This is a genomic window from Mesorhizobium sp. P2_E6, from assembly GCF_056403835.1.
Window position 1 is genome coordinate 283,911 of record NZ_JBFUEQ010000002.1, and the last position, 56,687, is coordinate 340,597.

At 63.6% G+C, this 56,687-nt stretch carries 55 protein-coding genes (2 of these 55 cut by a window edge); 32 read left to right on the plus strand and 23 right to left on the minus strand.

Annotation, left to right across the window (positions count from 1 at the left end):
- Nucleotides 1-14 carry the final stretch of a PA0069 family radical SAM protein gene (locus tag AC1D08_RS06050; protein ID WP_457154158.1) on the plus strand. It extends 1,141 nt beyond the left edge of the window, so 14 of the gene's 1,155 nt are visible here — the last part of the coding sequence; its start codon lies beyond the left edge, outside the window; it ends in the stop codon at nt 12-14.
- Nucleotides 15-164: 150 nt separating this feature from the next.
- Complete coding sequence (locus AC1D08_RS06055) at nt 165-860, plus strand: ribonuclease HII (RefSeq protein ID WP_457154155.1); 696 nt, start codon at nt 165-167, stop codon at nt 858-860.
- A gap of 72 nt (nt 861-932) precedes the next feature.
- Here the strand turns inward: AC1D08_RS06055 and AC1D08_RS06060 are convergent, their stop codons facing one another.
- The 7 genes from AC1D08_RS06060 to AC1D08_RS06090 form a co-directional block, all read right to left on the minus strand.
- Entirely contained in the window at nt 933-1,424 is a 492-nt protein-coding gene (locus tag AC1D08_RS06060; protein WP_095091887.1) for a F0F1 ATP synthase subunit B, read from the minus strand.
- Between the two features lie 10 nt (nt 1,425-1,434).
- A complete protein-coding gene (locus AC1D08_RS06065; RefSeq protein WP_477225994.1) occupies nt 1,435-2,034 on the minus strand; it encodes a F0F1 ATP synthase subunit B in 600 nt (199 codons plus the stop codon).
- 67 nt (nt 2,035-2,101) lie between these two features.
- Nucleotides 2,102-2,326 (minus strand): F0F1 ATP synthase subunit C, encoded by a 225-nt coding sequence (locus AC1D08_RS06070; RefSeq protein ID WP_006206606.1) that lies wholly within the window; start codon nt 2,324-2,326, stop codon nt 2,102-2,104.
- An 83-nt stretch (nt 2,327-2,409) separates the two neighbouring features.
- Nucleotides 2,410-3,168, minus strand: a complete 759-nt coding sequence (locus AC1D08_RS06075) for a F0F1 ATP synthase subunit A (protein ID WP_095091979.1) — start codon at nt 3,166-3,168, stop codon at nt 2,410-2,412.
- Between the two features lie 59 nt (nt 3,169-3,227).
- Nucleotides 3,228-3,635 (minus strand): AtpZ/AtpI family protein, encoded by a 408-nt coding sequence (locus tag AC1D08_RS06080; RefSeq protein ID WP_457154877.1) that lies wholly within the window; start codon nt 3,633-3,635, stop codon nt 3,228-3,230.
- A gap of 255 nt (nt 3,636-3,890) precedes the next feature.
- Complete coding sequence (locus AC1D08_RS06085; RefSeq protein ID WP_477225993.1) at nt 3,891-5,075, minus strand: cell wall hydrolase; 1,185 nt, start codon at nt 5,073-5,075, stop codon at nt 3,891-3,893.
- Nucleotides 5,076-5,224: 149 nt separating this feature from the next.
- A complete protein-coding gene (locus tag AC1D08_RS06090) occupies nt 5,225-6,532 on the minus strand; it encodes an MFS transporter (RefSeq protein WP_457153553.1) in 1,308 nt (435 codons plus the stop codon).
- Between the two features lie 122 nt (nt 6,533-6,654).
- Here AC1D08_RS06090 and AC1D08_RS06095 point away from each other — a divergent pair, with 122 nt between their 5' ends.
- Nucleotides 6,655-7,578, plus strand: coding sequence for a LysR substrate-binding domain-containing protein (locus AC1D08_RS06095; protein ID WP_477422748.1), 924 nt, complete (start codon nt 6,655-6,657; stop codon nt 7,576-7,578).
- 27 nt (nt 7,579-7,605) lie between these two features.
- Here the strand turns inward: AC1D08_RS06095 and der are convergent, their stop codons facing one another.
- Nucleotides 7,606-9,048 carry a ribosome biogenesis GTPase Der gene (gene der / locus AC1D08_RS06100; RefSeq protein WP_457153551.1) on the minus strand — a complete coding sequence of 481 codons (1,443 nt, stop codon included), beginning with the start codon at nt 9,046-9,048 and terminating at the stop codon, nt 7,606-7,608.
- Entirely contained in the window at nt 9,045-9,710 is a 666-nt protein-coding gene (locus AC1D08_RS06105) for a tetratricopeptide repeat protein (protein WP_457153550.1), read from the minus strand. The genes der and AC1D08_RS06105 overlap by 4 nt, the downstream gene beginning before the upstream one ends.
- Nucleotides 9,711-9,901: 191 nt before the next feature.
- Here AC1D08_RS06105 and AC1D08_RS06110 point away from each other — a divergent pair, with 191 nt between their 5' ends.
- Nucleotides 9,902-10,909 (plus strand): polysaccharide deacetylase family protein, encoded by a 1,008-nt coding sequence (locus AC1D08_RS06110; protein ID WP_457153549.1) that lies wholly within the window; start codon nt 9,902-9,904, stop codon nt 10,907-10,909.
- 30 nt (nt 10,910-10,939) lie between these two features.
- On the opposite strand, the gene sbmA is transcribed toward AC1D08_RS06110, so the two are convergent.
- From sbmA to AC1D08_RS06125, 3 genes are all read right to left on the minus strand, one after another.
- Nucleotides 10,940-12,199 (minus strand): peptide antibiotic transporter SbmA, encoded by a 1,260-nt coding sequence (sbmA, locus tag AC1D08_RS06115; RefSeq protein ID WP_477225988.1) that lies wholly within the window; start codon nt 12,197-12,199, stop codon nt 10,940-10,942.
- Between the two features lie 113 nt (nt 12,200-12,312).
- On the minus strand, nt 12,313-13,470 hold the full coding sequence (locus AC1D08_RS06120; RefSeq protein WP_477422750.1) for a YbfB/YjiJ family MFS transporter: 1,158 nt from the start codon (nt 13,468-13,470) through the stop codon (nt 12,313-12,315).
- A gap of 118 nt (nt 13,471-13,588) precedes the next feature.
- Nucleotides 13,589-13,813, minus strand: a complete 225-nt coding sequence (locus tag AC1D08_RS06125; RefSeq protein WP_095091877.1) for a hypothetical protein — start codon at nt 13,811-13,813, stop codon at nt 13,589-13,591.
- 95 nt (nt 13,814-13,908) lie between these two features.
- On the opposite strand from AC1D08_RS06125, the gene AC1D08_RS06130 reads away from it, so the two are divergent.
- Genes AC1D08_RS06130 through AC1D08_RS06140 form a run of 3 tightly spaced genes read left to right on the plus strand, consistent with a single transcriptional unit; the run spans nt 13,909 to nt 16,538 of the window.
- Nucleotides 13,909-14,877: a LysR substrate-binding domain-containing protein gene (locus AC1D08_RS06130; protein WP_457153904.1), complete on the plus strand. Its 969-nt coding sequence runs from the start codon at nt 13,909-13,911 to the stop codon at nt 14,875-14,877.
- A 26-nt stretch (nt 14,878-14,903) separates the two neighbouring features.
- On the plus strand, nt 14,904-16,160 hold the full coding sequence (locus tag AC1D08_RS06135; RefSeq protein ID WP_457153905.1) for an aminopeptidase: 1,257 nt from the start codon (nt 14,904-14,906) through the stop codon (nt 16,158-16,160).
- A 21-nt stretch (nt 16,161-16,181) separates the two neighbouring features.
- Nucleotides 16,182-16,538 carry a DUF488 domain-containing protein gene (locus AC1D08_RS06140; RefSeq protein ID WP_457153906.1) on the plus strand — a complete coding sequence of 119 codons (357 nt, stop codon included), beginning with the start codon at nt 16,182-16,184 and terminating at the stop codon, nt 16,536-16,538.
- Nucleotides 16,539-16,717: 179 nt separating this feature from the next.
- Here the strand turns inward: AC1D08_RS06140 and AC1D08_RS06145 are convergent, their stop codons facing one another.
- On the minus strand, nt 16,718-17,074 hold the full coding sequence (locus AC1D08_RS06145) for an ArsC family reductase (RefSeq protein ID WP_477422752.1): 357 nt from the start codon (nt 17,072-17,074) through the stop codon (nt 16,718-16,720).
- Nucleotides 17,075-17,228: 154 nt separating this feature from the next.
- On the opposite strand from AC1D08_RS06145, the gene AC1D08_RS06150 reads away from it, so the two are divergent.
- From AC1D08_RS06150 to AC1D08_RS06160, 3 genes are read left to right on the plus strand one after another with little or no spacing between them, the layout of a single operon-like run.
- A complete protein-coding gene (locus tag AC1D08_RS06150; RefSeq protein WP_457155164.1) occupies nt 17,229-17,792 on the plus strand; it encodes a dihydrofolate reductase family protein in 564 nt (187 codons plus the stop codon).
- A gap of 5 nt (nt 17,793-17,797) precedes the next feature.
- The gene (locus AC1D08_RS06155; protein ID WP_457155163.1) at nt 17,798-18,154 is read left to right on the plus strand and encodes an ArsR/SmtB family transcription factor; all 357 of its coding nucleotides are present in this window, start codon (nt 17,798-17,800) and stop codon (nt 18,152-18,154) included.
- Nucleotides 18,151-18,630, plus strand: coding sequence for an SRPBCC family protein (locus AC1D08_RS06160; protein WP_457155162.1), 480 nt, complete (start codon nt 18,151-18,153; stop codon nt 18,628-18,630). Before AC1D08_RS06155 ends, AC1D08_RS06160 begins: the two co-directional genes overlap by 4 nt.
- Before the next feature lie 99 nt (nt 18,631-18,729).
- On the opposite strand, the gene AC1D08_RS06165 is transcribed toward AC1D08_RS06160, so the two are convergent.
- From AC1D08_RS06165 to AC1D08_RS06195, 7 genes are all read right to left on the minus strand, one after another.
- Nucleotides 18,730-19,083 (minus strand): SnoaL-like domain-containing protein, encoded by a 354-nt coding sequence (locus AC1D08_RS06165; protein WP_477413668.1) that lies wholly within the window; start codon nt 19,081-19,083, stop codon nt 18,730-18,732.
- Between the two features lie 377 nt (nt 19,084-19,460).
- Nucleotides 19,461-20,546 carry an ABC transporter ATP-binding protein gene (locus tag AC1D08_RS06170; RefSeq protein WP_457153035.1) on the minus strand — a complete coding sequence of 362 codons (1,086 nt, stop codon included), beginning with the start codon at nt 20,544-20,546 and terminating at the stop codon, nt 19,461-19,463.
- Complete coding sequence (locus AC1D08_RS06175) at nt 20,536-21,144, minus strand: cupin domain-containing protein (protein WP_457153034.1); 609 nt, start codon at nt 21,142-21,144, stop codon at nt 20,536-20,538. The genes AC1D08_RS06170 and AC1D08_RS06175 overlap by 11 nt, the downstream gene beginning before the upstream one ends.
- 204 nt (nt 21,145-21,348) lie before the next feature.
- Nucleotides 21,349-22,413: an ABC transporter substrate-binding protein gene (locus tag AC1D08_RS06180; protein ID WP_457153033.1), complete on the minus strand. Its 1,065-nt coding sequence runs from the start codon at nt 22,411-22,413 to the stop codon at nt 21,349-21,351.
- A complete protein-coding gene (locus AC1D08_RS06185) occupies nt 22,398-23,267 on the minus strand; it encodes an ABC transporter permease (RefSeq protein WP_457153032.1) in 870 nt (289 codons plus the stop codon). Before AC1D08_RS06185 ends, AC1D08_RS06180 begins: the two co-directional genes overlap by 16 nt.
- Entirely contained in the window at nt 23,264-24,148 is an 885-nt protein-coding gene (locus AC1D08_RS06190; RefSeq protein ID WP_457153031.1) for an ABC transporter permease, read from the minus strand. The genes AC1D08_RS06185 and AC1D08_RS06190 overlap by 4 nt, the downstream gene beginning before the upstream one ends.
- A gap of 85 nt (nt 24,149-24,233) precedes the next feature.
- Nucleotides 24,234-25,517: an NAD(P)/FAD-dependent oxidoreductase gene (locus tag AC1D08_RS06195; RefSeq protein ID WP_457153030.1), complete on the minus strand. Its 1,284-nt coding sequence runs from the start codon at nt 25,515-25,517 to the stop codon at nt 24,234-24,236.
- 244 nt (nt 25,518-25,761) lie between these two features.
- Here AC1D08_RS06195 and AC1D08_RS06200 point away from each other — a divergent pair, with 244 nt between their 5' ends.
- The 5 genes from AC1D08_RS06200 (at nt 25,762) to AC1D08_RS06220 (ending at nt 31,258) form a co-directional block, all read left to right on the plus strand.
- Entirely contained in the window at nt 25,762-26,919 is a 1,158-nt protein-coding gene (locus tag AC1D08_RS06200; protein ID WP_457153029.1) for a fumarylacetoacetate hydrolase family protein, read from the plus strand.
- A 361-nt stretch (nt 26,920-27,280) separates the two neighbouring features.
- Entirely contained in the window at nt 27,281-28,216 is a 936-nt protein-coding gene (locus tag AC1D08_RS06205; protein ID WP_095091864.1) for a substrate-binding domain-containing protein, read from the plus strand.
- Between the two features lie 114 nt (nt 28,217-28,330).
- Nucleotides 28,331-29,317 carry an ABC transporter permease gene (locus AC1D08_RS06210; protein WP_095091975.1) on the plus strand — a complete coding sequence of 329 codons (987 nt, stop codon included), beginning with the start codon at nt 28,331-28,333 and terminating at the stop codon, nt 29,315-29,317.
- 3 nt (nt 29,318-29,320) lie between these two features.
- Nucleotides 29,321-30,112 carry an ATP-binding cassette domain-containing protein gene (locus tag AC1D08_RS06215; RefSeq protein WP_457154340.1) on the plus strand — a complete coding sequence of 264 codons (792 nt, stop codon included), beginning with the start codon at nt 29,321-29,323 and terminating at the stop codon, nt 30,110-30,112.
- Between the two features lie 123 nt (nt 30,113-30,235).
- Nucleotides 30,236-31,258 (plus strand): LacI family DNA-binding transcriptional regulator, encoded by a 1,023-nt coding sequence (locus tag AC1D08_RS06220; protein WP_457154341.1) that lies wholly within the window; start codon nt 30,236-30,238, stop codon nt 31,256-31,258.
- 330 nt (nt 31,259-31,588) lie between these two features.
- Here AC1D08_RS06220 and AC1D08_RS06225 read toward each other — a convergent pair whose 3' ends face one another.
- Complete coding sequence (locus AC1D08_RS06225) at nt 31,589-32,179, minus strand: TetR/AcrR family transcriptional regulator (RefSeq protein WP_477300672.1); 591 nt, start codon at nt 32,177-32,179, stop codon at nt 31,589-31,591.
- A 260-nt stretch (nt 32,180-32,439) separates the two neighbouring features.
- Here AC1D08_RS06225 and AC1D08_RS06230 point away from each other — a divergent pair, with 260 nt between their 5' ends.
- From AC1D08_RS06230 to AC1D08_RS06240, 3 genes are read left to right on the plus strand one after another with little or no spacing between them, the layout of a single operon-like run.
- Entirely contained in the window at nt 32,440-32,694 is a 255-nt protein-coding gene (locus tag AC1D08_RS06230; protein ID WP_477300674.1) for a hypothetical protein, read from the plus strand.
- Complete coding sequence (locus AC1D08_RS06235; RefSeq protein ID WP_184871481.1) at nt 32,688-35,867, plus strand: multidrug efflux RND transporter permease subunit; 3,180 nt, start codon at nt 32,688-32,690, stop codon at nt 35,865-35,867. Before AC1D08_RS06230 ends, AC1D08_RS06235 begins: the two co-directional genes overlap by 7 nt.
- Nucleotides 35,868-35,882: 15 nt before the next feature.
- On the plus strand, nt 35,883-37,034 hold the full coding sequence (locus AC1D08_RS06240; RefSeq protein ID WP_457153848.1) for an efflux RND transporter periplasmic adaptor subunit: 1,152 nt from the start codon (nt 35,883-35,885) through the stop codon (nt 37,032-37,034).
- A gap of 21 nt (nt 37,035-37,055) precedes the next feature.
- On the opposite strand, the gene AC1D08_RS06245 is transcribed toward AC1D08_RS06240, so the two are convergent.
- Nucleotides 37,056-37,988: a LysR substrate-binding domain-containing protein gene (locus AC1D08_RS06245; protein WP_457153849.1), complete on the minus strand. Its 933-nt coding sequence runs from the start codon at nt 37,986-37,988 to the stop codon at nt 37,056-37,058.
- Nucleotides 37,989-38,092: 104 nt separating this feature from the next.
- Here AC1D08_RS06245 and AC1D08_RS06250 point away from each other — a divergent pair, with 104 nt between their 5' ends.
- The 9 genes from AC1D08_RS06250 to AC1D08_RS06290 all read left to right on the plus strand — a co-directional run bounded on the left by AC1D08_RS06250 (nt 38,093) and on the right by AC1D08_RS06290 (nt 50,275).
- Nucleotides 38,093-38,881 carry a HalD/BesD family halogenase gene (locus tag AC1D08_RS06250; RefSeq protein WP_477422756.1) on the plus strand — a complete coding sequence of 263 codons (789 nt, stop codon included), beginning with the start codon at nt 38,093-38,095 and terminating at the stop codon, nt 38,879-38,881.
- A gap of 120 nt (nt 38,882-39,001) precedes the next feature.
- A complete protein-coding gene (locus AC1D08_RS06255) occupies nt 39,002-39,694 on the plus strand; it encodes a GntR family transcriptional regulator (RefSeq protein ID WP_457153799.1) in 693 nt (230 codons plus the stop codon).
- A gap of 35 nt (nt 39,695-39,729) precedes the next feature.
- Nucleotides 39,730-40,836 carry a mandelate racemase/muconate lactonizing enzyme family protein gene (locus AC1D08_RS06260; protein WP_477422757.1) on the plus strand — a complete coding sequence of 369 codons (1,107 nt, stop codon included), beginning with the start codon at nt 39,730-39,732 and terminating at the stop codon, nt 40,834-40,836.
- 1 nt (nt 40,837) lies between these two features.
- Complete coding sequence (locus tag AC1D08_RS06265; protein WP_477422759.1) at nt 40,838-42,022, plus strand: mandelate racemase/muconate lactonizing enzyme family protein; 1,185 nt, start codon at nt 40,838-40,840, stop codon at nt 42,020-42,022.
- Nucleotides 42,023-42,261: 239 nt separating this feature from the next.
- A complete protein-coding gene (locus tag AC1D08_RS06270) occupies nt 42,262-43,926 on the plus strand; it encodes an ABC transporter substrate-binding protein (RefSeq protein ID WP_457153802.1) in 1,665 nt (554 codons plus the stop codon).
- Between the two features lie 127 nt (nt 43,927-44,053).
- Complete coding sequence (locus tag AC1D08_RS06275) at nt 44,054-46,411, plus strand: molybdopterin guanine dinucleotide-containing S/N-oxide reductase (RefSeq protein ID WP_477422761.1); 2,358 nt, start codon at nt 44,054-44,056, stop codon at nt 46,409-46,411.
- Nucleotides 46,412-46,423: 12 nt separating this feature from the next.
- Complete coding sequence (locus tag AC1D08_RS06280) at nt 46,424-47,377, plus strand: ABC transporter permease (protein WP_457152682.1); 954 nt, start codon at nt 46,424-46,426, stop codon at nt 47,375-47,377.
- Complete coding sequence (locus tag AC1D08_RS06285) at nt 47,374-48,252, plus strand: ABC transporter permease (RefSeq protein ID WP_477422763.1); 879 nt, start codon at nt 47,374-47,376, stop codon at nt 48,250-48,252. Before AC1D08_RS06280 ends, AC1D08_RS06285 begins: the two co-directional genes overlap by 4 nt.
- On the plus strand, nt 48,245-50,275 hold the full coding sequence (locus AC1D08_RS06290; protein ID WP_457152678.1) for a dipeptide ABC transporter ATP-binding protein: 2,031 nt from the start codon (nt 48,245-48,247) through the stop codon (nt 50,273-50,275). Before AC1D08_RS06285 ends, AC1D08_RS06290 begins: the two co-directional genes overlap by 8 nt.
- 30 nt (nt 50,276-50,305) lie before the next feature.
- Here AC1D08_RS06290 and AC1D08_RS06295 read toward each other — a convergent pair whose 3' ends face one another.
- Entirely contained in the window at nt 50,306-51,208 is a 903-nt protein-coding gene (locus AC1D08_RS06295; protein ID WP_457152679.1) for a LysR family transcriptional regulator, read from the minus strand.
- Between the two features lie 113 nt (nt 51,209-51,321).
- On the opposite strand from AC1D08_RS06295, the gene AC1D08_RS06300 reads away from it, so the two are divergent.
- The 5 genes from AC1D08_RS06300 to AC1D08_RS06320 all read left to right on the plus strand — a co-directional run.
- Nucleotides 51,322-52,977 (plus strand): ABC transporter substrate-binding protein, encoded by a 1,656-nt coding sequence (locus AC1D08_RS06300; RefSeq protein ID WP_457152680.1) that lies wholly within the window; start codon nt 51,322-51,324, stop codon nt 52,975-52,977.
- 2 nt (nt 52,978-52,979) lie between these two features.
- Nucleotides 52,980-53,858: a DUF427 domain-containing protein gene (locus AC1D08_RS06305; protein ID WP_095088254.1), complete on the plus strand. Its 879-nt coding sequence runs from the start codon at nt 52,980-52,982 to the stop codon at nt 53,856-53,858.
- A 67-nt stretch (nt 53,859-53,925) separates the two neighbouring features.
- Nucleotides 53,926-54,690, plus strand: a complete 765-nt coding sequence (locus AC1D08_RS06310) for an SDR family oxidoreductase (protein WP_457152681.1) — start codon at nt 53,926-53,928, stop codon at nt 54,688-54,690.
- A gap of 437 nt (nt 54,691-55,127) precedes the next feature.
- The gene (locus AC1D08_RS06315; RefSeq protein ID WP_457153778.1) at nt 55,128-56,102 is read left to right on the plus strand and encodes an ABC transporter substrate-binding protein; all 975 of its coding nucleotides are present in this window, start codon (nt 55,128-55,130) and stop codon (nt 56,100-56,102) included.
- Nucleotides 56,103-56,179: 77 nt separating this feature from the next.
- Nucleotides 56,180-56,687, plus strand: the 5' portion of a protein-coding gene (locus AC1D08_RS06320; RefSeq protein ID WP_457153779.1) for a quaternary amine ABC transporter ATP-binding protein. It continues 572 nt past the right edge of the window; only the first 508 of its 1,080 coding nucleotides appear in the window; it begins with the start codon at nt 56,180-56,182; its stop codon lies beyond the right edge, outside the window.

Genomic DNA, 56,687 nt, shown 5'->3' on the forward strand with positions numbered 1-56,687 from the left:
TGACCCTGCTTTGAAAACAATTCACCGCGGCGGTTTGACCTGTCGCGACACAAGAATCCCGTCCGGCCTGCCCCGGCCTGCAGACGGTGCCCTCCCGGTCCGGCGCCCCACCCGACCCGGAGGGACTTGCGGAGAATCGGAGCCGATGCGAACCTCGCCGCAACATGGCTCGCGCGCGTTCCGATTCTCCGCTTCTCTTTGAGATCATCGAGAAACCCGATTTCTCCTTCGAGACGAAGGCGATGGCCGATGGACTGTGGCCGGTGGCGGGCATGGACGAGGCCGGCCGCGGTCCGCTGGCCGGGCCGGTGGTCGCGGCGGCGGTGGTGCTCGACCCCGCCAACATTCCGGACGGGCTCGACGATTCCAAACGTCTCAGCCATCTGCAACGCGAAGCGCTGTTCGTACGAATTCTTGGCTCGGCGCTGGGCGTTTCGATGGCGTCCATCAGCGCCGAGGGCATCGACGGCAGCAACATCCTCAAGGCCAGCCTGGAAGCGATGCGTCGCGCCCTGGTCGGGCTGTCGGTCCAACCGAAGCTCGCGCTCGCCGACGGGCGCGACGTGCCGCCAGGGTTGCCCTGCGCGGGGCGCGCACTGATCAAGGGCGACCAGCGCTCGCAATCGATCGCCGCCGCCTCGATCGTCGCCAAGGTGATGCGCGACCGCATGATGTGCGGCTGCGGCAACCATCACGGTCGCTACGGGTTCGAGGTCCACATGGGCTACGCCACGGCCCGCCATCGCACGGCGATCGAAGCACATGGGCCGGTGGCGCGGCTGCACCGCGTTTCCTTCGCGCCGTTCAGGCTTGGCGGGACGGAAGTGGCGGAAGACGAGAGCCTCGCCGGCCTGGATTGAGCGGATAGTTTTCCACAACAAAAAAGCCGCCAGGTTTCCCGGCGGCTTTGATCTTTGCTCGATGCAACAAGCTCAGTTGAGCTTGGACTTCACATCCGCCAGCGATGCCTTGAAGAGGTCGGCGCCGGCCTTGGCGTCCATCTTGCCGGCGAGCAGCGCACGCGCAGCCTCGACGGCGATGTCGACGGCGCTGGCACGGACTTCGCTGATGGCGTCGCGCTCGGCCTGACCGATCTTCTGTTCGGCAAGTGCTGTGCGCCTGGCGACATAGTCCTCGGTCTTCTTGTGCGCTTCCGCAGCAAGCATGTCGGCTTCGCGCTTGGCGGCCGCAACGATGTCGGCGGCCTCCTGCTCGGCTTCCTTGCGCTTGCGCTGGTACTGGCCGAGCAACTGCTGGGCCTCCTCGCGCAGCCGGCGCGCTTCATCCAGCTCGTTGCTGATCCTGGCGGCGCGGGCGTCGAGCGCCTTGGCGATCATGCCAGGCACCTTGATGTAGACGGCAACGCCGAGGAAGATGATGAGGGCTATCGTTGCCCAGAGCGTCGCGAGAGATGTGTAATCCATGATGCGCTCCTCACCGGGCCACGGATTTGACCGCGGCCGCGATCTCGGCCTTGCTGGCCTTGCCGCCGACCAGTGCCTCGACGATCGCCGAAGCGGTGTCCTCGGCAATGCTGCCGACTTCCTTCATGGCATTGGCCTTGATGGAAGAAATGCGGGCTTCGGCCTCGCCAAGCTTCTCGTCGAGGGCCGCCTCGACCTTCTTGCGTGCGGTCTCGGCTTCGGCCTTGGCCGCATCGCCGGCCTGCTGGCCGATCGCGTTGGCCTTGGTCTTGGCTTCCGCCAGTTCCTGCTCGTAGGCAGCAACGGCAGCGTCGGCCTCGCCCTTCAACTTGCTAGCCTGGTCGAGGTCCTGCGTGATGCGGTCGTTGCGGACCTCGATGATGCCCGCGACGCGCGGCATCGCGACCCGCTTCAGGAAGAGGTAGAACAGCCCGAAAGTGATCGCCAGCCACAGAAGCTGCGACGGGAACGTCGCAGGATCGAATGGCGGAAAGGTGCCGTGCGCTTCGGCAGGCACGCTGGTGCCGGAATGCGTGTCGCCTTCCGTCGCAGCGTGGCTGGTGTCGGCTGCAGGTGCGGACTCTTGCGCGAAGGCAGATGTCACGAACATGGACTATCCCCGAAATTCAGGCCTGCCGCTTGCGCGGCCGGCCTGTCCAATCTTCCCAACGCTTAGCTCAGCCGAACAGGGCCAGAAGCGCGATGAGAAGCGAGAAAATGCCCAGAGCTTCGGTCACGGCGAAGCCGAAGATCAGACGGCCGAACTGGCCATCAGCAGCCGACGGGTTGCGCAGAGCGCCCGCCAGGTAGCTGCCGAAGATGTTGCCGAGGCCAATGCCCGCGCCACCCATGCCCAGGCAAGCGATGCCGGCGCCGATGTACTTTGCTGCTTCTGCGTCCATTTGTTCAACTCCTTTGGATCTAAAATTCCGTTGCGATTCAATCCGGCGCCAATGTTGGAAACTCTTGGGCCGGAAACTCTTGATCAGTGCCCGGGATGCAGGGCGTCGTTGAGGTACATGCAGGTCAACACCGCAAAGACGTAGGCCTGCAGGAAAGCGACCAGCAGTTCCAGTGCCGTCAGGGCCACCGCCATTGCCAGGGGCAGGACCGAGCCCGCCACGCCGACTGCGCCCAGCGCGCTCAGGCTGACGACAAATCCAGAAAACACCTTCAGGGTGATGTGGCCGGCGAGCATGTTGGCGAACAGACGAACCGAGAGGCTGACCGGGCGCGACACGAAGGAGATCACCTCGATCAGCACCACCAGTGGCAGCAGGAACACCGGCACGCCATGCGGCACGAACAGCTTCAGGAAGCCCAGACCATGCTTCATGAACCCGTAGACGACCACGGTTCCGATCACCAGGGCGGCGAGGCCGAAGGTGACGATGATATGGCTGGTGACGGTGAAGAAATACGGGAACAGGCCAAGCAGATTGGCGACCAGCACGAACATGAACAGCGAGAACACGAACGGGAAGAACTTCATGCCCTGCGTGCCGGCGGCATCGCGCAACATGTTGCCGACGAACTCATAGGCCATCTCGGAGACCGACTGAAGGCGGCCCGGAACCAGGCTGCGGCTCGAGGTGGTGAGAAACAGAAATGCCGCCGCAACGACCACTGTTGCGACCATGAACAGTGCGGAATTGGTGAAAGACAGGTCGTAGCCGCCGATCTCGATCGGTATCAGCTTGTTGATATGGAACTGGTGGATCGGATCGACCTTGTCAGCTGCCACGTTCAAACCCCGTCAATGCCGCGTACGGCTTCGTTACCATTACCACACATGAAGCGCGGTCATTTCCTGTCGTCCTGGTCACGGCGCGATTTATCGCCCTGTCCGAATTCTGCCACAACGCCCGCGGAACGCATCACATTGAGCACGCCGGCGCCAAAACCCAGCAGCAGAAACACGATCAGACCCCATGGCGATGTCCCCGCCAGACGGTCGATGATCCAGCCGATGCCGGCACCCACCACCACTCCGGCGATGAACTCGCTAGAGAGTTTGAGCGCCTGGCCATAACCGGCCACACTGCCCGCTTTCGCGTCGTCTTTCCCCTCGAGCCGGTCCGGCCGCCTTGTCGCAAGCGATGCTTCAAGTTCACGCCGGCGGCGCTCAAGATCGTCGTCGCGGATTTCGGCTTCATGCTGCTTGCCGCGGCCGGTTTCTCCGGTTCCGTCTGGCCTGTTTTTATCGGCCATCGCAACCCCCCTGCCCGGTCAGACCGTCACCGTCCGTCCGCTTCTAAAGTCGCCGGCAACATAGTTAGAGGGTTTGCGCCAGTCAAGCCACGGGCGGAAGTTCATTGTCATGTATTTTAGGCAACAAAATCAATTGGTTATAAAGGTGCGACATCGTGCCCGCCACGACGACGGGGATGCGCTGCACGAATCCCCCCGGCATTGGCTCTTCGATCGGCTGCACGCAGCGCGAAAAGATCGGTGACTGTGCGGTGCTCAGCTCCAGCCGCCGCCATAGGTGCGGTAGAAGATATGCAGGCCGATCTTGGTCATCTTCTGCATCGTGCGCGCCCAACCGGGATGGACATATTGGGCGTAGTAGTGGGTCGACGATCCGACCTCGGGGATGAAGATCTTGCCCGCGGTGACGGCCATGGCGATATCCTGCGCGGTCTTGTAGGCGGCGGGACTGTCGATGCGCTTCCTCCTGCCGTCGCAAGCGAAGGAGAACTGGCAGCGGTTGAACCAGCTGTCGTTCTGGTAGACGACGCCGCAGATCGAATTGGGATAGGCCGGGTTGCGGACGCGATTGAGGATGACCTGAGCGACGGCGGCCTGGCCGCGCACGGATTCGCTTCTCGCCTCGAAATAGATGCCGTTGGCAAGGCATGCCTGCTCCTTCTTGGAGAAGACACTCGCCGGCAGCGGGTTCTGGATCCAGGAATGGTCGCCCTTGGCCATCGGCGGGATGAAGCGACCGTCATTGGGCTGCTCGTCCTGAAGCAGGGCTTCGAAGGGCGATGCCTTGGCATAGTCGGGCTCGGCCTGCGCATAGGCGGTCGCCAGCACATCGGGATGGTCGTTGTTGACCAGCGCGGCAAGCATGGCCGGCACGCCGGGATCCGGCTTCTTGTCCTCACGCGCATGGAATGCCGCGGCGATCTGGATTTCCTTGCCCTTGATCTGCGGTTTGGCGAAAGCCATCTTCAAGCCGCTGTCCATGCTGGGCCGCAGCAAGGACGAGGTGCGCTCGAAGATCGAGCCGGCATTGAAATTCTTCGGCGGCGCGACGGGAGAAACCTGGACGATGCGGCCCTTCTTGTCGGCCCGCACGATGCGATCCTCGTCGGGCGTGCCGCTGACCTTGCCGCCCTTGCCACGAAACGACACGTTGCCGACGCCGGCCAGATGGACGCCCGATCCGGAGATGGAACCGGTGACGTCGGAATCGACAAAGGGCATCTCGGCCGCATGGGTCGAGCCGGCGACGGATTTCTCGACATAGGAATTCCAGCGGGTGTTCGACGCTTCGAGGCCGGAGACAAAACTGGTCATGTCCTGGTAGGCGGCGACGGTCGGAAAGCCGATCCAGATGCCGAGACCGATGACGAACGGGGTCAGAAAGCCACGTTTTTTCTCACCGGCGGCGGCCGCAAGCCGCTTCAACACACGTCGATGCACGGAACTCTCTCCAGGAACGCGACTGACCCCACTGGAGAGCAAAATGATGCATTAACCTTGATGGGACGTTAACAGGTTCGATCGGGTTTTCTCAGTCGGCTCAAGGTCGTGGTTCCGAAGTCGGGCGATTTTGCGGTCAGCATGCGAAGTCAGGCCGGCCGCAGGAAGATCGGCCGGGCGATCAGCGCGCAGATGGCGGCCGACAGCCAGACGCACGCCCATGATCCGACGACCAGAAGCCCGGGGATGGCGATCGGCACCAGGAAGAAGGCGACGAAGACAAAGCTGTTGGCCAGACCGAGCGCCGTCCCGGCATTGCTGGCGCCGGCAAGCGTGGCAATCTCGGTATAGGCAACGCCGTGCCACGCTGAAACACAGATGCCGGCAAGGATCAGGACGGCAACGATCGTTGTCGCGAGCATAGGCTGCCAGCCGGGAATGGTGGCCGCGACAAACACAAGCAGCATGAGGGTGGCAAAGGCGGCTGCGCTCAGCATGCTGAAAAAGCGCAGGAACGAGCGGCGATTGCCGTGACGGTCGGTGAAACGGCCGCTCCAGACGCGCATGACCATGGCGCCGACCTGCACGGCTGCCAGGCTGGCGCTGATCACTGCCGTTCCCATGCCGCCGAAATCATGCAGGAAGACGGAGGCGAAGGTGAGCACCGCCACTTGCGGGACGCAGAGCAGGCCGATGGCCATTGCGATGCGCCAGACGTCCGGATTGCGCAGCGGTGTCGGGCCGGCCGACACCATGGCGTCGCTGGCGGACGTCGCGTCTTCGCCGATTGGTGGCTGGTGCAACCAGCGCCACGCGAAAAGCGCCGTGACGGCGGAGAATGCGGCCAGCAAGCCGTAGACCGCTGCAAAGCCATGCACCGAGGCAAGCGACGGCAGGACAAAGGCGCCGAGCCCGCCGCCGAGCGGCACCGCAGTCTGCCTGATGCTCATGGCGAAGCCGCGCTCGCCTTCACGGAACCAAGCCATGATGGCGCGGCCGCTTGAGCCGTTGACACTGCCGCCAAGCAGGCCAGTGACAAGCAACACGGCGGCCAGAACCGCGACCCCGGGAAGGTGTGCCGGTGACGGCACGACCAGCAATGCCATGAGAAGCAGCCATGCCGCGGTGGTGCCGAGGCCAGTGAGCAGCACGCGGCGATCGCCCCAGCGATCGGTGAGCAATCCCCATGGCAGTTCGCTCAGCGCCACACCCAGGCCAAGCAGACCGAGAACCAACCCGAGCTGGCCATTGCCGAGATGGTAGCCGGAGCGCAAGAAGACCGCCGTCGCCGGGATGCCGGAGAAGGTCGCGGAAAAACTGGCATTGGCGGCAACTCCGATGCCGAGCACCTTCCAGCGATGATTGGAGCGGACCGTCGTGGCACCAGCGGCGGCTGCGCCAGCTTGTTGCCGAGGCTTGGCCTGGCTGCATTGCAAATCCGTAGCGACGAGCGACATGGCAGAATTCCCTTGATGGTCCGATTGCATCCGGACCTTGACGCCTCGTCTTTACCGCCATAGTTTCATGCCGAATATCGGGAAGTTTTTGACTTACTATCCTGAAAATCAGGACTATCGCCATGCGACGCGTGACATTCGACCTCGACGTTCTCCGCAGTTTCGTCACCGGCATGGAACTGGGCAGCTTCGCCAAGGCTGCCGACCGGCTTGGCCGATCGACGTCGGCGGTCAGCGCGCAATTGAAGAAACTGGAGGAGCAGGCGGCGACGCCGATCTTCCGCAAGTCGGGACGTGGCCTCGCCTTGACCGAGGCCGGCGAAACCATGCTCGGCTATGCGCGCCGGCTGATCGAGCTCAACGATGAGGCGGCATCCGCCATCCATGACGTCGAGCTGGAAGGCTGGGTACGGCTTGGGCTGCAGGAGGATTTCGGCGAGGCGGTGCTGCCTGACGTGCTCGGGCGCTTCGCCCGCGCCCATCCCAAGGTCAAAATCGAAGCCAGGATCGCGCGCAGCTACGAACTTGCCGAGCGCGTCACTTCAGGCAATCTCGACATCGCGCTCGCCTGGCACAGCGGCGAGACCCTGCCCTACAGCGAGCACGTCGCCGACGTGCAGATGCGCTGGATTGGCCCGGCAAAGCGCATCGCGACCAGCCTGCGCAACGGCGAGCCGCTGCCGCTGGTGGCGCTTGAAGCACCCTGCCTTTTGCGCACGGTAGCGACCGAAACGCTCGACCGCGCCGGTCTGTCGTGGCGGATGGCCTTTGCCAGCCCAAGCCTTGGCGGCATCTGGGCAGCTGTCGCGGCGGGACTGGGGCTGACCATCCGCACCGACATCGGGCTGCCGGCCAGCGTCAGCGCGATGACACCGGAGATCGCCGGGCTGCCGGCACTGCCCAAAATGGCGTTGTTCCTGCACCGCAAGGATGCCGAGCCCGAGCCGGTGGTCGCGCGCCTCGCCGAGATATTGCTGCAGGCGGTGCGGCAACAGCTGCCCGATAATACGCGGACCAACGAAAACGGTTTGCGCGACGTGGCGTGATCATGGCGCCAGGACGGGCAGCGATGCTCAGCTGCGTTTCTTGGCCCTGCCGGCAAACGGGTTGTCCGACGTGCGCAGCGCAATGCGGATCGGCACGCCGGGCATGTCGAAGGCTTCACGCAAGCTGTTGGAGAGATAGCGGACATAGGATTGCGGCATCGCCTCCGGCCGGGAGCACTGGACGACGAAGCCCGGCGGCCGCGTCTTGGCCTGGGTGACGTATTTGACCTTCAGCCGACGACCGGCGACGGCAGGCGGCGGATGATGCGCCAGGATGCTTTCCAGCCAGCGGTTGAGCTTGCCTGTCGAGACGCGGCTGTTCCACACCTTGTGGGTCTTCAACACCGCATCCATAAGCTTGTCGAGGCCGCGCCCGGTTTCGGCCGAGACAGGCACCGCCTGGATGCCGCGCACCTGCGGCAGCAGCCGCTCGGTCTTCTCACGCAGTTCCGCCAGAAGCTCCTGGGGATGGTCGATCAGATCCCATTTGTTGAAGGCGATCACCGGTGCCCGCCCTTCGCGGATGATCAGGTCGGCGATCTGCAGATCCTGCTTCTCGAAAGGAATGGTGGCGTCGAGCACGATGATGACGATCTCGGCGAAGCGGATGGCGCGCAAGCCATCCTGCACCGACATCACTTCCAGCTTTTCGTGGATCCTCGCCTTGCGACGCATGCCGGCCGTGTCGAACAGTTTCAGGCGGCGGCCATGCCAGTCCCAGTCGACGGAGATGGAATCACGGGTGATGCCGGCTTCCGGCCCGGTCAACAGCCGCTCCTCGCCGATCAGCGCGTTGATCAGCGTCGATTTGCCGGCATTCGGGCGGCCGACCACGGCGATGCGCATCGGCTTGGTGTCGTCGTATGAAGGCACATCCTCGGCATCCGGGTCGACAATATCCTCGCCGATCAGCACCTCGCCGGCGACGACCTCTTCGCCTTCGCCGTCTTCTTCTTCTTCACCAAAGGCGCGCGCCTCGCCAAGCGCTCCGATCACCGCGTCGCGCAGGTCGGGCATGCCCTGGCCGTGTTCGGCCGACACCGGGATCGGCTCACCGAGGCCGAGCTCCCAGGCCTCCAGCATACCGCCCTGGGCGCCCTTCGCCTCGGCCTTGTTGGCGACCAGCACGACCGGCTTGCCGGACTTGCGCACGATCTCGGCGAAAGTCTTGTCATCGGGCATCAGGCCGGACTTGGCATCGACCGTGAAGAAGATCAGGTCGGCCTCGCGGATGGCAATCTCGGTCTGCGCCCGCATGCGGCCGGGCAAGGTCGAGGCGGCGGCATCCTCGAAGCCGGCGGTGTCGATGACGTCGAAATGCAGGTCGTAAAGCTTGGCGGCATGCACGCGGCGATCACGGGTGACGCCCGGCGTGTCGTCGACAAGCGCCAGCTTCCTTCCCACCAGCCGATTGAAAAGAGTCGATTTGCCGACGTTAGGTCTGCCGATGATGGCGACTTTGAAGGTCACGACGCACTGCCCGACCCGCGGATCAGCTCGGACATCAAGGTAGCCCGCTCACGGGTGTTGCGCGGGGCGCCGTCATCGGCGGCAATCTGGTCGAACAGCTTCAGCGCATCCTGGGTCTTGCCTTCCTTCCAGGCGGAAAGACCGAGCGCCTCACGCGCCGTGTGGCGCAGCGTGTTGGTGTCCGACGTAAGCGCCTCGACCCGGCTGGAGACATCGGCGAAGGAGCCATGGTCGACAAGCAGGAGCGCTGCTCTGAGCCGGGCCATGTCGCGAATGCCTGAAGGAATGGCCGTGTCGGCGGCGACATCGTCGAAGTCCTTGACGGCGGCGTCGACGTCGCCCTTGCTGGCCTTTACGGTCGCGGCGCGCATGCGGGCAAGCAGCGGATAAGCGCCGTAGCCATCCTTCTCCAACTGGTCGAGAGCGGCCAGCGCTTCGTCGTTCTTGCCGTCATTGGCAAGCTTCAGCGCCTGCGAGAATGCATCGCCGGAGCGGTTGGCGCGCGTCTCGTCCCAATAGCGATAGCCGACGAAGGCGGCTGTGCCGAGCACCACGAGGATCGCGAGGACAAGCAAGGCGGGACCGAAACGGTCCCATAGCTTCTGCGCCTGTTCGCGACGCATCTCGTCGTTGACTTCACGGATAAAACTGTCGTCGGACATCAATCAAACCATTCCTGCCCTGGCGGGCCGTTGTCAGCCCGCGTTTTAGCGAAATTTTGTCGGCATGGAAGGGGTTCGGCGGGAAAATCGCCTATTCCCACGGCCGGCCGCCCAAAAGGCCAATCGTACCCGCGCCACATTTGCGCGATAGCCGGCTTCCAGACATCCTCCGAGTCAAGATCAGATTGCCGATGTATCGTTCGTTCCGCGCTGTTGCGTTTTCCTTCGCTTCGCTCGCCACTGCCGGTGTGGCTTTGGCCGATCCACCGGCGCCACCGAGGCCGGCAAAGCCCAGGCAGGTCGTCATCATCTCGTTCGACAGCGCCCGCGATATTTCGCAGTGGAAGCGTAGCCGCGCGCTGGCGCAGCGCACCGGGGCGCATTTCACTTACTTCCTGTCCTGCGTGTTCCTGCTGTCGCCGGAAACGCGCAAGGAATACACGGCGCCCGGCAAGACATCAGGCAAATCCAACATCGGCTTTGCCGCCTCCAAGCAGGAAGTGAGCGAACGGCTCGAGCAGGTCGGACTTGCCGCGCGTGAGGGCCACGATATCGCCAGCCATGGCTGCGGCCATTTCGACGGCAAGGACTGGAGCAAGGCCGACTGGCTGAAGGAGTTCGGCTCGTTCGAGCACATTCTCGAGAACGCCTACGCGATCAACGGTATCGCGCCCGAACCCAACGGCTGGCGGGATTTCGCAAGGCATGCGGTGGTCGGTTTCCGCGCGCCGTATTTGTCGACAGGCAAGGCGCTCTACGAGGCGCTGCCGGCGGCCGGCTATCAATTCGACGCCAGCGGCGTCTCGCAGGGCCCTGCCCGGCCGACGGCCAGCCACGGCATCATGCACTTTTCACTGCCGCAGATTCCGGAAGGACCGAAATCGAGGCCAGTGATCGCCATGGATTACAATCTCTATGTCAGACATTCCGGCGGCTTCGAGCGGCCGAGCAAGGCGGACGAGTTCGCCAACCGAACCTACGATGCCTTTCGCACCGCCTTCGATGTACAATATCAGGGCAAGCGCATTCCGCTGGAACTCGGCTTCCACTTCGCCCTGATGAATGACGGCGCCTACTGGAACGCGCTGGAGCGCTTCGCCGGCGAGGTCTGCGTCAAGGCCGATGTCGAATGCATCAGTTTTCGCGACTATGTTTCGCGGCAGAAAGCCGGCGAGACACAGGCATCGGTTGGCGGCTGAGCCGCCAACCCGGTTCCAAACCTCAGCTCTTTAAGCCGGGTCCTCGGCGCCTTGGCGTTCCAGATAGCGCTGATCGATCGGCGGCAGCGGCTCGCCTTGCAGCGTCGCTTCAAAGGCGCGCAGGCGTTTGTGGACCGATTGCAGCTCGACGATGGTCGACCAGGAGGTGAGCAGAAACTGCAGCGAACTCGTCACTTTGCCGAATGCGTTCGAGATCTGGTTCAGTGCGCCGAAGGTTATCTTGTGCGCCACCAGTGACGGCCCCAGGATCAGCAGCGAGAAGATGTTGTCGGCCTGCAGATACGTATACCGGACCACGTTGAAATATATGTAGTGGAAATAGAGCCTGAAATAGTTGTGACGAACGTTCGCGAACAGCTCGGCGGTGGTAGCTGGCTGGGCCCTCTCCGCATGATCCTCGCCATAGACAAGTTCCTTGCGATAGGCGGCCTCGACACGCTGGTTGCGAAACTGCAGTCCCGGAAGTTTCAGCCCGGCAATCATCACCGAGATCGTCCCGAACAGACACCAGGCCAGGGCTGCGACAACCAATGGCTGCGGGATCGCGCCGACAATCGGCAACTCGCTGATGTGAGCCTGCAACTGGATCATGACCGGCAGGAATGCGATCAATGTCATGATCGACTGGACGAAGCTCGAGCCGAGATCCTCCATGATCTGCGAGAACCGCATCGTGTCTTCCTGGATACGCTGCGAGGCGCCCTCGATATGGCGTAGCCTGCCCCAGTTCTCGACGAAATAATTGTTCATCGCGGTGCGCCAGCGGAAGATCCAGTGGCTGACTATGAAGGCGTTGACCACCTGCACATTCATGCCGACGAGCGCGAGCCACGAAAAATCGGCCAGCCCGATGTAAAACTCACCGTTGGTCGACTTTCCAGTCCCCGACATCAGCCCCTGCACATAGTCGAAGAAGGGACCGTACCAGGCGTTGACCGCGACGCTGACCTGCACATTGAAATAGATGAAGAACAGGATGACCGCCGTCATCAGGATCGACCAGCGCTGCCAAGGATGCGGCGAATACCAGTTCCAGAACGCGTAGAAGACGAGCACGCAAAACGCGAAGTAGAGATAGAACCAGAGAAACGGCGGCGACAAAAGGATGGCGATGCCGATGATGGGGGGCGCGCCAGCCGCGGCCGGCGGCAGTCCGAAAACGGCGCCCAACTGCTCTCCGCCGAAAAACCAGAACAGGATCGCCGCAAGGCTCCAGATGGCTGCCGAAGAGAAAAAAAGCTTCGGCTGCGGGAAGAAGGATACGAACACTGTGGGGGATTCCTCGGTCGATGCGCAAATCAGCGGGGTTTAGCGGGCATAAAGTCACATATTAGGTGGAAAGCAAATGCCTACCCGATGCCCGGCAGCGAGCAACCCCACAATCATGGCGATTTTGGCGCAGCCGACCATGTGATGGCGCCGGAGACGACCAGCATCACTGCGGCGGCGATCGAGGCGAGGAAGAAATCGCCTGACATTTGCGCCAGCAACCCGGCGGCGATCGGGCCGACGATCTGGCCAAGGCCGAAGGACGCCGTCATCAGGGCAAAAATCCTCCGAGGCGCTTTTGGCGCCTGGTGCCGCGCGGCCTGCAGGCCAAGTGCCGTGATGGCAATGAAGGTGCCGCCGAGCAGCAGGCCGCCAAGCAGCGGCCCTGTGCGGCCGCCGATGGCCACGCTGGCGGTGACGCCCGCAACTTCGATGAAGCATGCCAGAGCATAGGCTGCGTAAAGCCCGATCCGGGCGGCGATCTTTTGCCAGAGCCATGTGGAGGGAAAACCGGCAAGGCCGGCGACCATCCACACCATCGCCTCGAAGACCCGGCTGCCGCCGCCTTGCCGGACGATGGCGACCAGGAACGTCGCCGTCACCACATAGCCAAAACCGAACAGGCCGTAGGCGACGATGATCTTCATCAGCGACCAGTCCTTCGGCAGCGCCGGCTCGCGCGTGGCGTCGCCATTGGCGAGAGGGCCTTCGTTCGCCAACAGCGCGACGACGACGAAACCGCAAGCCGAAATTGCCGCCGACCAGAGCCAGCCCGCCGCCCAGCCGGCATGTTCGGTGACAAGCGCGGCCATCATCACCGCGGACACCGCGATGCCGAGGCCAACGCCGCCAAAATGCCACGCCTGCAGGTCGCCGCGGCCGGCAGCGTTTATATGGCTGAAGACGATGCTGGCCATGAACACCATGACGAAGGCGCTGGTCAGGCCGGCCAGAAAGCGGATGACGAGAAAGGCGCCCATGGTGTCGGACAGTCCCATCGACGCAGCAAGGGCCGTGCTGGCGCCGAGACCCACCAGCATCAGCATGCGTTCACGTCCTTGCGCCCAACCGCCCGCCGCCGCCAGCGCGCCGACGAGGTAGCCAAGATAGTTGGCGGAGGCGATCCACCCGGCATCGGCCGGCGACAGATGGAGCTCCTCCATCATGCCAGGCAGGATCGGCGTATAGACAAAGCGGCCCATGCCCATGGCAACAGCCATGGCGATCATACCGGCGATGGCGAAACGCAGTGCTGTCGAGTTGGCTGTCATTGCAGTGCACAATAAGTGCGCGAGCCGGTGAAACAATCCACCTTTGGTTGGGCCAGCGCGGTCGCAATGCGCGGCGCTCGCCTCGACTTTTGCTTAAGCCGGAAAGCGAGGCGTCCGTTTAGCAGCGTCCACCGAAACCCGCATGCAATGAAGCAGTCTCGTGCACCGTGCGGAGCGCCGTCAGCCTGAACGGCACATCACCCAATTCGCGCTCCGACATGGTGTTGAGCACAGGATGCGAAAGCGGATCGGTCAGCCATCTCTGCGTCACGCTCTCCCGGCTTGGCTCTTGCGGAGCATGGGTCGAGAAAAAGATCTTCAGCGATGACAACATGCTCAGCATTTTTGGCTCCACGGGTCTGGCTCCCTCCGTAAAGTGTGCCGTTCCGATGTGTCTTTCAATTGAGATTTCAGCCGGATCGGTTTAGAAAAACTCAAATGGCCATGCTCAATCGCGTCCATCTCAACGGCCTTCGCGCCGTCGAAACCGTCGCCCGTCTCGGCTCGCTCGCGGCGGCCGCCGGAGAACTCAACGTTTCCGTCAGCGCCGTCAGCCAGCAGATCAGCCGTACCGAGAAGCAGCTCGGCCAGGCGCTGTTCGAGCGAACGGCGAGCGGCCTGGTGCTGACCGAGTTCGGCGCTGCCTTCGCGGCCCGCCTCGGTGCGGGGTTTCGCGAGCTTGCCCACGCCGTGGCGCTGGCCGACGAGGCGACGCAATGCACATTGGTGGTTTCGGTGGCGCCGGCCTTTGGCTCGAAGTGGCTGCTGCCGCGCCTGTCGCGTCACTTCGCCCGGCATCCCAACGTGCTGTTGCGCATCGACGCGTCGGTGCGGCTGGCCGATCTCGACCACTCCGATATCGATATTGCCATCCGGCTCGGCGACGGCAAATGGCCGGGCGGGAGGGCGGAACTGCTTTTGGCCCAGGAAGTCTTTCCGGTCTGCGCCCCGGCGATCGCCAGGAAGCTGAAATCGATCGAGGACCTTGCCCAGACCTGCGCCATCACCGACGAGCGGGCCATGATCAATTGGGAAAGCTGGTTCGAGGCAGCCGGTGTTCCGCCCGTCACGTTCCTGAAGGGCGCGCGCTTCACCGATCCGATGCTGTGCCTGGAATCGGCGATCGCCGGCCATGGCGTGATGCTCGGCTGGCAATTGCTCACCGCCGATGCGCTGGCCGACGGCCGACTCGTGGCGCCGTTCGGAATCCGCGCCCAGAGCGGTCTCGGCTATTGGCTGGTGACCTCCTCGGCCAAGGCCGAAAACCGCAAGGTCCGGGATTTCAAGGTCTGGATCAAAGAAGAGATCGAGGCGACGATGGCACAGTTCGGGTCGCCGAATGCGGCCACCGCACCCACCGGTGGGATCGCGGTGGAAAGCACCGTGCCACCGGTCTATGTAGAGTGAGACATCAAACTACGGCAGGCAGGATCATGACCACACATTCACGCGGCGTTTCCGCATCGATCGACCCGGTGAAGCTCGACAGGCTGGCGGAAGTCGCCATCAAGGTCGGGCTGCAGTTGCAACCCGGACAGGACCTGGTGCTGACGTCGTCGATAGCGGCGCTGCCGCTGACCAGGCGGATCGTCGAGCATGCCTACAAGGCCGGCGCCGGGCTGGTGACGCCGATCTTCAACGACGACGAGATGACGCTGGCGCGCTATCGCTTCGGCGCCGATGCCAGTTTCGACCGCGCCGCCGGCTGGCTTTATGAAGGCATGGCGAAGGCCTTCTCCAACAATGCGGCGCGGCTTGCCGTGCGCGGCGAGGATCCGTCGCTGTTGTCGGCGCAGGATCCGGCGAAAGTGGCGCGCGCCAACAAGGCGAATTCGATGGCCTATCAGCCGGCACTGGAGAAGATCACCGGCTTCGATATCAATTGGAACATCGTCGCCTACCCGGATCTCGCCTGGGCCAGGCAGGTCTTCCCAGATGATGCCGACGACGTTGCCGTGGCGAAGCTCGCAGACGCCATCTTCGCGGCGTCGCGGGTGGACGTCGAAGACCCGATCGGCAACTGGAAGGCGCACAATGCAGCACTTCGTGGCCGCACCGAATGGCTCAACGGCCACAATTTCCATGCGCTGCATTTCACCGGGCCGGGCACCGACCTGACCGTCGGGCTGGCGGACGGCCATGAATGGATGGGCGGCGCCTCGACCGCCAAGAACGGCATTACCTGCAACCCGAACATCCCGACCGAGGAAGTCTTCACTACGCCGCATGCCAGGCGTGTTGAGGGCCACGGGTCCTCGACCAAGCCGCTGTCCTACCAAGGCACGCTGATCGACGAGATCTCGGTGCGTTTCGAGGAGGGCCGGATCGTCGAGGCGAAGGCTTCGAAGGGCGAGGACGTGCTGAAGAAGGTGCTCGACACCGACGAGGGCGCGCGCCGTCTCGGCGAGGTGGCGCTGGTGCCGCATTCCTCGCCGATCGCGGCCAGCGGCCTGTTGTTCTTCAACACGTTGTTCGACGAGAACGCCGCCTGCCACATCGCGCTCGGCCAATGCTATTCGAAGTGTTTCGTCGACGGCGCCTCGCTCAGCCAGGACGAGATCGCCGCACGCGGCGGCAACAAGAGCTTCATCCACATCGACTGGATGATCGGCTCGGACAAGATCGACATAGATGGCGTCCACAAGGACGGCGCCCGTGTGCCGGTGATGCGCAAGGGCGAGTGGGCCTGACAGGCCCTTAAGGAGGGTCCGATGGCCTTCGACCTGGCGGTCAAGCGGATCTACGAGCCGCCGGCGCCCGACGATGGGCAACGGGTTCTGGTCGACCGGATCTGGCCACGCGGCGTCAGCAAGCAAGAGGCCGTGCTGGCGCTATGGCTGAGGGAGATCGCACCGAGCGACGGCTTGCGCGGATGGTTCGGCCATGCGCCAGAGCGCTGGGCGGAGTTTCAGAAGCGATATCGGGCTGAGCTGGACGGGAATGCAGAGGTGGTCAGGCAGTTGCGTGCGCTGCTCGACACGGGAAAGGTCACGCTACTCTATGGTGCGCATGACGAAGCGCACAACAATGCGGTGGCGCTGGCGGCGTATCTCAGAAAGTCGGATTGAAGGGCGCCTATTCCCTGCAACGGTGGCGATTGGCCGATCTCCCCACTTGCGGGGGAGATGCCTGAGACAAGTTCGATTTTGGAACAACCAACGGTTGGCGATCCTTCCCACCCCCCTCTGGCCTGCCGGCCATCTCCCCCGCAAGGGGGGAGATCGGCAGCTTCGCCGTCCTGCTGCTCCTACTTAAAACTCCCCACCGCCTGCTGATAAACATCCGGCTTGAACCCGACCAGAATCCTGTCGCCCAGGTCCAGCACCGGCCGCTTGATCATGGTTGGCTTGGCCAGCATCATCGCCTTGGCCTTCTTCTCGTCGAGGTTCTGCTTGTCTTTGTCGGCCAATTCGCGAAAGGTCGTGCTTGCCTTGTTGAGCAGGATTTCCCAGCCAACCTTGCCGACCCAGCCATCCAGCCGCTTCGCCTCCAGCCCTTCCGCCCTGTAGTCGTGAAAACGATAGGGCACATCATGACCTTCCAGCCAGACGCGTGCCTTCCTGATCGTGTCGCAGGTGGTGATGCCGTACATCGTGATCGTCAAGCGCACTTCCCCAAACTGACAGTCGAATCCGCTCCCAGCCTAGAACCGCCCGTCCCGCTTTGCCAGCACCCCTGGTTGACATCCTTCGAATTTTGGCTGTTGCCAACACTAAGGAATTTTCCTAAGTAATGGCCAAAGCCGGAAGGGAATGACCATGGCCAGGATCGTTGTATCGGAATTCATCTCCATTGATGGCGTGATGGAAGCGCCGGGAGGCGAGCCGGGCTACCGGCACACCAACTGGGTCGGCAAGCGGCACGAGGCCGGACAGATCGAGTACAAATTCCAAGAGGTACTGGACCACGAAGCGCTGCTGATCGGCCGGGTGACCTATGAAAGCTTCGCCGACGCCTGGCCGACCTACAAAGGCGCCTTTGCGGACCGGATGAACAGCATGCCGAAATATGTGGTGTCGACGACGGTGAAGACCCCGGCCTGGAACAACACGACAGTCCTTCAAGGCGAGCCGATGGCCGCCATCCGCAAACTCAAGCAGGGTCTGAAAGGCGATATCGTCGTTGGCGGCAGCCGCACGCTGGTCAACGCGCTCAAGCAGCACGACCTTGTCGATGAATACCGGTTGATGGTGTTTCCGGTCATACTCGGCAGCGGCGCGCAGCTTTTCGACAGGACCGAGGACGCGACGGACCTCAGGCTGGTCGACACACGCGCCTTCGCCAACGGCGCCGTGGTGCTCACCTATCGTGTCGAGCGGTGATCGCCATGACAAGTCTGCAATCCGCGATACAAACGCCGCCACCGATCGACGGCATCTTTCGCGCCCTGTCCGACCCGACGCGGCGACGCGTGGTCGAGCGGCTGAACCGCAGCCCCGCCTCGGTCAGCGAACTCGCGCAGCCTTTCGACATGGCCCTGCCCTCCTTCATCGAGCATCTCAGGGTCCTCGAAGGCTGCGGACTGGTGCGCTCGGAAAAGACCGGCCGGGTCCGAACCTATCAACTGGCGCCCGAGCCGCTGAAGCTTGCCGAAAACTGGCTGGCCGAACAGCGCACGCTGTGGGAGCGCCGCCTCGACCAGTTCGACGCCTATGTGATGACCCTGAAGGAGAAAGACACATGAGCTATCCGTTCAAGCCGGATCCCAGGCTGGACCTCGTGCTGGAGCGTGTCGTCGATGCGCCGCGCGAGTTGTTGTGGAAGGCCTGGACGACCCCTGCCCATGTCAAGCAATGGTTCACGCCGAAGCCATGGATGGTCACCGACTGCGAGATCGACCTCAGGCCGGGCGGGCTGTTTCGCACGCGCATGCAGTCGCCTGACGGCAAGGAGGTCAGCGACCGCCATTGCTGCTATCTGGAAATCGTGCCGAACGAGAGGTTGGTGTGGACGGATGCGCTGCTGCCGGGTTATCGGCCGTCAGGGGCGCCGTTTATCACCGCGGTCATTTCCTTGCAGCCGGACGGCAAGGGTACGCGCTACACCGCCACCGCTATCCACCGCGACGAAGCGACCCGCAAGAACCACGAAGAGATGGGCTTCTTCGATGGCTGGGGCACTGTGGCGGATCAGCTGGCAGAGTACGTGAAGACAATTTGAACTCTCACATGCGGCCGGGCTATCGTCCCGGCCGCCATGCTTATTTTCAAGCCTGCAGCGAAGCGAGCAGGCTCCCCGAGTCCGGTATTATTTCCGGCCTCAATAGTAGAAGCGCTCTTCGGTGATCTTGCCGTTCTTGACCGTGTACACGCCGACCTCATCCATGGTGACACGCTCGCCCGTAGCCTTGGGCGTTATGTCAAACTTGAAGCGCACTGCGAACTGGTCGCCGTTGACATAGGGGCCTTCGACCGAGCCGCCATGGACTTCGTGGTTCTCTTGCCACCACTGACCCTTCTGCTTGAGGGCCTCCTTGCCATGGGAGACGGCCATCGGCCCCTCCATGGCTTCGTAGCTGACGATTTCGTCGGCATTGTATTTCTCAGCGGCACCGTGGTGGTCGCCTTGCTGTAGGAGTTCGGTGAAATCCTTGGCAATTTCCGCGATGGTCATTTGTGTTCCTCCTGTTCAGACGCATTGCAATAGGGGACAGCCTGTTGGCCTGCCATCATCGATCCGCTTGGTAGCTGACAAGCGATGTCAGGATGATGATATCGCGCGGGGTATGTGACGACGATTTGAGGGAGCGATCGGCGGATCACATCGCCCTCAGCGGCCGGCCGTTTAGGCCACCATGACCGCTTTGGAATGCCGAAGTCGATTTCGCCTTGCAGATACATACGCATACGCCCGCAGAAGTACGCTCCTGCCTTGTACGACAAAGAACAAAACAGGAACTTAGCTTCGAGTCAAGCGTGGAATTTCCAGGCCTACGCCCCGTAGCCGACGATGCCGTTGACATCGAGGAGTGGCGGCCAATGTCGGTGAAACTAGCCCGGCAGCATAGGGCAGTTGGCGCCGCGACGTAGGCTGATATGCGCCACATCGCCGACGCTGAATTGAAAACCATCGGCCTGGCGCGGCGCGTCGATGACAACAGGTGCGCCCTGCCCGAGTTCGGCATGCAGGCGCAACGTGCGGCCGTGAAAAACGATGCTGTTGACGCGCGCCGGCGCCGTACCGGGTGCCGCCTCGGTGGCCGCGAGCAAATCCTCGGGCCGCACGCCGACAGTGCGGATCGTGCCCTCGGCCGGAGCTTCGCCGGTTTCGGAGGTCGCTTCCAGCGGCAAGGCACCCGCGGCGAACCGCAAGCGGTCGCCGTCGCGCCCGATAAAACGCGACTGCAACAGGTTCATGGTGCCGATGAAACTGGCGACGAATGTGGTCGCGGGCCGATCGTAGAGCGTTGCCGGCGGCGCGATCTGCTCGATGCGGCCCTTGTTCATGACGACGATGCGATCGGAGATCGACAGCGCTTCGGTCTGGTCGTGGGTGACCATGACGAAGGTGGTGCCGAGCCGCGACTGCAGCCGCTTCAGCTCGACCTGCATCTGTTCGCGCAGATGCGCATCGAGGGCCGACAGCGGCTCGTCGAGCAAGAGCACGCGCGGCTCGCAGACGATGGCGCGGGCGAGCGCGACGCGCTGGCGCTGGCCGCCCGACAGTTCGGAGACGCGGGCGCCGAGCTTGTCGGCCAGACCAACCATTTCGAGGGCTTCGCCGACGCGCTTTGCCTGCTCGGCGCCGGAAAGTTTTCGCAAGGACAGACCGAAGCCTACATTTTCGGCAACGTTCATATGCGGAAACAGCGCGTAGTCCTGGAACACGGTGTTGACTGGCCGGTCGTAGGGCCTGAGTGCCGTGATGTCACGGCCGTCGAGCAGCACCTTGCCGCTCGACGGGCTTTCGAAGCCGGCGATGACGCGCAGGCTGGTGGTCTTGCCGCAGCCCGACGGCCCAAGCAGGGTGAGAAACTCGCCGCGGACGATGTCGAGATCGACGGCGTCGAGGCCGACAATGCCGCCGGGAAAGATCTTCGAGACCGCCTGCAGCCGGACAAGAGGATCAGGCGCCATCGCGAACCTCGGACGGCTTGGTGGTGTTGACCCAGAGGATCTGGCAGCGCTCGGCGCCCGGATTGCGGAAGGCATGCAAAAGCGTGCTCTTGAACGCAAAACTGTCGCCGGTCTTCAGCACGTAGTTCGTCGAATCCACCACCAGTTCGACCTCACCCGAAACGACGAAGCCGAATTCATGGCCGGCATGGGCATAGGCCTCGGCGGTGCCGCCGCCGGCTTCCACCGACACCAGCATGCCAGTCAGCGTCGCACCCGGCGGCGACAGCAGCGCCTTGGCAATGCCTTCGGACTTCACCGGGATGGCGCGGCGGCTGTTGGCACGCACGCAATAGAGATCGCTGACGGCATCGTTGCCGTCGGCGATCAGCGCCGACGGCTCGATATCGAGGGCTGCCGCGAGCGGCCAGATCACCTTGACGCGCAGCGAGGACATGCCGCGCTCGATCTGGCTGAGCGCGCCGATCGACACGCCGGCCCTGGCGGCCAGATCGGCCAGCGACAGGTTGCGCTCAAGCCGCAGCGCCCGCACGCGCCGGCCAACCCGCACATCGGCATCGTCCTTCGGCTTTTCAGCCGCTTCGTCCAGCATGTCCATGCATTCGTCCTCGTTGCAGTCAACTTTTGGGCGGGGCGCTTGCTGGGCTTCCCTTCTCCCCTTGTGGGAGAAGGTGGATCGGCGCGCAGCGCAGAGACGGATGAGGGGTGTTGGACGGATCACCGTCTTTGCCAAGCTGGAACACCCCTCATCCGTCGCCTTCGGCGACACCTTCTCCCACAAGGGGAGAAGGAAGAACCAGGCTCAGCCGCCTGCCTTGACCTTTTCGAACATCTTGGCGAGTTCGTCATTCTGTTTCATCGGTCCGGTGAAGATGGTGGTCTTCAGCATCACCTCCGGGTCGGACGGCAGCTGCAGTTTTTCCAAATCCTCCTTCGGCACGGTGGCAAAGGCAGAGCTCAGCGAACTGCCATAGCCATAGGACTCGATCAGGTATTTGCCGGAGTCGGCGTCCAGCCGGCTGTTGATGAAATCATAGGCGAGATCGACATTCTTGGCGTCCTTGAGCATAACGAAGCCGCAGGACCAGGTCAGCATGCCCTCCTTCGGTTTCATGAACTCGACCGGCACCCCTTGCTTCTTCAGCGAGGTGGCCGACGCGTTCCAGGTCATGGCGGCGACCAGCTGGCCGCTGGCCAGCGCCTGTTCGACCGAGGTCATGTCGGTGGTGTAGTTGGAGAGCAGCGGACGCTGCTCGCGCAGCTTCTCCGCCACCTTGTCCATTTGCTCCGGCGTCATGTCGAACGGATTGACGCCGGCCAGAAGTGCCGCAACGATCGGCGTGTCATGCACGGCGTCGATGGTCGCCATGCGACCGGCATACTGCTTGTCCCAAAGAAGGTTCCAGCTCGCTTCCGGGTTCTTCACCAGATCGGTGCGGTAGAGGATCGAGGTGTTGCCCCAGTCCCACGGCACCATCCACACCTTGCCGTCACCGGCCTGCAGGTCGGGCAGGTTCTTGAACACCGGGAAGATCGAATCCCAGTTCTTGATGCGCTTAGTGTCGATCGGCTGCAGCAGGCCTTCCTTGTTCCAGCGCGCCACCTTGTCGTAGCAGGGATGGGCGATGTCAGGGCGGAAGCCCGCCTTGACCTTGGTGAAGGCGTCATCGTCGTCACCGAAGATGGAGGCCTCGACGCCATCGGGATGCGCGGCAAGGAAGCTCTTGTTGAAGTCGGGCAGTTCATAGCCCGACCAGGTGAAATATTGCAGCTTGTCGCCGGCGAAAGCCACGGTCGACGACAGCGCCAAAGCCAGGGCGGCCAGGCCGGTCCGGGCCATCTTTCCAGATATCAGGTCGAATGCCATTTCAGTTCTCCTCTCTTGGTATGTTTTGGTTGTGATGGATCCGTGGGTCGTGGCGCCGCTGCGGACAGGCCGCGATGGCGCAGGATTTCGGCGATTGCAGCAATGACGAAGGAGACGGCCAGGATCGACGTGCCCAGCGCCATGACGGTCGGCAGCGATTTCGGGAACCTAAGCTGGCTCCAGATGTAGAGCGGCAGCGTCGGCTCTGTGCCGGCGAGGAAGAAGACGACGATGAACTCGTCGAAGGAGATCAGGAAGGCCAGCATGAAGGCCGAGACGATGGCCGGCAGGCTGAGCGGCAGCATCACCCGCCGGAAGGTCGTCCAGTCGGAAGCGCCGAGGTCGAGTGCCGCCTCGCGAATGGTTTTCGGGATGGCAGCAAAGCGGCTGCGCATGATCACCACCGTCGTTGGCAGCGCCACCAGTATGTGGCCGAGAACGATGGCAATGCGCGACGGCCCGAGACCGATGAGGTTGATGAGGATCAGCAGCGATATGCCGACGATGACACCCGGGATGAGGATCGGCAGCCGCGCGACGGCGCTGATGGTGGCAGCCAGCGGCGAGCGGCCATAGAGATCCATGTAGGACACGGTGATGCCGCACAGCGTTGCCCCCGTGGCGGCAATCGTAGCGATGACGAGGCTGTTGACGAGCGCGCCGGACAGCACCGAATTGCCGTAGAGCGTCGTGTACCATTGCAAGGTGAAGCCCTGCAGCGGAAATGCTGCCTGGATCGAGTTGTTGAAGGAAAACAGCGGGATCAGCAGCACAGGCAGATAGAGAAAGACCAGGTAGGCGATGACATAGACGCCAAGCCAGCGGCCGCCACCCTGCGCGTGCGCGATGTTCATGTGCGGCTGCCAAATCTGCGGTCGGTGAAGCGTGCGACCAGCACCACGGCAAGGATGACCAGCATGACGGCGACTGCGAGTGCGGCGCCAAACGGCCAGTCGTTGGCCTTGCCGAACTCGGCCTGGATCAGCGTACCGATCATGGTGCTGGCCGGGCCGCCGACGAGCGCTGGCGTGACATAGTCGCCTACCGTCGGCACGAAGACGACAAGTGCGGCCGCCAGCACGCCGGGCATCGAATTGGGCAGCACGACCCGGCGGAAAGAGGTGAAGGGTCTGGCGCCGAGATCGGAAGCGGCCTCGATCAGCGACTTCGGGATGGTGTCCAGCGCAACATAGATCGGCAGGATGGCGAACGGCGCATAGGCGTGGGCGAGCGTGACGACGACAGCGGCCGGCGTGTTGAGAAAGGCCAATGTCGGCTCGGACCAGATGCCACTTTCGATCAGCGCCGAGTTCAAGACGCCGTTGTAGGCAAGCACGATCTTCCAGGCGAAGACGCGCAGGAGATAGCTGGTCCAGAACGGCAGGGTCACGAGGAACAGCAGCAGGCCGCGCCGCCGTCCGGCATGGAAGGCAAGGTAGTAGGCAACGGGATAGGCGGTGACGACGGTGGCGAGCGTCACCAGCGCGGCAATGACCAGCGATCGCAGCGTCACCGTCCAGTACAGCGGATCGGACAGCACGGTGGCGAAATTCGCCAGGCTGAAACCGGTGCCGAGCAGCGAACCGTCGTTGTTGCGGAAGGCGAGGAAAAGCACCAGTCCAAGGGCAAACAGGATCAGCAGGAAGGTGACCAATGCGCCCGGCAGCAACATCGCGACCCGGAAGCCCGTTGAAGACCGGGCCTCTGGCGCTTGCGTTGCAACAATGGTCGACATCGACCTGCTCATCGAGATTTTGAAATTACCTAAGAATTTTTCATATTCATGAAACTGTCAAGCGGAATCCCGCTGGCATGCTGCGTCAACGCTCCAGCGCATCGAGCAGGCGATACCAGGCGATGGTCGCGGCAACGCCGACCTGCCGGAAGGCGTGGAACGGGATCGGCCGGATCGGCGTGAGTGGAAACGGCAACTGAGTGGCGTCGCCATTGGAAAGATAGGTTGCGATGCGCTCGCCAAGCGCCGTCATCAGGCCGATGCCACGGCCCTGGCAGCCGACCACGGCGACAAGGCCTTGCTCCGGCTCGTGGATGTGCGGCAGGTGATCGGGCGTCATCGCTACCCGACCGAACCAGCGCTTCTCGATGGCGACACCGGACAGGCCGGGATAGAGCCGCCGCAGCGCCCGCTCGAGATGCGCCCAGTCACTGGCGCTCGTCGGCAAGGCCATGCGGCCACGCCCGCCCAGCACCAGACGGCCATCGGCGCTCTTGCGGTAGTAGACGAGGATGCGACGCGAATCCGACACCGCCTGCCCTTCCGGGAGGATCGTGGCCGCCAGCTTGGGCGGCAGCGGTGCCGTGGCGATCTGGAAGGAATGCAGCGGCACGATCGTCTCGGCGAGGCCAGGGATCAAACCATCCGTATAGGCGTTGGTCGCCAGCACGACCGCCTTCGCCTGCAATTCAGTGCCGCTTCCGGTCGAAACACGCCAAACGCCGCCGGCGTTGACGAGCTTTACGACCTTCTGGCGCTCCGCTATCCCGACACCGGCCGCCGCTGCGACCCGGGCCAGTTCCGATGTGTAAGCGAGCGGATCGATGACACCGGCGCGGCGGTCGAGCCAGCCACCGAGATACCCTCGAGCGCCGGTCATCGCCGCGATCTCGGCCTCACTCAAAAGCTCGACGTCGGCGCCCCTCGCCCGCCATTGCCGGTCACGGTTTGCCGCCGCCTTCAGCGCGGCCTCGGTGTGCGCCGCCTGGATCCAGCCATTGCGGACGAAGGGAACCGCCAGTTTTTCATCGCGGATCAGTTCGAACACGGCATCCGCGGTCGAAGCGGCGAAATCGATCAGCGCCTCGCCGCGCTCCGGGCCAAAATGCGCGAGCAACCATGCCGGATCGTATTTAAGACCGGGAATGACCTGCCCGCCATTGAGCCCCGAGGCGCCGCGGCCGATGTCGCCGGCCTCCAGCACCTGCACGGACATGCCAGAGCGGGCCGCATGCAAAGCCGTCGACAAACCCATGATGCCGCCACCGACAATGACGACATCGACACGTCCGCCGCCGGCAAACAGCGACTGAAACCTGGAGGCCGCTTGCGGCTTGCGCCAGACGGGATCGGAGAACGGTGCGGGCAAAGGGTCACCTGGATGGGCTGCGATGAATGAAAACTGTAGTCAGAATTTCACGATTTTGAAATAGCGTTCGCGGCCCTGACATTTGGACCAACGCCAACGGACCTTTCGGACCAGGTACTTGCCGATCGAACACGGCAATGCAGATTGGCAAGCAAACGGGATAGACCTTTGACCGGAATCCGGTGAAGGTGCCGCGCCGATGCGGCCAGCCCGCATTGTCGATCATTTCAGAGGACCGAACGCCATGACCAACCCCACGCACCTGCCCGCTGAAGGCCTTTTTGTCGGCCGCGCCAGGAGCAGTGATGTCCCGTACCCCATGGTGGTCACGGTGCGCGACGGCACGGTCCTCGACATCACGTCGAGCGCGGCACCGACCGTGCGTGATGTCTGCGGGATGCCTGATCCGGCCGGTCATGTGCGGTCTGCCAAGGGCAAACCGATCGGCTCGCTCGAGGCCGTCGCCGCCAACAGTTTTGAGGCCACGCGCGATGCGAACAAGCCGTATCTGCTGTCCCCGGTCGACCTCCAGGCGGTCAAGGCCTCGGGCGTCACCTTCGTCGTCAGCCTGCTCGAACGGGTGATCGAGGAACAGGCGCGCGGTTCGTCCGAAAAAGCCGACGCCATCCGCGCCGACATTGCCGGGCTGATCGGCCACGATCTGTCGAAGCTCAAGCCCGGTTCGCCAGAAGCGATGGAGATCAAGGCCAAGCTCATCGCGCGCGGGGCCTGGTCGCAATATCTGGAAGTCGGCATAGGTCCCGATGCCGAGATCTTCACCAAGTGCCAGCCGATGGCCTCGGTCGGCTTCGGCGCCGATGTCGGCCTGCACCCGGTGTCGACCTGGAACAACCCCGAGCCCGAGATCGCCATGATCGCCGCCGGCAGCGGCAGGATCGTCGGCGCCACCATCGGCAACGACGTCAATCTGCGCGACGTCGAAGGGCGTTCGGCGCTGCTGCTCGGCAAGGCCAAGGATAACAATGCCTCGGCCGCCCTCGGCCCCTTCATCCGGCTGTTCGACGACACATTCTCGATCGATGACGTGAAGCGGGCCGTCGTGCGCCTGAAGGTCGAGGGCGAGGACGGGTTCTCGCTGGAGGGCGCAAGCTCGATGGCCGAGATCAGCCGCTCGCCAGAAGAGCTGGTTGCCGCCGCCATGGGCCCTCACCACCAGTATCCGGACGGGCTGGCGCTTTACCTCGGCACCATGTTCGTGCCGTCGAAGGATCGCGGCGAAAAGGGCAAGGGCTTCACCCACAAGGTCGGCGACATCGTCACGATCTCGTCTGAGAAATTCGGCGCGCTGGTCAACCGCGTGCGGCTGTCGCCCGACTGCCCGCACTGGACCTACGGCGCCAGCCATCTGATGCGCGAGTTGGCCGGGGCCAAGCTCATCTAGCGGGCCTCTGCTCGCAAGCCGCCACCCATGGCGGCATTCCGACCGCCAAGGCGCGGCGGCTGACGCTGGTGCCGATAGGCGCGATGGCGGAGGTTGCCGGAGTGATCCACGTCGGCGCCGGCGGCATCGTCGACGCCAATCTTTCGACCGCCGCGAAAAACCACCGCAACTGATGCAATCTGATGGGAGCGCTGATGGCGCCCCGTCAGGCGCCCACTACATCTGCAGATGGAGGCTTGCCATCCGTCGAAAAAGGGAATGCTCTGACGCATCCAACCGGCGCTGGCAAATACGCGATCCGGCGGTCGCCGGAACAAGGGACGGATAAGGAACTGACCATCTACAAACGGGAGGAAATCAAATGCTGACACGGCTAAGACTCGTTCTATATGGCCTGTTGGTGGCGCTGACGATTGTTCCGGCAGCGGCACAGGCCAAGACCTTCTACTGGATTTCGCATGGCGGCCCGGCCGACCCGGTCTGGACCTACTTCCTGGCCGGCGCGAAGCAATGGGCCAAGGACACCGGCAACACCGTCAACACCTCGTTCCACAATGGCGACGTGGCCTCGCAGCAGGAAGCGGTTCGCGCCGCCCTCTCCGCCAAGGCCGACGGTATCGTCACCACCAGTCCCGATCCGGGCAGCCTTGTCGAGATCGTCAAGGAAGCCCGCGCGGCCAACATCCCGATCATCAACTTCAACACGCCCGATCCCAAGGCCAATTTCAACGCCTATGTCGGCGGTGACAACGTCACCTTCGGCAAGCACTGGGCGCAGTATCTGGTCGACAAGGGCCTGGTGAAGAAAGGCGACTTCGTCTGGATGCCGGTCGAGGTTCCCGGGGCCACCTATGGCGTCCAGGAAGAGGAAGGCATCAAGAGCGTCTTCGGTCCGCTCGGCATCACCTATGAAATCACCGAAGCCACGCTTGACCAGGCCGAAGTGATCAACCGCATGGTCGACTACCTCACCGCCAACAAGGCCAAGGTCAAGGCGATCATCGGCCTTGGCGACCTGGTGACCGGCTCGATCAAGCGGGTCTTCGACCAGGTCGGCATCAAGCCGGGTGAAATTCCGGTCGTCGGCTGGGGCAACTCGCTCGACACCACCCAGGAAGTGCTGAACGGCTACGTCAATGCCGGCCAGTGGCAGGACCCGCAGGCGACCAGCTATGTCGCCCTCTCCCTGGCCAACATGGCCGCTGCCGGCATTCCTCCGGGCTTCAACGTGATCACCGGTGCGCTCTACGAAAAGGATACCGCCGCGGTCTACGACAAGATCCTGTCCGGCAAATAAGATCCCAAACTCAAACAGTCGCGACTGCCCCGGCGGTCGCGACTGACTTCTCCATTTTCGCCGAGCCCTTCGCTGTGCAAGGCTCAGCCTTTCCAATCCTATCGCGGGTTGCTCGTGGAAAATCGTTCGCTCATCCAACACCTGATTGCGCGGCCTGAGTTCGGCCCCTTGGTGCTGCTCGTCATCGAGATCGCCGTTTTCTGGAGCATCAACCACGACTTCCTGTCGCCGCAGAACATTTCGAACACGCTGGCCTTCACGGTCGAACTCGGCCTGATCGCGCTGGCGATGACGCTGTTGATGACGTCGGGCGAGTTCGACCTTTCGGTCGGCTCGCTGTTCGGCTTCTCACCGGTGCTGATGTGGACGCTGTTCAACAGCGGCCTCACCTCGCTTGAGGTCGGCTTTGTCGCGGCACTGCTGGTCGCCGCCTTCATCGGGCTGGTCAATGGCTGGTTCGTCACGCAGCTCAAGATCCCGTCCTTCCTGGTGACGCTCGGCATGCTGCTGGTGGTGCGCGGTACCGCCCTTTTCGTCACCGACGGGTTTCCGCAGCGCACCTGGAGCGCCGAAGGCAGCTGGCTGGCGGAGGCGCTGGTCGGCGACTTCTTCATCGGGCCGTTCCGCATCTACATGTCGCTGTTCTGGTTCATCGCGGCGGCCATCGCGCTCGGCTATGTCCTGACGCAGAGCCGCACCGGCAACTGGATCCAGGCGGCCGGCGGCAATCCCAATGCGGCGCGCGCCCGCGGCGTCAATGTCAGCGGCGTCAAGATCGGCCTGTTCGTGCTGTCATCGCTGATGGCCTCGCTTGCCGGCGTCATCTCGTCGCTGCGCACCTCGGCCGCCAACCCCAACAGCGGCACCGGCTATGAGCTCGAAGTCATCGCCATGGTGGTGATCGGCGGCACGGCGCTGACCGGCGGGCGCGGCACGATCATCGGCACCGTGCTCGGCATCCTGATCCTGCGCGTCATGCGCAACGGCATCGTGCTGATCGGCGTGCCCGGCCTTGCCTACAATATCTTCATCGGTGCGATCATCCTTGGCATGATGGCGCTCCATTCATGGCTGGAACGCCGGCATCAGGCAGGGACTTGAACCATGGCCGAGCCACTGATCCGCATGCAGAACATCCGCAAGTCCTATGGCCGCGTGCAGGCACTCGAGGACGCCAGTTTCCATGTCAATGAACGGGAGATCGTCGGCCTGCTCGGCGACAATGGCGCCGGCAAGTCGACGCTGATCAAGGTGCTCTCGGGCGCCGTTCCGCTGACCAGCGGCGACATCTTCATCCGCGGCAAGAAGGTGAGCTTGCGCAACACCAGCGACGCCATCGCCCACGGCATCGAGACGATCTACCAGGACTCGGCACTGGTCACGCAATTGTCGATCGCCCGCAATTTGTTCCTCGGACGCGAGCCGATCAAGCCGCCGCGCTTCCTCAATCGGATGGACCAGGACGCCATGAACACGGTCGCACGCGACCTGCTCAAGCAGGTCGGCATCTCGAAGAACATCCCGCCGACGACACCGATCGGCTCGCTCTCCGGCGGCGAGCGGCAGGCGGTGGCGATCGCGCGCGCCATGCATTTCGACAGCGACCTCATCATTCTCGACGAGCCGACCAACAATCTCGGCGTCGCCGAAACACAGGGCGTGCTGAGCTTCGTGCGCAACGCCCGCGATTCCGGTCATTCCTGCATTTTCATCGCCCACAACATCCATCATGTCTTCCAGGTGGTCGACCGCATCGTCGTCATGCGCCGGGGCAAGGTGGTCGCCGACGACATCGACCCGAAGAAGACCAGCGTGGCGGAAGTCGAGCGGATCATCACCGGCATGTCGGACAAGGAAATCCGCGATGCCATCGCCGATGGCAAGCCATCGCACTGAGTCCGGACAGCCGTCTTGTCGAGGCGGCCGAATGACTGTCCGGCTGATGGGCGGCAATCAGCCGTCACCTCAAATCGCATCGCTCGCCTGGCGCGGCATCGCATCGGGACATAGGGTTAGGGCATGAAAGCCACCGTCTCGGATATCGCCCGCAATTGCGGGCTGTCGACAGCAACGGTCGACAGGGTGCTCAACAACCGGCCAGGTGCTAGTGCCGCCAACCGCCAGCGCGTCATGGAGGCCGCCAAGCAACTCGGCTATCTGCCGGTCGCCGATCAGGTGACGCTGCCCTCGCGGCCCGCCCATCTCGAATTCCTGCTGCCGATCGGCAGCAATGCCTTCATGCGCGATCTCGCCGGACATATCGAGGACTACGCCGCGCGGCTGCCGCTTGTCGCCTCGTGCCGGATCCACAACCTCGCCGGAATCTCGCCGAGCGCGCTGCAGACCGCCGTCGAAAACCTCTCGCTCAGGGCCAATGGCGTCGGTGTCATCGCCGTCGACCATCCGCGCACACGCAACATCCTGCGCGACATCGTCGACGCCGGCATGCGCCTGGTCACGCTGGTATCGGATGTCCCGGCCGCACCGCGATCGGCCTATGTCGGCATCGACAACCGGGTGGCAGGACGAACCGCGGCGCTGTTGATGGGACGCTTCCTGGGCGGTCGCACCGGCCATCTGGCGATGGTCGTCGGCTCGCGCTCCTATCGCGGCCACGAAGAGCGCGAAATGGGTTTCCGCTCGGTGCTCAACGAAGAGTTTCCCAACCTGACCGTCAGCAGCGCGGTCGAGATCAACGACGAGCCCGACGTCAGCTATGCCGAGACCATGAAGGCGCTGCACAACGAGCCCGAACTGCTCGGCATCTATTGCGTCGGAGCCGGACATTCGGGCGTTGCAAAGGCGATCCGGGAATTAAGGCCGAACCGCAAGCCGGTGTTCATTTGTCACGACCTCACAAAGGACACGCGGGGCTATCTGGTCGACGACCTGCTCGATGTCGTCATCGACCAGAATGCCAGGCTGATCGCCGAGCAGTCGGTCATCCGCCTGCTCGGCTCGATTGCATCCTCGGCGCCCTATCTGACGCGGAAGTTCATCGAGCCGCGCCTGATCTTCAGGGAAAACGTTCCGGTGCAGTGAAGCTTGCCTGCGCTTTTCCGGTCACACTCGGCAACTTTCGCGGGTGATACAGCGAATCTGCACAGCTGCTATGCACGATCCACGATTGCCGAATCATTGGGCAGCCCCTAATTTGCAGTTGTCGGCCATCTACTCCTCCCAGATGCGATGCCGACGCTGAGTGGGGTGCACCTCCTCCCGCGCCACACTCGAAATCGAGCCCGCTGCCACCTCCTCCCGGCAGCGGGCTTTTTTCGTTCCAGTCAGCCGCGATTGCAATGGCGCTCACGCCAAAGGCGTGGCGCATCGTCCATTCTCGGTCGCGAGATCGAAAAGATTGCCGGGGAGAATTCAGCCGGCAGCAGTGCCGCGGAAGGAGACGATCAGCCCTTCCGCCATGCGCACGAACTGCGCGCTGGGGCCTTCGGTACCGACACTTTGAACGCTGACACGGGCGCCTTCAAGCAGAAGCGACAGCGTATCGGCAAGCAGCTCAGCTTGGCCGATGCCGGCATCCCTGCACAGCGTGACAAGGCGATCGCGCTGGGCTTCCTTGAGTTCCTTGATGACGCGCCGGGCCGGATGATCCGCGTCGGTCAACTCGATGGCTGCGTTGGCCATATCGCAGCCGCGGCCGTCAGCCGTCAGGCAATCGGCGGCCATGCGAACCCAGGCATGCAATTGCGCCAGCTTGTCGCCGGGATGCTGACTCTCGAATTTCTCCCAGATCGCACCAGCCTTGCAGGCGGTGGCGCGCAGGCATTGGATGATGAGATCATCCTTGGAATCGAAATGACGATAGAGCGTCATCTTGTTGGTTCCGGCGGCCTCAGTGATGGCGTCGATGCCGACGCCCTTGATGCCATGCTTGTGAAACATGTCCTGCGCCGTCTCCAGGATCCTGTCCCGGGGGCGAACGCGTTCCACAGTGCCGTCTTCCATCAAAACCTCCTTGGTTTCCCAAAAATCCCTCGGTACGCCTCTTGACTAGGGTGTTACCGGTCTGTAACGTCACGAATGTTACTTACTGGTAACACCTATGTCGCCCTCCGTCAATCACAAGACCGTGAACTGGTCCTGCCAGATCGAGAGGGACCTCAACGAGATGGGCGAACAATTGCAGTTCATGCGGCCTCGGCCGGTGAAGAGTTGAAAACGGTTCGTGAGCATGGGCTGCGAACCGACAGACAAGGAGCCGGCCAATGCCACAGCGCCGCGATCTTACCATAGATGAAGCCGTCCGGGATCCGATGATCCGGCTGGTCATGAAAGCAGATGGCGTCGACCCGCGCGCCTTCGAAAGGATGCTGCGCTCGCTCGCCGATGCGCAGCACAGCGAGATGCCGTTGCTGCATTCGCTGGGAGAGCCCGGTGACGGGCGCGGCCAAAGGCTGTCCAGGGTTGCCAGCGCCTTCGGCAAGGCAAGAGCGGCCGGGGAGGCGTGTGTTTCGTGGTAAACTTTTTCATTCATCGTCCGATCTTCGCCTCGGCGATCGCCATCATCATGGTGCTCGCCGGGACGATTTGTTATTTCCTGCTGCCCGTCTCGCAATTTCCCGACATCACACCGCCGCAGGTCGTGGTCAGTGCTCATTATCCGGGCGCCAGCGCGCAGGTGGTGGCCGACACCGTGACGACGCCGCTGGAACAGCAGATCAACGGCGTGCAAGGCATGACCTACATGTCGTCGACGAGCTCCAATGACGGCTCCTCGACCATCACGATCACCTTCGATGTCGGCTATTCGCTCAGCACCGCCGCCGTCGACGTCCAGAACCGCGTCTCGCAAGCGGCCTCGTCGCTGCCGGCGATCGTCAATCAGGGCGGCGTTACGATCAAGAAACAGAATCCGAACTTCGTCCTTATCGTCAACCTGACCTCGCCCGACAGTTCGGTCGATCCGGTGGCGCTGAGCAACCTTGCCTATTTGCAGGTGGTCGATCCGCTGAAGCGGTTGCCCGGTGTCGGCGACGTGCAGATCTTCGGCGAGCGGCGCTATTCGATGCGCGTCTGGCTCGATCCGGACAAGCTCGCCAATCTCGGCATCACCGCCGTCGACGTCCAGAACGCTATTGCCGAGCAAAACGTCCAGGTGGCGGCCGGCAAGATCGGCCAGTCGCCGGCCCCGGCCGGCACCGCCTTCGAGATGCAGGTCAACGCCGTCGGCCGCTTGAGCGATCCCAAGGAGTTCGGCGACATCGTCGTGCGCGCCAACACCGACACCGGCTCGCTGGTGCGGCTGCGCGACGTCGCCCGCATCGAGCTCGGTGCGCTGCAATATTCATCGTCGGCCTTCTTCGGCAAGGATCCGACCGTGGTGCTCGCCGTCTACCAGATGCCCGGCTCCAACGCGCTCGATCTGCAGCAGCGCGTCAAGGACAAGATGCAGGAGCTGTCGGCCCGTTTCCCGAAGGGCGTCTCCTATGCGATGCACTACGACACGACCCGCTTCGTCTCGGCGTCGATGCATGACGTGCTGATCACGCTCGGTGAGGCGCTGGTCCTTGTCGTCGCCGTGGTGTTCATCTTCCTGCAGAGCTGGCGCACGACGATCATCCCGACCATCGCCATTCCGGTGTCGCTGGTGGCGACGCTCGTCGTCATGGAGATGCTTGGCTTCTCGCTCAACATGCTGAGCCTGCTCGGCATGGTGCTGGCGATCGGCCTGGTCGTCGACGATGCCATCGTGGTGGTCGAGAACGTCGAACGACAGCTGGAGGCCGGGCTGAAGCCACTGGCGGCGACCAAGGCCGCGATGGCCGAGGTCACCGGTCCGATCATCGCCACCACCGCCGTGCTGATGGCGGTGTTCGTGCCGGTCGCCTTCATTCCCGGCGTCTCCGGCAAGCTCTACAACCAGTTTGCGCTGACGGTGGCGATCTCGGTCGGCATCTCCGCCTTCAATTCGCTGACGCTGAGCCCCGCGCTTAGTGCCGCCTTCCTGCGGCATCGCCAGCCAACGCAGTTCGTGCTGTTCCGCTGGTTCAACACAGGCTTCGACCGGCTGTCGCATGCTTATGCGCACGGCGTGCGCATCCTCATCCGCTTGCGCTGGATCATGCTTGGCCTGTTTGCAGCCGGACTTGTCGCCACCTACTTCGTCTGGCAGCGCCTGCCCTCGACCTTCCTTCCGGTCGAGGACCAGGGCTACTTCTTCGTCGTCATCCAGCTGCCCGACGGCGCTTCACTGGAGCGCACCGACGCGGTGGCGCAAAAGGCGCGCGACATCCTGCAGGCGACACCCGGCGTCGACATCGTCGGCTCGATCAGCGGCCTGAACTTCCTGACCAGTGCGGCGCAGTCGAACTCGGCGGTCGAATTCGCCATCCTCAAGCCCTGGGAGGAACGCAGTCCCGACCAGAGCGCGTCGAAGCTCGTCGCCGATGTGCGCGGCAAGCTGCTGCAGATCCCGGAAGCCTTCGCGTTGAGCTTCGATCCGCCCTCGATCCCCGGGATCGGGACCACGGGCGGCTTCGAATTCGTCGTCGAGGATCTCACCGGCCGCGGCAGTTCAGCCCTCAACGACGCGACGCAAGCCGTGATCGCCGAGGCGCGCAAGCAGCCCGAGATCAATCCGCAGCAGCTGTTCTCGCCATTCTCGACCTCGACGCCGCAGTTCAACTACGACCTCGACCGCAGCAAGGCGAAACTGCTCGGCCTTAACCTGCCGGACGTCTTCAACACGCTGCAGATCTATCTCGGTTCGCTCTACGTCAACGACTTCAACCTGTTCGGCCGCACCTTCCGGGTGACCATCCAGGCCGACAAGGATGCACGTGCGGGCGCTGCCGACATTTCCCGGCTCTATGTGCGCAATGCCTCGGGCGGCATGGTGCCGTTGAGCACACTGGGCAAGCTCGTGCCGTTCGTCGGCCCCGAAACCGTGCCGCACTACAACAACAACGCGTCGGCCTCGATCAATGGCGGTGCCGCACCGGGCTTCTCCTCGGGCCAGGCGGTTGCTGCGATGGAACGGGCCGCCGCCACGGCACTGCCCAGGGATTTCGGTTTCGAATGGACCGGCATCACCTTCCAGGAACTCAAGGCAGGATCGATCGCGTCCGTCGTCTTCGGCCTCGCCATCGTCTTCGTCTTCCTGATCCTGGCGGCGCAGTATGAGAGCTGGGCGATGCCGTTCATGGTGCTGCTGGCAGTGCCGCTCGCCCTGTTCGGCGCGTTCGCGGTGCTGTGGGCGCGTGGCATGCAGATCGACGTCTACTCGCAGATCGGCTTCGTCATGCTGATCGGCCTGGCGGCCAAGAACGCCATCCTGATCGTCGAGTTCGCCAGGAGACGCCGCGAGGAAGGCCTCAGCATCGTCGACGCAGCGATGGAGGCGGCACGGCTGCGGCTGCGGCCGATCCTGATGACGGCTTTCGCCTTCATCCTCGGCGTGCTGCCGCTGATGTTCGCCACCGGCGCCGGTGCCGCAAGCCGTCAGTCGATCGGCACCACCGTCTTTGGCGGCATGGTGGCGGCCACCATCCTGTCGCTGGTGTTCGTACCGGTCTTCTACGCGGTCATCGAACAGCTGCGCGAACGCGGCGGCAATGACGAGCCCGCCGCTGACGAACACACTGAACCAACTGCCGAAACCGCCTTCCCTCCCCTGGCGGAAGCGGCCGAATAAGATTGGAGACTAATCATGCGTAAATGGAAAATCGCGTTGGGAACGGCTGTCGCGCTGGGTGCGATCTCGGTGGCCAGCGTCCATCTGCTCGACATGGGCAACGTCAGCCTCAATGCCGGCACCGCTGGTGCGGCGCCCGCCCCGGCGGCGTTCGTCATGCCGGTGCCGGTGGTCGGCGTCGTCAAGAAGACGATCCCGATCTACCTCGACTACGCCGCGCGGACGGAGCCGATCCGCAACATCACCTTGCAGGCCAGGATTCCGGGCTATCTGCAGGAGCAGGGCGCTGCCGACGGCGTCGACGTCCGCCAGGGCGATCTGCTCTACAAGATCTCGCCTGATGACTTCCAGGCGGCTCTCGACCAGGCGAAGGCGCAGGTGCAGCGCGACACCGCAACGCTCGACTATGCCCAGTCCAATCTCGGGCGCGGCACCGAGCTTGCGAAGAGCGGCTATCTCGCCAAGGACGGGTTCGACCAGCGCACCAGCACCTTGCGCGAAGCACAGGCGTCGCTGGCGCTCAACCAGGCGGCGGTCCGCACGGCCGAGCTCAATCTGAGCTATGCCGAAATCCGCGCGCCGTTCGCCGGACGCCTGGGTCGCAACCAGGCCTCGGTCGGGACGCTGGTCAGCGTTGCCGGCACCGTGCTCAACACGCTGGTGCAGCTCGATCCGATCTACGTCACCTTCAATCCGAGCGAGACGGACCTGGCTGAGATCGAGCAGGCTCGCGCGGCCGGTCCGATCGAGGTCGAGGTCCTGCTTCCCGGCGAGACCGAGGCCAGCCAGAAGGGCGAACTCACCTTCATCGACAATACGGTGGACCGTTCGACCGGCACCATCACGGCGCGGGCGACGATCGGCAACGGCAAGTTCACGCTGCTGCCGGGCCAATATGTACGTGTCCGGCTGCATGTGAAGCAGCAGGCCGATGCGCTGATGGTGCCGCAGACGGCGCTGGGCTCGAGCCAGCTCGGCAAATATCTCTACGTCGTCGGCAAGGGCAACACGGTCGACCAGCGGCTGGTTTCGCTTGGCCCGACCAGCGGCAGTCAGGTGGCGATCCTGACCGGCGTGGCCGAAGGCGATCAGGTGATAACAGGCAATCTGCAGAAGATCGGACCCGGAATGCCGATTTCTCCGCTGCCGGAAAAGCCGGCCACCTGAACACCCCCGTCAGGTCCGGCCTCAGCGCGGCGCCCCGACCTTCCCATAGGTCGCGGGCGCCGCTTTCGTGAGCAGCTCCACCAGGCCCGCGACATCGGCACGATCAGCCTTGGCCGGTGGCATGAACGCGCAGTAGGGATGCCCGAGGCGGACCGAGACGGGTGACAGCGCGATCAAGCGGCCCGCCTCCAGATCGGCGCGCGCCATGACCTGCTGACCAAGCGCAATGCCGAGACCCAGCCTCGCCGAGGTGATTGCCAGGCTGGACAGGCCGACGCGCCGCCCATGCGACGGGTCGGGCGAGCGACTGCCGCCGGATGCCGCGAACCAATCGGCCCAGGTCGGATGCGAGGCGTAGTTCGGTCCCCAATTGGTGTGGATGAACAGGCTTTCATGCAGGTCCGCCAGACCCGAATCGCCATTGCCGTGCCGGTGCCAGAATTCGGGCGCGCAGACCGGCAAGACATCATCATGGACAAGCCGGACGAGCTTCAATCCGGGATAGTGATAGTCGCCATAGCTGATGCGCAGGTCGATGTTCTGTCGCATCAGGTCGACCGGATCGTCCTCGACCCGGACATCGATCGCCATCTGCGGAAAGGCATCGAGAAGCACGGCGAGCTTCGGGGCCAGCCACAGTTCGGCCAGCGAAAACGGCACGCTGACGACAAGGCGCGTTCGCAAGCCACCTTCCAGCATGCGCCGGCCGATCGCTGCTATGTCGCCCAGCGCCCGCGCGGTTTGCGGATAGATGGCGTGGCCGGCGTCGGTCAGCGCGATGCGGTTGCCGCTGCGCACGAACAGCTGCTTGCCGAACCAGGTTTCGAGATTGCGTATCTGCTGGCTCACCGCCGCCGACGACACGCCAAGCTCGGTCGCAGCCAGGGTAAAGCTGCCGGCGCGCGCCGCGACCTCGAAGGCCTTGATCGCATTCAGCGGAGGCAGCCGTTCCACATCGATCTTCCCAAAGTTTTTCTTGGCCAATCCTAATTATTTTGCGCGTTGAGAGAAAGATTTTTTTGCCGTCTCATAGGCTCGGAAACTCGGAGCCCACGACCATGAAAGACATCCTCGATCTCGACCGCTATCCGCTCGACCGCGAAGGCAGCGCCGAATGGCAGCGCCTCGTCGACCAATCCGTCGCCGCACTCGAAGCCGACGGCATGTTCAACCTCGAGGGGTTTCTGCGGCCCGGCGTGGCTGAAAAGGCCGTGCGGGAAATCCAGCCTGTCATGGCTGCGCGCTCGCATGTGCACAAGCGGATGCACAACATCTACTTCAAGCCCGACATTCCCGAGCTTGCGCCTGACCATCCGGCACTGCGCAAGGTCGAGACCATCAGCCACACCGTTTGCGCCGACCAGATCCCCGGCAGCGTCGTGCTTGCCATCTACGAATACGAACCGCTGCTGCGCTTCCTGGCGGCGGCGATGGGCAAGACCAGGCTGCATGTCATGCAGGATCCGCTGGCGCGCACCAATGTCATGGCCTATCGCGCCGGCGAGGCACTCAATTGGCATTTCGACCGTTCGGAATTCACCACAACCCTCCTGCTGCAGCAGTCGCAACGCGGCGGCGACCTTGAATACCGCACGGACCTGCGGTCGGACGACAATCCGAACTATGACGGCGTCGCCAGGCTGCTCGAAGGGCGCGACCCCGAAGCCAAGATCCTGCGCATGAAGCCCGGCACGCTCAACGTCTTTCGCGGCAAGAACACCGCGCATCGCGTCACCACCGTCGAAGGCGAGCGCGAGCGCATGATCGCGGTGTTCTCCTACTACGAGAAGCCCGGCGTGATGTTCAGCGCCGAGGAACGGGTCGGCTTCTACGGCCGCGCGGCCTGAGGCCGAAGAAGCAGACATGCCAGCGGTCCTCCAAGCGGTCCCCAAGAATCCGAAAATGACCTCTTGTTAGATTGTCGACAATCTGCTTGTCTTGCTCTCGGTTTCCTTGGGAGTGGCCGAATGGCGAAAGTGGATTTCAGTCCGATCGCGGATACGACGCGGCGCGCCGAGATCGTCGCGCTGCTGCGGCGCGCGATCCTGACCGGCCAGCTGGAACCGGGCCAGAAACTCAACGAGCTCCGGATCTCCGAACAGATGCGGGTCAGCCGCGCGCCACTGCGCGAGGCGATGCGCGAGCTGGTGCAGGAGGGCATCCTGACCAGCATTCCCTACGCCGGAACTTTCGTCGTCGATGTCACCGCCAAGGACATCGATGATGCCTATTCGCTCAACAAGGTGCTCGACGAATTCGCCATCGAGCGCACCTGGCCGTTGCGCGACCAGCGTTTCTTCGACGAGCTTGACCAGCGCCACGAGGCGGTGAAACAGGCGACCCGCAACCGCGACACCACCCGCCAGATCGAAACGGCGCTGCAACTGCATGGCCTGATCTACGAATGGGCCGACAATTCGGTGCTGCTGGAAACCTGGCAGCGGCTGACCAGCCGGTTGCAGATGTATTTTGCCCTGCACCAGCAGGCTCGCAATGAGGCGGTGCCGGCCGAAGACGTTCACGAGACCTATGTGTCGCTGCTCAAAGGGGCCGACATGCGCGCTGCCCAGCGCCATGCCCGCGAGCATATCGACCTCGATTTCGAGGAGCTTCTTTCCTACGCGCGCGATCTCGAACATCGCCCGTCGAAAGGCGCCTGACCCGTTCCTCACCACCGCAGACAATGGACAGACACGTGCAGATCGAAACCATCAAAGCCTACCATGTCGTGCAGCCCTTCGTGGACGGGCCCTACCGCATGTCCAAGGGACGCGTTGCCGACGCCTTCGACGCGGTGATCGTCGCCATCACCTCGGATAGCGGGATCACCGGCTGGGGCGAGATGGCGCCGCTCGGCAATTTCTACTCGCCCGCCTTCGCGGCTGGCGTGCGTGCCGGCGTGGTCGAGATCGCGCCGCATCTCATCGGCCACGATCCGCGTGGGCTGGCCGGCATCGGCCGGCTGATGGATACGGTGTTCAAGGGCCATCCCTACATCAAGTCGGCGCTCGACATGGCCTGCTGGGACCTTGCCGCGCGCGCCGCCGATGTGCCGCTGGTAACGCTGCTCGGCGGCCGGGAGAGCGAGACGGCGGAGCTCTACAAGGTCGTCACCCACGGCAGCGTCGAGGCCATGGCGGCGCTGGCCAAGCGCATCGTCAAGGACGGCTTCCACCGGCTCCAGGTCAAGGTCGGCGGCAATGTCCATGACGACATCGAGCGCGTCACTGCGGTCGCCGCTTCGGTGCCGAAAGGCACGGTGATCTTCTGCGATGCCAATGCCGGCTGGACCCCCTACCAGGCGCGCCAGTTCGCTGACGCGACGCGGGCCATCGACTACACGTTCGAGCAGCCCTGCACGACCATCGACGAATGCATGTCGGTGCGCCGCTCACTCGACAAGCCGATGGTGCTGGACGAATCCGTCGCCTCGCTGGACGATATGCTCGATATCCATCGCAAGGGTGCCGCCGACGGGCTGACTTTGAAGATCTCGCGGCTTGGCGGCGTGACGAAAACGCGGCAGATCCGCGATCTCGCCGTCGACCTCGGCTTCATGATCACCGTTGAGGACACTGGCGGCGCCGAAATCGACACCGCGGCGATGGCGCATCTGTCGCTGTCGACGCCGGAGGAACGCCGCCTGCACGCCATCGCCTTCCACGAATGGGTGACGGTGCGCACGGCGTCGAACAAGCCGCCGGTCACCGGCAGCCGCATGGGCATTCCGGATGGCCCCGGCCTCGGCATCGACGTGGTTCCCGACCTGCTCGGGACGCCATTCTTCGAAATCGGCCGCTGAGATGAAAATCCGCAGCATCAAGGCCACGCCGATCAACCTGCGCCTCGAGGCGCCCTACGCCTGGGTGTTCGGCGAACTCGATGGGTTCTCGCCGACCATCGTCGAGGTCGAGACCGAGGATGGGCTGATCGGCGTCGGCGAGGCGCCGACGCCGGCGGCCGCCGCGATCATCAACGATGTCCTGGCGCAGCGCCTTGTCGGCCGCGATGCCTTCGACATCGCCGGCGCCGAGAATGTCTGCCTGCCCTACTGGACCGGCGTGCAGTCGATCAACGACCGCACCCGCATCATGGCCTTCGGCGCCATCGAGATGGCGTTCTGGGACCTGCGCGGCAAGGCATGGAACCAGCCGCTCTATCAGTTGCTCGGCGGCGCCGTGCGCAAGGACATCCCGTTCACCGACTATTTTTCGCTGCGCGGCGACGGGCTGAAGGTCAAGGGCGAGACGACGCCGGAAGAGGTCGCCGACTATTGCGTCGAGCTGCACCAGACCCATGGGACAAGCTTCTTCGAGGGCAAATTCTCGAGGCAGGATCCAAAAGTCTCGCTGAGAATGGTCGAGCTGATCCGCGAACGACTTGGCGACGATGCGATGATCCGCATCGATTCCAACCAGGCCTATTCGCTGGCGACGGCGCGTCGCCTGGCGCGGCCGCTGGAGGAGCTCGGCGTGCGCAATTGGGAGGATCCGGTGGCGACGATCGAGGAGATGCGCGAACTGCGGCGCCACTGCTCGATCCCGTTCTCGACCCACAACATCGACATTGCGCGCGCCATGGACATGAAGGTGCCGGACGCTTTCGTCGGCAACCCGACGACGCATGGCGGCATCGGCCGCATGCTGCGTTTTGTCGGCGCCTGCGAGCATGCCGGCATCGACTTCTGGTGCTACAGCGGCGACAGCGGCATCGGCAGCGCGGCCTATCTGCATCTGTGCGCGGCGCTCGGCTGGATCAGGGAGCCCAACCAGTCGCTGTTTCGAATGCTGCCGATGGATGTCACCGAGGAAGGGCCGTTTTCGCCGAAGAACAACGTCGTGCGCGTGCCGGAAGGGCCCGGTCTGGGCGTCACGTTGTCACGGGAAAACCTCGCTGCCTGTCACAGAGACTTTATCGAGAAAGGACCGTGCAACAAGTATCATGACCCGGCAAAGCCCGGAACCTATCGCCGTTTGCCGCTGAACTAGATGACAGGCAGGCGACCAACAAACGAGAAGCCAACCACCGCGACTTCGGTCTGGAAGGTCGGACAAAGACGGGCGAAAGCAGTGCAGTGAGGAATCCGGCGCATCCACGGCAAGGACTGGATGGACCGGACAAAATCGCATGCTACAGTCCTGGTCGACAGGCTACTCTGGCGGCCGGAAAATGGAGCTATCCGCAAAATTCGTCAGCCATAAAAACATAGGGGAAAGGGTAAAAACCCATGAGCAAGAATTATCACATTCTCGACCTGATCCGGCGCAATCGTTCGCCGCTTGAAAATCACCTGATCGATGGCCTTGTCGACGGCAGGGTCAGCCGCCGAGACTTCATCCGTCACGGCAGCCTGCTCGGCTTGTCGCTGCCGCTGCTGGGCCGCATCGGCGCAGCAGTCGGCCTCGGCGGCATGCCGTCGCTGGCGCGCGCCCAGGGCGCGCCCGGCGCCACCATCCGCGTCGCCAGCAGCGTGCCGGCGGCAACGATCGACCCTGTTACCATTGCCGACGCCGGCGGCCTCCTGGTCATGCAGCAGGTTGCCGAGTTCCTCTGCGTCGACGGCCCCGACCTCGTGCTGCAGCCGGCGCTGGCCGAAAGCTGGAAGCCGAACGACAACGGCACGGTGTGGACGTTCAAGCTGCGCAAGGGCGTGAAATTCCACAGCGGCGGCGAGATGAAGGCCGACGACGTCGTGGCCAGCATCGACCGCCTTGCCGATCCGGCAAACTCGTCCAACGCGCTGTCGGTGTTCAACGGCATCCTGCAGAAGGGCGCCAGCAAGAAGGTCGACGACTACACCGTGGAGTTCCACCTCGACGCGCCGAACGGCAACTTCCCCTACATGCTGTCGTCCGACAATTACAACGCGGTCATCATCCCGGCGAGCTACAAGGGCGAGTACGAGAAGAGCTTCGACGGCACCGGGCCGTTCAAGATCGAGAAATACACGGCAAAGGTCGGCGCCTCCTTCGTCCGCAACGAAGACTATTGGGGCACGAAGGCGTTGCCGGAACGCACCGAATTCACCTTCTTTACCGACACGCAGCCGCAAATCCTGGCACTGCAGGGCGGGCAGGTCGACATCATCAACCAGCTGCCGGTGCTGTCCGGTGTCGCGCTGCTCAACGATCCGAATGTCGACATCATCAGCCTGAAGTCGGTCGCTCACCAGCAACTGCATATGCGCTGCGATTCCGACCCCTTCAAGGACCCGCGCGTGCGCCGCGCCATCGCACTCAGCCTCGACCGTGACAAGCTGGTTGCCGGTCTGATGAAAGGCCGGGCTTCGCCAGGCAATGACAGCCCGTTCGCCCCGGCCTATCCGTCAACCGATGCGAGCGTGCCGCAGCGCAAGCAGGATATCGCGCAGGCCAAGCAGCTGATGGAAGCGGCGGGCGCCGGCAAGGGCTTCAAGGTAACGCTGACCACCGAGCGTTACCTGGAAATCCCCGAATACGCCCAGCTGATCCAGAACTGGGTCAAGGAGATCGGCATCGAGCTCGAGCTCAATATCCTCGACCAGGGCGGCTATTACGGAGACGCGGTGTTCGGCAAGTCGAACTGGCTGGATTCGGTGATGGGCATCACCGACTATGGCCACCGCGGGGTGCCGAATGTCTATCTTGCAGCACCGCTGAAGAGCGACGGCACCTGGAACGCCGCGCATTTCAAGAACAAGGATTACGACACGCTGGCGACCAGCTACATCGCCGCACTCGACCTCGAGGCGCAGAAGGCGACCGCAGGCAAGATCCAGAACCTGCTGCTCGAAGAGACGCCAGTCATCTTCGGCTATTTCTACGACTATCTGACAGCGACGGCGAAAGGCGTGGCCGGCGTGCAGCCGACCGCGATGTCGCAGCTGTTCCTAGACAAGGCATCGAAGGCCTGAACGGAGGCAGACAAGCCATCCTGCAACTGCCAGCCCCTGCGGGGGGCTGGCGGTTTCGCTGCCAGGCCGAGGCAAGGCGCTGCGCGTCGGCCTGACGTGAAACCCCGCGTTGCGGGGCGATTTATCATTGTCCCATGGATCCGAGACCCTGCTCACCACCATGCATTGGGGGACTTACGAAGTCCGTGCCGAGAACGGCAGGCTCGTCGGCGTCGAGCCATGGAGCGGCGACCCCGATCCATCGCCGATCGGCAAGTCCATGCTTGGCACGGTACAGGGTGACCTGCGCGTCTCCCGTCCCGCCATCAGGCGTGGCTGGCTGGAGGGGGACAGGTCCAGCGCCAAGGGCGGGCGCGGCAGCGAACCCTTTGTCGAAGTCCCATGGGAAACCGCACTGGATATCGTGGCGGCCGAACTGGACCGAATTCGCGTTGAGCATGGGAATGCCGCGATCTATGCGGGGTCCTACGGATGGGCGAGTGCGGGGCGATTCCACCATGCCCAAAGCCAGGTCCACCGTTTCCTCAACACGATCGGCGGCTATACAAGCTCGGTTCTCAGCTATTCCTATGGCGCTGCCGAGATCATCCTGCCGCACGTGCTTGGCGGGACCGATGGCCTGACGGGCAATCATTCCACCTGGGACGGGATCGAGCGGAATAGCGAGTTGATCGTCGCCTTTGGCGGCCTGCCCTGGCGCAATGCGCAGATACAGGGGGGCGGCGCGGCACGTCACGAAGCGTCGGCGGCCTTGCGCAACGCCGTCGGCAACGGCGCCCATCTGATCAACGTTTCGCCCGTGCGCGACGATGCACCGCGCGGCGTCGAGACCGAATGGCTGCCGCTTCGGCCAAACAGCGACACCGCCTTGATGCTGGCTCTATGCCATGTCCTGATCACCGAGGCCCGTCATGACGAGGCATTTCTGGCGCGATACTGCATCGGCTTCGAGGTCGTGCGGGCCTATATCCTGGGAGAAAGCGACGGCCAGCCGAAGAGCCCCAGATGGGCGGCTGCCCTGAGCGGCGTGGGAACAGAAAAGATTGTCGCGCTGGCCAGGGAAATGGCCGCCAAACGCACCATGCTGATGGTCAGTTGGTCGCTGCAGCGCGCCGACCATGGCGAACAGCCATATTGGGCGGCAATCACGCTTGCCGCTCTGCTGGGCCAAATCGGATTGCCGGGCGGCGGCCTTGGCTTCGGCTATTCGTCGACAAATGGCGCCGGAAGACCGGAGATGGGATTCCGGTGGCCGTCCGTGCCGCAAGGCAGGAACCAGGTGCCGGACTTCATCCCGGTCGCGCGGATGGCCGACATGCTGCTCGATCCGCGCGGCTCGTTCGACTTCAACGGCGCCGCGCTTGTCTACCCCGACATCAGGCTCGTCTACTGGGCCGGCGGCAATCCGTTCCACCATCACCAGGACCTGAACCGGCTGGTCGAGGCTTGGCGGCGGCCTGAAACGATCATCGTCAACGAGCCCTTCTGGACGGCGACGGCGCGCCATGCCGACATCGTGCTGCCAGTCACCACACCGCTGGAGCGAAACGATCTCGCCTTTTCGAACCGGGAAAACCTCGTCGTCGCCATGAAGCAAGCGATCGACCCGGTTGGAGAAGCCCGCGACGATTATCGGATCTTTGCCGACCTGTCGGCCCGGCTCGGCACCAGCGAAGCCTTCACCGAAGGGCGCGGAGCCAGCGAATGGATCCGGGTGCTTTACGAGCAGGCCAGGGACAATGCGGACGCGGCCGGGGTCGAGATGCCGACCTTCGACCGTTTCTGGCATGACGGCTACGCCGACCTTGCCCGGCAGGTGACGTCGCAGACTTTGCTCGGTTCCTTCCGCGCCGATCCCGAGCGGCATCGGCTGGCGACGCCATCGGGCCGCATAGAGCTGTTCTCGCCGACAATCGATTCCTTCGGCTATGACGACTGTCCGGGTCACGCTGTCTGGCGCGAGCCGCGGGAATGGCTGGGCAGCGACCTTGCCAGCAGATTCCCGCTGCATCTTTTATCCCCGCAGCCGGCGGACAAGCTGCACAGCCAGTACGATCACGGCTCGGTGAGCCGGGCGGGCAAAGTGTCGGGCCGCGCGCCGCTGTGGATCAACCCTGCCGATGCCGCTGCGCGCGGCATCCTGGACGGCACGGTCGTGCGCGTCTTCAACGATCGCGGTGCGTGCCTCGCGGGCGCCGTGCTGACGGACGGCCTGATTCCGGGCGTCGTGCAGCTGCCCACCGGTGCATGGTTCGACCCCTCCTCGCCCGGACAGCCGAACAGTCTGGAAAAACATGGCAATCCGAATGTGCTGACACCCGATCGGGGGACGTCGCGCCTTGCCCAATCGCCGACCTGCAATTCGACGCTGGTCGAGGTGTCGCGATTTGACGGAGCCGTTCCCCCGGTGACAGCATTCGATCCGCCTGTCACAGTGAGTTTACCCGACGTGTCCGGCATGCCTGGGCCGCTGGATCTTACATAAGGAGTCGATGCCATACTCTCCTTCCTTGCCCGGCGTGTCTCGCTGTCGCTGGTGACGCTGTTCCTGCTCAGCATCATGGTGTTTCTGGGCGGCCAGGTGCTGCCCGGCAATGTCGGACGCGCCATATTGGGCCCGTTCGCCGACCAGCGCGCCGTCGACGCGCTCAACCACACGCTCGGTGTCGATCGCCCACTGCTGGCGCAGTACTGGGGCTGGATCTCGAACTTCGTCCAGGGCGACATGGGCACCTCCTACATCTTCCGCTCGCCGGTCGCGCCCTTCGTCATCGATGCGCTCGGCAATTCGATGAAACTCGCGGCGGTCGCCTTCGTGCTGGTGGTGCCGATCGGCATCCTCGGCGGCGTCATCGCCGCGCTCAATCTCAACCGGCCGCTCGACCGCATCATCAGCCTTGGCGGCCTGTCGGTGACGGTGCTGCCGGAATTCGTCACCGGCATCATCCTGATCCTGATTTTCGGCGTCTGGCTGCGCTGGCTGCCGATATCGGCCGCATGGCCGCGCAATGCCGGCTTCTTCACCCAGCTCTATTACCTGATCCTGCCTTCGCTGCCGCTGTTCCTGGTGCTGTTCGGCTATATCGCCCGCATGGCCCGTTCCGGCATGATCGAAGCGCTCGATTCCGACTACACACGAACAGCCGTGCTCAAGGGCCTGCCATGGCGCACGGTGATCTGGCGGCATGTGCTGCGCAACGCGCTGCTGCCGACCATCACAGTCATCGCGACGCAGACCGGCTATCTGATCGGCGGCCTCGTCGTGATCGAGACGCTGTTCCGCTACCAAGGGATCGGCTCGCTGATCTTCACCGCGGCGCGCGGCAAGGATTTCCCGATGCTGGAATCGGGAATTCTCACCATCGGCATCGTCTATGCCGTGGCGACGCTCGTCGCAGACTTCCTCTATTCCGTGCTCAATCCGCGCATCCGGCTGGGGTCAGATCAATGAGCGCTGTCCAGACCACCTCCCCCACATCAGACGACACGCGAAAGCGCGGCCCGCTGGCGGAGGTGCTGTTTTCGCTGCTGCGCTCCGGCACCTTCCTGACCGGTTTCGCCATCGTGATGTTCTGGGTTGCCTGCGCCCTGTTCGGCGAGCATTTCGCGCCTTACGACCCGCTTGCCGACGACATCATCAACGCGCTCGCCCCGCCTTCGGCCGAACACTGGTTCGGCACCGACCAGATCGGCCGCGACGTTTTCTCACGCGTCATCGTCGGCTCGCGCGACATCCTGACAGTCGCCCCGCTGGCAACCTTGCTGGCGACCGTGGCCGGCACGGCGCTCGGCCTCATCACCGGCTATTTTCGCGGCCTCGTCGATGATGTCGTCAGCCGCATCCTCGAAGCCTTCATGGCGATCCCGGTGGTCATCGTCGCGCTTTTGGCGATCGTGGCGCTCGGCACATCCAAGACGACGGTCATCGTCGTCATCGGGCTGAGCTTCGCGCCGATCATCGCGCGCACGGTACGCTCCGCAGTGCTTGCCGAGCGCGAACTCGATTATGTCGCCGCCGCACAGCTTCGGCACGAAAGTGCTGCGCATACGATGTTCGTCGAGATCCTGCCCAACGTCATCCCGCCGATCCTGGTCGAGACCACCGTGCGGCTCGGCTATGCCATTTTCGCGGTCGCCACGCTCTCCTTCATGGGCTTCGGCATCCAGCCGCCCTCGCCGGACTGGGGGCTGTCGATCTCCAACAATTACGGCATGATCGGCGGCGGTTTCTGGTGGACGGTGCTGTTCGACGCGCTGGCCATCGCCTCGCTGGTGATTGGCGTCAACCTGGCGGCAGACGGCGTTCACGGAGCGCTCAATGACTAAATCCGCGAAAGCAGAAAACGCGCTCGAACTCAGAGACCTGTCGGTTGCCTATCGCGTCGCCGGCCGCAATCGCGCGGTGCTGCGCAACCTCAGCCTCAACATTGGCCAGGGCGAAGCCTACGGGCTCGTCGGCGAGTCCGGGTGCGGCAAATCCACAGTGGCGCTCACCGTCGTGCGCTATCTGCCGCGAAACGGTTCGATCACCGGCGGCGCGATCTCACTCGACGGCCAGGACGTCATGAAGCTGGATGCTGAGGCCCTCAGGCGGGCGCGGGCCGAAAGCGTCTCCATGGTCTACCAGGATCCCGGCAAGGCGCTGAACCCGTCGATCCGCGTCGGCCGCCAGCTGACCGAGATTTTTGAACTTGGCGGCATAACCGGCAAGGCGGCCGAGGATCGCGCGGTCGCCATGCTGAACCGGGTGCGCATCTCCGACCCGACAAGCGTCATGCAGCGCTACCCGCACCAGCTTTCCGGCGGCATGCAGCAGCGCGTGGCGATTGCCATGGCACTGGCCAACGATCCGTCGATGCTGATCCTCGACGAGCCGACGACCGGCCTCGATGCGACGGTGGAAGCCGAAGTGCTCGACCTGATCGCGCAGCTCAGGCAGGAACTGTCGGCCTCGATCCTGTTCATCAGCCACAACCTCGCGGTCGTCGCCAACATGTGCGACCGGGTCGGTGTGCTCTATGCCGGCATGCTGGTGGAGGAAGGGCCGACCGAGGTCGTGTTCAACGATCCCCGCCATCCCTATACGGTGGCGCTGCTGCGCTGCCTGCCGCGCGGCGGCCAGCGCAAGGACCAGGGTCGGCTCGACACCATTCCGGGCTTCCTGCCCGGCATCGGCGCCGACATCAAGGGCTGTGCGTTCGCCGACCGTTGTGCGCTCGCCGACGACCGCTGCCGCAGCGAATTGCCGCCGCTCTACGATCTGGGCGGCCGGCTGTCGCGTTGCTTCTATCACGAGAAGGCGCAGGCGTTGCCGCGCGCAACCCCGAGCGATGTCGCGCCCGCGCTAAAGGCGGCAGCCGTGCCGGTGCTGCGCGTCGCCGGGCTGAACAAGACCTATTCCAGCCATGGCCACGCGCTGCGCGCCGTGAAGGACGTTTCGCTCGATTTGCGCCCGGGCGAAACGCTTGGGCTGGTCGGCGAGTCCGGCAGCGGCAAGACGACCTTCGCCAGGCTGCTACTCGGCCTGGTGCCGCCGGATGACGGCGGCACGATCGTGCTCGAAGGCAAGGCGCTGGCGCCGCGGCTGGAAAACCGCAGCGACGACCAGATCAAGGCGATGCAGATCGTCTTCCAGAATCCGGACTCGGCACTCAACCGCTCGCACTCGATCCGGCACCTAATCGGCCGCGCACTGAAGCGGCTTGCAGGCTTGAGCGGCAAGGCGCTGGAAGCTCGGCTCAACGACCTTGTCCGTTCAGTCCGGTTGACCGACCGGCATCTTGCCGTCAAGCCACGCCAGCTCTCTGGCGGCCTGAAGCAGCGCGTCGCCATTGCGCGCGCCTTCGCCGGCGACCCGCGCATCGTGGTGTGCGACGAGCCGACCTCGGCGCTCGACGTGTCGGTGCAGGCGGCGATCCTCAACCTGCTCGCCGACCTGCAGTCGAAGGAAGACGTCAGCTACATCTTCATCTCGCATGACCTTGCCGTGGTGCGTTACCTCTCGGACAAGATCGCCGTGCTCTATCTCGGCCGGATCATGGAACTCGGACCGTCGGAAGACGTCTTTTCCGGCCCGCATCATCCCTATACCGAAGCACTGCTGTCGGCCGTGCCCAAGCTCGATCAGACCGAGACGGCGCGCATTCGCCTCGACGGCGAAATCCCCAGCGCCACCAACCCGCCGTCGGGCTGCGTGTTCCACACACGCTGCCCGCGCAAGATCGGTGCGATCTGCGAGCAGCAGGAACCGCCGCTCAGCGAGGCGCAGCCCGGCCACTCGATCCGCTGCCATATCCCCTACGAGGAACTGGCACGGCTGCAGAAGGACGTGGTGACCGAACCGGCGTAGCGGGGATCACCATGCATACGGCCTGGCCCGTCACATCTGGCCGGTCATGCCCAGGGAACGGTCGCCTTCCGAAAACCCCTGACCTTCCGCCCAATCTCCAGCCAGGGTGCGCAGCCCGGTGAGCGCGACATCCAGGACATCCGACGAGACCGGATTGCTGGGATAGGCAAGGTAGATCGGGCGCTGGAACACCGGCGTGTTGTCGATGCGGCGCATTTCGCCGCGCTCGATATGCGTGCTGACGGCACTGAGCGGCAGGTAGGCCGCCGCCTGCCGAGACAGCACATGCTGCAGACCGATGAAGACCAGTCCGGCCGAGATGGCCGGCTTGACCATGCCGGCAAAGGCGCGGTCGTGCTCAATGCGGAATTCCAGCCCCCAGTCCATGAGGATGTAGTTTTCGGTCCAGGACTTCGTCTGCGCGGCATGCTGAACGAGCACGACCTGATCGACCGCCAGCGTTTCGTAGACGATGCCTGGATGCGGGCGCGGCAGATAGAGGATGCAGATGTCGAGCAGGCCTTCCGCCAGCTGGTCGATCGCCAGATCCGGGAAACTGCCCTCCAGGCGCAGCGCCACGTTCGGCCGCCTGGCGCGCATCCAGTCGACCCATGGCGAGGTGATGCGGTCCCACAGATAGGCGGGGGCGGTCAGCCGCAGCAGCGTCTCGTAGCCATCGGGAACGGCGATGTCCTGCCGCGATTGCTCCCAGGTGCGGGTGATGGAGGAGGCATGCGGCAGGAACTGGCGGCCGGCCGGCGTCAGCGTCACGCCATCGCGGTCGCGCACGAAAAGCCGGCGCCCCAACTGCTCCTCCAGTCCCCGGATCCGCGCGCTGACGGTGGACTGGGCGAGGTTGAGCCGGCTGGCCGCGACGGTGAAGCTGCCATGGGCGGCAACTTCGAGAAAGCTGCGCAGATTTTCAGTGTCCATGCCGCACCCTTTGCATCGAAAATTTCGATGGCCCCTATCAAAAAATATCGCTTTGCGGCGGCAGTCAACAATGAACTAGATGGCAAACCCCAAGCCAAGCGAGGAATGCAGCCATGCCAAAGCATTTCAGGATGATCGACGCCGCTCGCCGGACTCTCACAGCAATCGAAAATTCCGCTGTCGACGAGTTGTTGGCCGGCAGGATGGGCCGGCGTGATTTCCTGCGCCATGGCAGTGTGCTTGGCCTCTCCCTACCATTCCTCGGCGGCCTCGTTGCCGCAGCCGGCCTCGGCACGCAGCAGGCCCGCGCCGAGGGCAAGCCGGGCGGCACGGTGCGCGCCGGCGTGGCCACGCCAGGCGGCGCCATCGACCCCGTCACCTATTATGACAGCGGCAGCTACCAGCTGGTTTTCCAGACCGCCGAGTTTCTCTGCATCACCCAGGCGGACCTCACCTTGAAGCCGGTGCTGGCGGAAAGCTGGGCGCCGAACGAGGATGGCAGCGTCTGGACCTTCAAGCTGCGCAAAGGTGTGAAATTCCACAATGGCGAGGACTTCAAGGCCGACGACGTCGTCGCGACCTTCGACCGGCTGGCCGATCCGAGCGGCGCCTCGAACGCGCTGTCGGTGTTCAAGGGCCTGCTGTCGAAGGGCGGCACAAGGAAGGTCGACGACCATACCGTCGCCTTCCATCTCGACGCGCCGAACGGCAGCTTTCCCTATTCGGTGTCGATCGACAATTACAACGCCGTCATCCTGCCGGCGAGCTACAAGGGCGACTACGAAAAGACGTTCGAGGGCACCGGACCGTTCCGGCTGGAGACCTACACGCCGAAGGTCGGCGCGACCTTCGTACGCAACCCCGACTATTGGGGCGAGAAGGCGCTGCCGGACCGTCTCGAATTCAAGTTCTACGGCGACGTGCAGCCGCGCATCCTGGCGCTGCAGGCCGGCGAGGTCGACATCCTCGACGCCGTTCCGCTCGACGTCAGCCAGGTCGTGCTCAACAGCCCCGACATCACGGTGCTGCGCGTCGCATCGACCGCGCATCGCCAGCTGCACATGCGCTGCGACACCGGCCCCTTCACCGACAAGCGCGTGCGCCAGGCGCTGGCATTGTGCATCGACCGCTCCAAGCTGGTCGATGGTCTGTGCCGCGGCATGGCGGCGACCGGCAATGACAGCCCGTTCGCGCCTGCCTTCCCGGCGACCGACAAGACGGTGCCGCAACGCGTCCAGGATATCGCCAAGGCCAAACAACTGCTCGAAGCGGCCGGCGTGGCCAGCGGCTTCGACATCACGCTGACGACGCTGCGTTATTCCGACATTCCCGGCTACGCGCAGCTGTTCCAGAACTTCGCCAAGGAAATCGGCGCCCGCATCGCGCTTAACATCGAGGACCAGGACAAGTACTACGGCAAGGCGGTGTTCGGCCAGTCGGACTGGCTGGACAGTCCGCTCGGCATCACCGACTACGCGCATCGCAGCGTGCCCAACGTGTTCCTCAAAAGCCCGCTGGTCAGCGACGGCCCCTGGAACGCGGCGCATTTCAAGAGCCCGGCCTATGACGGCATGGTCACCAGCTATCTGAAGGCGCTCGATATCGGCGCACAGCGCAGTGCCGCCTCCGACATCCAGAAACTGCTGCTCGACGAGACGCCGGTCATTTTCAGCTATTTCCCCGACCTGCTGGTGCCGGTGCGCAAGAATGTCAGCGGACTGCCGCCGATCGCCGCCGGGCTGCTGCTCGATCGCGTATCCATAGGCTGATCATGAACGTGATCGCCAAGACCAAGAACCGGGAGAGTACCATTCGCAAGCGTCATCTGCGCGGCCGCGGGCCGCATTTTCCGCTGCTCGACAGCATCACCCAATATGATTTCGAGCCGGGCTACGTCGCCTTCACCATGCCGACGCAGAAGCGGCTGCGGGTGCAGGTCGGGTCGATGATTGTCGCCGACACGGTCAACGCGCTGGTGCTCTACGAGTCCGACCACCTGCCGGTCTATTATTTCCCGATGAGCGACGTGCGCGAAGAGTTTCTCTTGCCGAGCACGACGACGACCGAGAGCCCGTTCAAGGGCGTGGCGACCCACTACTCACTCAACACCGGCGTGACGCTGGTCGAGGACGCGGCCTGGCGCTACGCCGATCCGGTGAAAGGCAGCCCGCCGCTCGCCGACTACATGTCGTTCTACTGGAGCAAGATGGGCCACTGGTTCGAGGAGGACGAAGAGATCTTCGTCCACGCCCGCGATCCGTTCCGCCGCGTCGACTGCCTGCCGTCGTCGCGGCGGGTGCAGGTCATTCTCGACGGTGAGCAGGTCGCCGATTCACGCCGTGGCGTGTTCCTGTTCGAAACCGGACATCCGGTGCGCCACTATCTGCCGATCTCCGATACGCGGCTCGATATGTTCGCACCCAGCCGCTACATCTCGCGTTGTCCCTACAAGGGCATCTCCAACTACTATCACGTGACGACCAAGGCCAAGCGCCACGAGAACCTCGTCTGGTACTATCCCGAACCGGTGCACGAGGCGGAACGCATCAAGGGGCTGGTCTGCTTCCACCACGAACTGGTCGACAAGATCCTCGTCGACGGCGTCGAAATCCCCAAGGAAGCCACGGCTGCGTCGGACGGCTATTTCTGAGCGATGCAGGGCGCTTGATCGGAGCACGGCTCAGCGCGTACCCTCTCCGAGGCAGGGAGGGCTATCAATGGATCTTTTCAAGCTGGACGGCGATGTCGCGCTGGTCACCGGCGCCGGCAGCGGCATCGGCCAGGCAATCGCGATCGGACTGGCCGAGGCAGGCGCCGACGTCGCCTGTTTCGGCCATGCTTCGAAAGGCGGGTTGGACGAAACCGCTCACCGGATCACGGCGCTCGGCCGCAAGGCGCTGGTGCTGACCGGCACGGTGACATCGCTGAGCGATCTCGCGACGGCGATCGATCGCCTAGAGAGTGAACTCGGTGCGCTGACCGTCGCCGTCAACAATGCCGGCATCGCCGGGTCGGAAGCGGCCGAGACGCTGTCGCTGGAGACATGGCAGAAGGTGCACGAGGTCAATGTCGCCGGCGTGTTCCTGTCCTGCCAGGCCGAAGCCCGCAAGATGCTGGCGCGGCGCAAGGGCTCGATCATCAACATCGCCTCGATGTCGGGCACCATCGTCAACCGGGGCCTGACGCAGGCGCACTACAACTCCTCGAAAGCCGCCGTCATCCACATGTCGAAGAGCCTCGCCATGGAGTGGGCCGACCGCGGGCTGCGGGTCAATGTCGTCAGCCCGGGCTATACGCTGACGCCGATGAACAAGCGGCCGGAGGTGGCGGAAGAGGTCAAGATCTTCAAGCGCGACACGCCGATGGGGCGCATGGCGGCGCCGGAGGAAATGGTCGGACCGACGGTGTTCCTGGCCAGCCGCGCGTCGAGCTTCGTCACCGGCCTCGACCTGATTGTCGATGGCGGCTACGTCTGCTGGTAGGATGGAAGATCTGGCGACCGGGCTCCACTTCGCCTGTAGTCTGAAATTATGCGTCCCGCGGGCGTTAGTCGTTGCGCGACATGAACGTTGGTATATATAATTTCATCCTATGAAACGGTCCTGGCGAGATGGAGCTTGCCGGGCCGACAGCCGAGATCATGGGACCTTGATGGCTCGCACCTTGCAGGGCGCCGCAAGACTGGAAATTGATCCGCAGGTGATCGCTTCCGCAGCGATCCGTCGGCAGCCATGACGCTGACCCTCCAGTCCCATTCGACCATCAGCAGAATTGAGCGCCGTCTTGCCTGCCTTGGCCAAAGCCAGGGCGACAATTCGGCGCCGACGGCCTTGCGCAACGACCAACCTTTCCAACACAATCAAGAAAAGCCGCAAGAAGGGAACGACCGATAATTTTCACAGCTTGAAGGAGAACAAGCATGTCATTTCGCAGCCAGATCTCGAAACTGTCGATGGGCGCGGTCGCGCTCGCGTCCCTAAGCCTGCTGACACCTTCCGCCCAAGCCGCTGCACCTGAATCCAACGACCCGATCAAGATCGCGCTGTTCGACTGGACCAGCGTCAACCTGAATGCCAAGATCCTCGGCGGCATCCTGGAAAAGCTCGGCTATACCGTCGAATACCCGACCGCGGACTACCTCTCCAGCCTGACCACCGGCCTCACCAATGGCGACCTCGACGTCGGCCTCGAGTTCTGGGACACGACCGCCGGCGAAGCCATGAAAGCCTCCGACGCGACCGGCCAGACCGAACGGCTCGGCAAGCTCGGGCCCAAGGCCAAGGAAGAGTGGTGGTTTCCCGAGTACATGAAGGAAAAGTGCCCGGGCCTGCCCAATTGGGAAGCGCTGAAGGACCCGAAATGCGCCGAAGCATTTTCGACGGCGGAGACCGCACCGAAGGGTCGCTATCTCGGCGGCCCGGTGACCTGGGAAGGCTTTGACGACGAGCGTGTCGAGGCACTGAAGCTGCCCTTCACCGTCATCCATGCCGGCACCGACGCGGCGATGTTCGCCGAGCTGGACTCGGCCTATCAGCGCAAGGCGCCGATCATGCTGTGGATCTATTCGCCGCATTGGGCACCGGCCAAGTACAAGGGCGAATGGGTGCAGTTCCCCGAATACACACCCGAATGCTACAATGACCCGAAATGGGGCGTGAACCCGGACGCCAAATATGATTGCGGCAAGCCGCATGGCGAGATCTGGAAGTACTCCTGGTCCGGCATGAAGGACAAGTGGCCGGTCGCCTACAAGGTGGCAAAGGCGTATACGATCGATACCGATGAGCTCAACAAGATGAGCGGCGAGATCGATCTCGGCGGCAAGGCGCCGGAAGACGTCGCCGCCGCCTGGATCGCTGCCCACGAGGCAGACTGGAAAGCCTGGGCGCAGTGATTGTTCCGACTGGAGAGATGAGACCCGGCTGTTGATCGGCCGGGTCTCGATTCCTGATATTCCAGAAGGACGATTGGATGACGGATAGGACTGAACAGGCACCGACGCAGCCGGGCAAGGATGCCCGCCCGATTAAGCTTGCCTGCCGCAATGTCTGGAAATTGTTCGGATCGAACGCGGCCAATTTCATCCGCGAGCGCGATGGCAAGGCCAGCATGGCCGACGTCACTGCCGCCGGGCTGGTTGGGGCCGTGCGGGCAGTCGACCTTGAAATCCGCCAGGGCGAGATTTTTATCATCATGGGCCTGTCGGGGTCCGGCAAGTCGACGCTGGTGCGCTGCATGTCGCGGCTGGTCGAGCCGACGCACGGCAAGGTCGAATTCGAAGGCAACGACCTGCTGAAAATCTCGGATTCGGCACTTATCGAATTGCGGCGCCACCGGATGGGCATGGTGTTCCAGAATTTTGCGCTCTTGCCGCATCTCAACGTGCTTGAAAATATCGCCTTTCCGCTCAGCATCCAGGGACAGGACCGGCCGACGCGCGAAGCGCGGGCGCGTGAGGTCATTGAGCTGGTCGGATTGC

Excerpts from the sequence above, each read along its gene's own strand:
- AC1D08_RS06055 (WP_457154155.1), top strand. The coding sequence starts at position 165 with ATGGCTCGCGCGCGTTCCGATTCTCCGCTTCTCTTTGAGATCATCGAG.
- AC1D08_RS06060 (WP_095091887.1), bottom strand. The coding sequence starts at position 1,424 with ATGGATTACACATCTCTCGCGACGCTCTGGGCAACGATAGCCCTCATC.
- AC1D08_RS06065 (WP_477225994.1), bottom strand. The coding sequence starts at position 2,034 with ATGTTCGTGACATCTGCCTTCGCGCAAGAGTCCGCACCTGCAGCCGAC.
- AC1D08_RS06070 (WP_006206606.1), bottom strand. The coding sequence starts at position 2,326 with ATGGACGCAGAAGCAGCAAAGTACATCGGCGCCGGCATCGCTTGCCTG.
- AC1D08_RS06080 (WP_457154877.1), bottom strand. The coding sequence starts at position 3,635 with ATGGCCGATAAAAACAGGCCAGACGGAACCGGAGAAACCGGCCGCGGC.
- AC1D08_RS06090 (WP_457153553.1), bottom strand. The coding sequence starts at position 6,532 with ATGTCGCTCGTCGCTACGGATTTGCAATGCAGCCAGGCCAAGCCTCGG.
- AC1D08_RS06095 (WP_477422748.1), top strand. The coding sequence starts at position 6,655 with ATGCGACGCGTGACATTCGACCTCGACGTTCTCCGCAGTTTCGTCACC.
- AC1D08_RS06105 (WP_457153550.1), bottom strand. The coding sequence starts at position 9,710 with ATGTCCGACGACAGTTTTATCCGTGAAGTCAACGACGAGATGCGTCGC.
- AC1D08_RS06110 (WP_457153549.1), top strand. The coding sequence starts at position 9,902 with ATGTATCGTTCGTTCCGCGCTGTTGCGTTTTCCTTCGCTTCGCTCGCC.
- AC1D08_RS06120 (WP_477422750.1), bottom strand. The coding sequence starts at position 13,470 with ATGACAGCCAACTCGACAGCACTGCGTTTCGCCATCGCCGGTATGATC.
- AC1D08_RS06125 (WP_095091877.1), bottom strand. The coding sequence starts at position 13,813 with ATGCTGAGCATGTTGTCATCGCTGAAGATCTTTTTCTCGACCCATGCT.
- AC1D08_RS06130 (WP_457153904.1), top strand. The coding sequence starts at position 13,909 with ATGGCCATGCTCAATCGCGTCCATCTCAACGGCCTTCGCGCCGTCGAA.
- AC1D08_RS06135 (WP_457153905.1), top strand. The coding sequence starts at position 14,904 with ATGACCACACATTCACGCGGCGTTTCCGCATCGATCGACCCGGTGAAG.
- AC1D08_RS06140 (WP_457153906.1), top strand. The coding sequence starts at position 16,182 with ATGGCCTTCGACCTGGCGGTCAAGCGGATCTACGAGCCGCCGGCGCCC.
- AC1D08_RS06150 (WP_457155164.1), top strand. The coding sequence starts at position 17,229 with ATGGCCAGGATCGTTGTATCGGAATTCATCTCCATTGATGGCGTGATG.
- AC1D08_RS06155 (WP_457155163.1), top strand. The coding sequence starts at position 17,798 with ATGACAAGTCTGCAATCCGCGATACAAACGCCGCCACCGATCGACGGC.
- AC1D08_RS06160 (WP_457155162.1), top strand. The coding sequence starts at position 18,151 with ATGAGCTATCCGTTCAAGCCGGATCCCAGGCTGGACCTCGTGCTGGAG.
- AC1D08_RS06165 (WP_477413668.1), bottom strand. The coding sequence starts at position 19,083 with ATGACCATCGCGGAAATTGCCAAGGATTTCACCGAACTCCTACAGCAA.
- AC1D08_RS06170 (WP_457153035.1), bottom strand. The coding sequence starts at position 20,546 with ATGGCGCCTGATCCTCTTGTCCGGCTGCAGGCGGTCTCGAAGATCTTT.
- AC1D08_RS06175 (WP_457153034.1), bottom strand. The coding sequence starts at position 21,144 with ATGGACATGCTGGACGAAGCGGCTGAAAAGCCGAAGGACGATGCCGAT.
- AC1D08_RS06180 (WP_457153033.1), bottom strand. The coding sequence starts at position 22,413 with ATGGCATTCGACCTGATATCTGGAAAGATGGCCCGGACCGGCCTGGCC.
- AC1D08_RS06185 (WP_457153032.1), bottom strand. The coding sequence starts at position 23,267 with ATGAACATCGCGCACGCGCAGGGTGGCGGCCGCTGGCTTGGCGTCTAT.
- AC1D08_RS06190 (WP_457153031.1), bottom strand. The coding sequence starts at position 24,148 with ATGTCGACCATTGTTGCAACGCAAGCGCCAGAGGCCCGGTCTTCAACG.
- AC1D08_RS06200 (WP_457153029.1), top strand. The coding sequence starts at position 25,762 with ATGACCAACCCCACGCACCTGCCCGCTGAAGGCCTTTTTGTCGGCCGC.
- AC1D08_RS06205 (WP_095091864.1), top strand. The coding sequence starts at position 27,281 with ATGCTGACACGGCTAAGACTCGTTCTATATGGCCTGTTGGTGGCGCTG.
- AC1D08_RS06215 (WP_457154340.1), top strand. The coding sequence starts at position 29,321 with ATGGCCGAGCCACTGATCCGCATGCAGAACATCCGCAAGTCCTATGGC.
- AC1D08_RS06220 (WP_457154341.1), top strand. The coding sequence starts at position 30,236 with ATGAAAGCCACCGTCTCGGATATCGCCCGCAATTGCGGGCTGTCGACA.
- AC1D08_RS06225 (WP_477300672.1), bottom strand. The coding sequence starts at position 32,179 with ATGGAAGACGGCACTGTGGAACGCGTTCGCCCCCGGGACAGGATCCTG.
- AC1D08_RS06230 (WP_477300674.1), top strand. The coding sequence starts at position 32,440 with ATGCCACAGCGCCGCGATCTTACCATAGATGAAGCCGTCCGGGATCCG.
- AC1D08_RS06240 (WP_457153848.1), top strand. The coding sequence starts at position 35,883 with ATGCGTAAATGGAAAATCGCGTTGGGAACGGCTGTCGCGCTGGGTGCG.
- AC1D08_RS06250 (WP_477422756.1), top strand. The coding sequence starts at position 38,093 with ATGAAAGACATCCTCGATCTCGACCGCTATCCGCTCGACCGCGAAGGC.
- AC1D08_RS06255 (WP_457153799.1), top strand. The coding sequence starts at position 39,002 with ATGGCGAAAGTGGATTTCAGTCCGATCGCGGATACGACGCGGCGCGCC.
- AC1D08_RS06265 (WP_477422759.1), top strand. The coding sequence starts at position 40,838 with ATGAAAATCCGCAGCATCAAGGCCACGCCGATCAACCTGCGCCTCGAG.
- AC1D08_RS06270 (WP_457153802.1), top strand. The coding sequence starts at position 42,262 with ATGAGCAAGAATTATCACATTCTCGACCTGATCCGGCGCAATCGTTCG.
- AC1D08_RS06285 (WP_477422763.1), top strand. The coding sequence starts at position 47,374 with ATGAGCGCTGTCCAGACCACCTCCCCCACATCAGACGACACGCGAAAG.
- AC1D08_RS06290 (WP_457152678.1), top strand. The coding sequence starts at position 48,245 with ATGACTAAATCCGCGAAAGCAGAAAACGCGCTCGAACTCAGAGACCTG.
- AC1D08_RS06295 (WP_457152679.1), bottom strand. The coding sequence starts at position 51,208 with ATGGACACTGAAAATCTGCGCAGCTTTCTCGAAGTTGCCGCCCATGGC.
- AC1D08_RS06300 (WP_457152680.1), top strand. The coding sequence starts at position 51,322 with ATGCCAAAGCATTTCAGGATGATCGACGCCGCTCGCCGGACTCTCACA.
- AC1D08_RS06305 (WP_095088254.1), top strand. The coding sequence starts at position 52,980 with ATGAACGTGATCGCCAAGACCAAGAACCGGGAGAGTACCATTCGCAAG.
- AC1D08_RS06310 (WP_457152681.1), top strand. The coding sequence starts at position 53,926 with ATGGATCTTTTCAAGCTGGACGGCGATGTCGCGCTGGTCACCGGCGCC.
- AC1D08_RS06315 (WP_457153778.1), top strand. The coding sequence starts at position 55,128 with ATGTCATTTCGCAGCCAGATCTCGAAACTGTCGATGGGCGCGGTCGCG.